Genomic DNA, 56,326 nt, shown 5'->3' on the forward strand with positions numbered 1-56,326 from the left:
TCCGCCGCGTACGCGTGGGGCCTGACCCCGGGCACGGTCGTGCTGATGGTGCACAGCGGCTCGCTGTCCCTGGGACACCAGGCGAACGCCACGGCGCTGGACGGGCTGCGCGAGACGTGGCCGGCGGGGCTGCCCCGGCCCCGCAACGGGATCCTGCCGTTCCCGCTGGACGAGCGTTCCGCCGCGGCCCGCCGCCGCTACCTGGACGCGTTCGGCAATGCCGCCAACTTCGCCGCCGGCAACCGCTTCTTCCTCGCGCTCACCATGCGGGCCGGGCTCGCCGCCGAATGCGGGCGGATGACGGCGCGGCTGGTCTACGACGCGCCGCACAACCTGTTCTGGCGGGACGGGGACCGCGTCGTCCACCGCAAGGGCGCGACCCCCGCGGGCGGGCACGAGCAGATGACGGGCGGCCCGTACGCGATGTGGGGCGAGCCGGTGATCGTGCCCGGGTCGATGGGCGCGGCCAGCTACGTGCTGCGCGGCCACGGCGATCCCCGCACGCTGGCCAGCGCCTGCCACGGCGCCGGACGGCGCGTGCCGCGCGGCGCCACCGCCGCGGGCGAGCGACCGCGACCTCGACGCCTTCCTCCGGGAGTTCCGCGTGGTCACGCCACTGGACCACCGCGACCCGGCGGTGGCGCGCCGCGCTGACGTGATGGCGGCCTGGCGCCGCGACCTCAAGCAGGAGGCGCCATGGGCCTACAAGGACATCGGCCCCGTGGTGTCGAGCCTGCACGCGGGCGGCGTGGCCGCGCCGGTGGCCGAACTGCGCCCGCTCCTCACCGTCAAGGGCTGAGCGCGGCCCGCCGACCGGCCCGCCGACCGGCCTCTCAGGCGGTGGCGCGGGTCAGGGCGCCGAGCGCGGCGACGACCTGGTCGGCGGTCGGCATCGTGCCGGGCGACAGAAGGGCCTGCAGGACGTAGCCGACGACGAGGCCGTGCACCAGCGAGCCCAGGCCCCGCGCGGTGTCCTCGTCGACGTCGGCGGCGTCCACGCCCAGGACCATGGCGGCGAGCTCGGCGCGGGCGCGGCCGACGGCCTCCAGCAGGGGGCCGCGGACCTCCTCGCTGAACTGCGCCTCGCTGTAGGCCTGCACGCTGGCGACCAGCAGCGGCCGGCTGCGGGGGATCGCGGCGAACAGCTCGGCCAGGAACACGCGCAGGCGTTCGGCGGGGCTCGCCTCGCCCGCCGCCCGGACCGCCGCCTCGATCGTGTCGCCCCACTCGTCGGACGCCTGCAGCACCGCCGCGGCCATGAGGCCGTCCTTGGAGCCGAAGTGGTAGCCGATGGACGCCAGGTGCGCGCCCGAGGCGGCGGCGATGTCGCGGGCCGTGGTGCGGCTGTAGCCCTTCTCGGCAAGGCAGGCCCGGGCCCCCGCCAGCAGATCCTCGCGCTGTCCCATGGCCCCGGAGCCTAGCATTTGTACGGACGTACGTTTTGACGGCCTGTTTGTACGTACGTACGATCGGCCCATGCGCTCTCTCCGCCCCTGGGGCCTGGCCGTCCTGCTGCTGCCCGCGCTGCTGGTGTCGATGGACCTGTCGATCCTGTTCGTGGCCGCTCCCGCGATCTCCGCGGAGCTGGCGCCCACGGCCACGCAGTGGCTGTGGATGATGGACGTCTACGGCTTCGTGATGGCCGGGCTGCTGATCACCATGGGCGGCCTGGGCGACCGCATCGGCCGCCGCCGGCTGCTGATGTTGGGCGCGGCGTCGTTCGGCGCCGCGTCGGCCGTCCTGTGCCTGGCCGGCGACCCCGTGGCGTTCATCCTCGCCCGGGCGCTGCTGGGCGTCGGCGGCGCGACGCTCGCCCCGTCCACCCTGTCGCTGATCCGCGGCATGTACCCCGACGAGCGGCGGCGGCGCGCGGCCGTGGGCGCCTGGACGGTCGCGTTCACCGGCGGCTCCGTCGCCGGCCCCGTCGTCGGCGGGCTGATGCTCGAACGGTTCTGGTGGGGGGCGCTCTTCCTCGTCAACGTGCCCGTCATGCTGCTCCTGCTGGCGACCGCGCCGCTGCTGGTGGCCGAGTCCAGGAGCCCGCACCCGGTGCGGTTCGACGTCCCCGGCGCCGCCCTGTCGTTCCCGGCGATCCTGGCGCCGGTGCTGGCCATGAAGCGGATCGCCGAACACGGCGCCGACCTGCCGGGCATCGCGGCGGCGGGCGGGGGCGCGGTGTTCGCCGCCGCGTTCGTGGTGCGGCAGCGCCGCGCGGCCCACCCGCTGGTCGACGTCGGCCTGTTCCGGGTCCGCGCCTTCGCCGCCGCGGTCGGCGCGAACGCGGCCGTGGCGTTGGCTGCGTCGGGGCTGGGAGTGCTGGCGTTCACGTTCCTGCAGACCGTGCACGGGCTCAGCCCGCTGCGCGCGGCCCTGTCCGCCCTGCCGACCGTCGCGGGGACCTTCGCGGGCGCGGCGGCCGCCGGGGCGCTGGCCGACCGGCTGCGCACGGCGCCGCTGATGGCAGCGGGGCTGACGGCCGCGGCCGCCGGTTTCGCCGTCGTCGCCTCGGTGGGCCCGGACACGTCGCCGTGGGGCTTCGTCGGCGGCTACACCGTGCTGACGTTCGGCGCCGGCATCACCGGGACGCTCGCCAACACGCTCATCCTCGCCACGGCGCCCCCCGAGCGCGCCGGAGCGGCGGCGGGCATCTCCGAGACCAGTGCCGAGCTGGGCGCGGCGCTGGGCATCGCGGTGCTCGGCACGACCGCCGGCACGGTCTACCGCACCGCCATGGAGGCGGACGCGCCCGCGGGGACCGGCGAGGCCGCCACGCAGACCGTCGCGGGCGCCGTCGCCGCCGCCGAACGGATCGGCGGGCAGGCCGGGACGGCGCTCCTCGACGCGGCCGCGTCCGCCTACACCGACGGGGTCACCACGGCCGCCGCGGTCAGCGCCGCGCTGCTCCTGCTGGTGGCGGCCGCGACGGCCGTCGCGCTGCGCGGCATCCGCTGACCGGCGCGCTGACCGCCGCCGGCACGATCGCACTGGTGGCCGGCACCTCCGCGGCGGCCGCCGCCGTGACCGGTGAACACCGGTGCCGCATCGATCCGGCCGGCTCGTCCCCCGACCGCCGCGGACGCCGTTAACATTCCACGGAGTGCCAAGATCCCCCGTTGGCATGACCTGTACTGGAACGGCGTGAAATGGATGACCTCGACGAGCTCCGGCACCAGCTGCCGGGCGGCCTGGCGCAGCTGTTCGCCGACCCGAGCGTCGAGCGGTCGCTGTCCACGCCGCTGCCCGACGGCGACGTGGTGTGGCCGGACCCCGGCTACCCGCAGCGCCAGTTCGTCCGGCGTCCCGCGTTCTGGGTGAGCGACGACCCGGTGTCCGGCGAGCTGTGGGCGCGGCTGCGCGCCGAGCATCCCGTCTCGGGCCTGTGGCCGCTGCTGATGGACGAGTCCGCCCAGCCGTGGGCGGCGGGGCAGGTCGCCCCCGAGCCCGTCGAGGAGATCGCCAACTACGCCCCCGACGCCTTCATGTACGAGGTGTGGTCCGACTGGGTGGAGCAGGCCACCGAGGAAGACCTGGAGGACCTGGCCCCGTTCGGCGCGCACTGCCCCGGCACGGCGCCGCCGGCGTCCCTGCTGGACGACCCCGGCGCCGTCGCCGACCGCAACGCCCGCTCGCTGGCCTCGCGCGGCCTGTCGCTCGGCCTGGTCGCGGTGGACCGCGGCGCCGACGCGCTGGCCGCGGTGGGCTGGCAGGGCGCGCTCAACCACAACGAGTGGACCGCGCCGCTGGCCGCCGTGGTGCGCGGGTGGGAGGACCGCTTCGGCGCCCGCGTCGTCGGCCTCGGCTTCAACACCCTGGAGCTGAGCGTGGCCGCGCCGCCCGTCACGGCACGCCACGCGCTGCACGTGGCCGCCGAGCACTGGGCGTTCTGCCCCGACATCCTGTTCCAGGGCCCGGGCACGCTGGCCGGGTACGCCGAGGAGATCCGCGGCAAGACCTGGTGGTCGTTCTGGTGGGACTGATCCGGGGTTGACGCAGGTCAGCGGCCCTGGACCGGTCCCACGGCGGTGCCGGGCACTGGTCCGGCGCGGCCGCGTCTGTCTACTATGCGACCCACATGCCCACCGGAGCCGAGCCCGCCCCTCGCTCCGCCGCCACGCACGCTCGTCGGAGCACGCTCGGAAGGGAACCCAGGTGCGGACACGGGGGTCAGTCAGGTCCGGCAGTCAGCGACGCGCGGGCGGACGGAGCCGGACGCTCCCCGCGGTCATCGCCACCGCGGTCGCGGCCACCCTGGTCGCGGACGTGGCCGTCGTCGCGTCCGGCGTGCTGGACGACTCCGGCGATGCAGGCGGAACCGGTCATCTGGTCTCCATCAACACCGACACGGCGACCCCGACCGTCGCGCCGCTCACCGGGCTCCTCACCCCCAGCCTGCTGGTCGCGGGCGACGCCCCGCTGCCGCCCGACGCGGTCGAACGCGCACGCCGGGTCAAGGGCGTCGCGGGGCTGACGGTCGTGGACGCCGCCCAGGCGCAGGTGGCGGGACGCCGCGTGGGGCTGCTCGGCGTCGACCCGTCGAGCTTCCGCGCGTTCACCCCGCGGCAGTCGGCCGAGTCGGACGCGCTGTGGCAGAGCGTGGCGACCGGCGGCCTGGCGGTGTCGTTCGAGCTGAGCCGGGACGGGTCGGTGCCGCTCGGCGGCGTCGTGCAGGCGGGCGGCGCGGGCGCCCCCGGCAACCTGCGGGTCGCCGCGTACGCGTCGATGGGCATCGAGGACGTGGACGCGGTGGTGTCGCGCGCGCAGGCCCGTACCCTGGGCATGCCGCAGGGCAACGGCCTGGTGGTCAGCGCGTCCAAGACCGCCGCCGGGACGCTGTCCAAGCGGCTCAGGAAGGTGCTGCCGCCCGGCACCCGCGTCGCGGTGCTGCAGGACGATCCGCCGCGCCGCGCGTCGGCCGCCAAGGCGCCCAAGGCGCCCAAGCAGTCGGGCCCGCGTGTCACGGGACGGCCGGACGGGGCGACCGGCGCCCGCACCACCGTCACCGGCAACCTGATGACCGCGACCATGCGCGACCTGGTGATGGAGCTCGACCAGATCTTCGGCCCGTTCCCCACCATCGGCTGCTACCGCGGCGGCGCCGACGCGCAGGACCACGCCGCCGGACGCGCCTGCGACTTCATGGAGGGCCCGATCGGCCGCATGCCGAGCGCGTCGGCGCAGCGCCACGGCGACCAGGTCGCCGCGTACGCCGTCGCCAACGCCCGCCGTCTCGGCGTCTCCTACGTCATCTGGAAACAGCACATCTGGAACGTGCGCTTCCCAGGCTGGCGCCGCATGGAGGACCGCGGCAGCATCACCCAGAACCACTACGACCACGTGCACATTTCCGTGCTGAGGTGACCGCAGCGGAGCGCTAGCGGAGCGAGGATCGCCTCAGCACGGCTCGGGGGTCTGGGGGTCGCCCCCAGAAAATGGGCGGGTTCACAGTTCCTGTTCGGCCCAGACGGCCTTGCCGGTGGGGGTGCGGCGGACGCCCCAGCGGCGGGCGATGCGGCCGACGACGTGCAGGCCGCGGCCGGACTCGGCGTCGCGCAGCGCGTCCCCGGCGTGGCGGCTGACGCGGGGCCGGGCGTCGGAGGAGTCGAACACCTCGCACACCAGCCCGCCCTCGCGGACCAGGCGCAGCGTGATCCGGCCGCCCGCGTGCCGGACCGCGTTGGTGACCAGCTCGGAGGTCAGCAGCACGGTCGAGTCGGCCAGTTCGGCCAGGTCCCAGCGGTGCAGGCGGTCGCGGACCAGGCCGCGGGCGCGGCGGATCGCGGCCGGGTCGCCGGGCAGCTCCCAGGAGACGTGGTCGTCGGCGGGGATGCGCCGCAGCCGCGCGACGAGCATGGCGATGTCGTCGCGGTGCCGGTCGTCGTACACGCCGTCCAGGCTGGCCTGGCACAGGGCCTCCAGTGACCGTCCGCGCGAGCCGGGGCCGAACACCGCGCGCAGCCGCGCCAGCCCGTCGTCGATGTCGCGGGTGCGGTTCTCCACCAGCCCGTCGGTGTACAGGACGAGCAGGGTGCCGTCCTCGACGGTGAACTCGCGGCTGACGATGGGGCCGGCGCCGACGCCGAGCGGCGGGGCGGGCCGCACGTCCAGGTAGGAGGCGGGGCCGCCGGGCGGGACGAGCAGCGGCGGCAGGTGCCCGGCGCTGGCGGCCTCGCACTGCCCGGTGACGGCGTCGTAGACGGCGTACACGCAGGTGGCGAAGTGCGGTTCGCGTTCGCCGAGCGAGCCCATGAGCGAGTCGAGGCGTTCCAGGGCCTCGGCCGGGGGCAGGTCCAGCCCGGCCAGGGTGTGCAGGGCGGTGCGCAGCCGTCCCATCGTCACGGCCGCGCGCACGCCGTGCCCGGCGACGTCGCCGACGACCAGGGCGACGCGGGCGCCGGGCAGCGCGATCGACTCGTACCAGTCGCCGCCGACCTCGATGAGGCGGCTGCCCGGCAGGTAGCGGTGGTGCACCTCCACCGTGGACGGCGCCGACAGGCCGGTGGGCAGCAGGCTGCGCTGCAGGGTGAGGGCGGTGGCGCGCTCGCGCGAGTAGCGGCGGGCGCTCTCGATGAGGATGGCGGCGCGGGCGGCGAACTCCATGCCGATCTCGACGTCGTAGGCGTCGAACGGGCGGTGCGCCGCGCCGCGCACGCACACGAAGAAGCCGAGCGCCGACCCGTCCGACACGATCGGCAGCAGCAGCATGGACGCCCCGTCGAGCAGTGCCGCCACGGGCGCCCGGTGCCAGGCCTCGGCGATGTGCGAGGCGCCGTCGGCGTCCAGTTCGGCCAGGACGGGCGCGGCGGTGTCCAGGCACCGCGTGTACGGGGTGCCGGCCGGGTAGACGATGGTCTCGCCGGTGGGGAACGTGGCGTCCCACACCGGGTCGCCGTCGTCGAAGCCGACCGCCATGCGGCGCATCAGCGGCGGGTCGTCGGCGCCGCCGCCGGGTTCGTCGGGGTCGGCGACGCTCTCGCGCAGCAGCAGGGCGCCGGAGGTGCAGAAGTGCGGCACCACCACGTCCATCAGGCCGCGGGCGAGCTGGTCGAGGTCGAGGGTGGCGCCGATGCGCGGGAGGGCGTCCTCCAGCAGGGCGCGGCGGACGACCGCCGGGTCCAGGAAGCGGTCGGCGCCGGGGACGGGGACGCGGATGACGGCCAGCGCCGCCAGGCCGGGCAGGTCCCCGGACATCGGATGGACGGTGACGACGGCGTCGTGCCGGTCGCCGCCGGCGGTGCCGAGCACGACCATGGCGGTGCGCTCGCGGCCCTCGCGGACCGCGTCCAGCAGGCGGTCCGGCGCGTCCCCCTCCGCGCCGACGATCACGTCGCCGAGCCCGGTCACCGGCATGCCATCCGGGCCCCCGCCCAGAACCGCCGTGGCGTTGCGATCGAACTGAACCATTTTCCCCGAAGAATCCAGGCCGACCAGCAGAATTCGGGTGGAGGACTGCATCGCTCGATTATGGGACATTTTCCGACGGGATGAGGTAGATAACCGGCAACAGGCACCGCACGCGTCAATGTGCGCACAGCCGAAGAGCGCGAGGAGGCCACGTGACGCCCGCCGAACCGCCGCATCGGATCGCCGTCGTCGGAGCCGGCCCCACCGGGCTCGCGCTGGCCGCCGAACTCGCCCTGGCCGGGGTGCCCGTGCGCCTGTACGAGCGCAGGCCCGCGCCCCGCACCGACTCGCGGGCCATCGTCCTGCACGCCCGCAGCCTGGAGCTGCTCGACCTGCGCGGCCTGGCCGGACGGTTCACCGACCAGGGCAGACCGCTGCGGACCTTCCCCCTGGGCGTGCGCGGCGCGGCCGTCGACTTCGGCCGCCTGCCCTCCGATTTCCCCTACATGCTGAGCATCCCGCAGAGCCGTGTCGAGGCGCTTCTCGTTGATCGGGTCCGCGAACTCGGCGCCGAGTTCGCCTGGTCGAGCAAAGTCGCCGGACTCGAGCAGAACGGTGACGAAGTGCGCGTCGAACTCGATTCGGGAGAACGCGAGTCGTTCGCGTATGTCGTCGGCTGCGACGGCATCCGCAGTTTCACGCGGGAATCGCTGGGCTTACCGTTCCCCGGCCACCCCAATCCCGGCTCGGTGGCACTGGCCGACCTGTATCTCGACGGCCTGTCCATGGACACGGCGTACGGTGAGCTGTCCGACCGGGGAATGCTGCTGGCGTTCCCGTTCCGCGACGGGTCGTGCCGTCTGGTGCTGTACGACTACGCGCGGGCGGACGCGCCCGTGGACGAGCCGGTGACACTGCCGGAGGTGCACGCCGGCATCGTCCGGATCACCGGCCGCGACCTCGGGCCGCGCGACATGACCTGGTCGGGGCGGTACCGCAGCGAGAGCCGCCAGGTCACCGCCTACCGGCACGGCCGCGTGCTGCTGGCCGGGGACGCCGCGCACACCCACTCCCCCGCCGGGGCGCAGGGCCTGAACGCGGGGCTGCAGGACGCGTTCAACCTCGGCTGGAAGCTGGCCGCCGCCGTCGCCGGACGCGCGCCCGGCTGGCTGCTGGACTCCTACCACGACGAACGCCACCCGGTGGGAGCGGCGGTGCTGGCGCTGACCGGCCGCCAGTTCCGCCTCAACACCGCCCGGACGCCGCTGCGCAAGGCGCTGCGCTGGACCGCCGAACGCCTGGTCGCGCCGCTGCCGCCCGTGGCCGGCCGCCTCGCCCGCGCGTACTCGGGCGTGTCGGTCGCCTATCCGCCGCGCGGCGACGGCGCGCACCGCCTGGCCGGAACGCGGCTGCCGCCCGGCACGCTCGCGCACACCGGCGGGTCCGCCACCCGCCTGTACGAGCACTTCCACCGGGGGCGCTTCGTGCTGTTCGACACGGCCGGGCATCCCGCCCTGCCCGGGCACGTGACGGCCGTGCGGCACAGCGGCGTGAACGGGGCGCGGCTGCCCGCCGCGACGCTGGTGCGTCCGGACGGCTACATCGCCTGGGCGTCCGACGAACGCGACGAGGCGGCCCGCGTCACCGCTGCCGCCGCCGCGGTCCGCGAGTGGTGCCCGAGCCGGTGACGGCTAGGGGCGGCCGAACACCTGGTCGGGCGGGACGGGCGCGGTGACGTGCTCCCCGTCCTCGATGGGACGGGCCCCGGCGGCGAAACCGGCCAGGTCGTCGCCGGTCATCAGCCGCGCCCGGACGGCGCCGCCCGCGGCGCGCCGGGTCAGGCCGTCGACCGGCAGCGGCCGCTGGGACGCCGCGACTACCAGGTTGCCGAACCGGCGTCCCCGCAGCACCCCCGGCTCGCCCAGCAGCAGCACGTGCCGGAACACCGACCGCACCGTGGCCACCACCCGCCGGGCGTAGGCCAGGCGGAACCCGTCGGCCACGTTCATCAGCAGCACGCCGCCGGGCCGCAGCACCCGCGCCGCGTCCCCGGTGAACTCGCGGGTCGCCAGCTCGACCGGCATGGACGCCTCGGCGAACGCGTCCACCACCAGCAGGTCGTCGGCGTCGTCGGCCAGCGCCGCCGTCCCCGCGCGGCCGTCCACGACCCGGATCTTCAGCCCGGGGACGTTCTTGACCGGCAGCCGTTCGCGCACCAGCCGCACCAGCGGCCCGTCCGGCTCGAACACCACCTGGCGCGACCCGGGACGGGTGGCCGCCAGGTACCGGGGCAGCGTGCACGCGGCGCCGCCGATGTGCACCGCGTCCAGGGCCTGCCCCTCCATGGCCATCAGGTCGACCACGTCGCCCATCAGCCGCATGTACTCGAAGTCCAGGTAGGTGGGGTCGGTCAGGTCGACGTACGACTGGGGCACGCCGCCGATCAGCAGCATCCAGCCGCCGTCGCGGTCGGCGTCGCGCAGCAGTTCCGCCTCGCCCCCGGCCACCTTGAACACGCCGGACTTCGGCCCCGCCCCGCCCCTTGGTCTGCGCCCCATGGGCCCACTCTACGGACCGCCGCCGGTCACCTGGACGTCACCGGCGAACGGCACCATGACGCCCATGAAACGCATGATCGTCGCGGCGGCGGTGTCGGTGGGCTCCGTCGTCGCGTTCGTCCCCCCGGCGGCCGCCGCCGCCCCGGCCGGCACGCCGGCCGCCGCGCTGCCGCTCGGCCCGGCCGGGCTGCATGAGGAACGTTCCACCGAGCGGCTGGCGCCGGGCGTCGTCCTCACCTCCATCGTGCGCGGCCGCAAGTCCGACGCCGACGCCTGGACGCTGCACGTGCGGCTGCCGGTGTCGGGCGACCCGGGGCCGCGCCCCGACCCCGCCAAGGCCACCGCCGTCATCGCGCCGAAGCAGACCGCCGAGGGCGTGGCCCGCCAGCTCACCGAGGCCGGATTCCAGCCGCGCGTGGAGGCCGTGCACGGACCGGCGTTCGCCGACGTGCGGGCGGGCCTGGTCGGCTACACCGTGCGCGTCGGCCGGTACGCCACCGAGGCCGAGGCGCAGAAGGCCCTGCCCGCGCTGACCGCCGCCGGCTTCCGCGCCGGGACGTCGTACACCGCGCAGGACGGCGGCGCCACCACCGGGCCGTGGCGGGTGCACGTCCTGACGATCGACCCGCGCCGGTTCCGCGGCCGCGTGGCGGCGTCGCTCAGCGCGCCGCTCACCTCGCTGAACAAGGTGTCCGAGCTGGTGCGCGCCGGCGGCGCGATCGCGGGCGTCAACGGCACCTACTTCACGCCGCAGGGCAAGGGCGGCCCGGCGGGGCTGTACGCGCTGAACGGGCAGGTGCTCAGCGAGGCCGACAACGGCCGCACCGCCATGATCCTGCCGGAGGACGGCAGGAACGTACGGTTCGCCGGCATGTCGTCGCGGTTCACCGTCCGGGCCGAGGGCGGGGCGCGCCGCGAGCTGGACGGCCTCAACCGCGTCCCCGGCGAGGTGAACAACTGCGGCGGCGTGGGCGGCGACCAGCCCACCGAACGGCCGCAGCACGACGTCACCTGCACCGACCCGGACGAGCTGGTGGCGTTCACGGCGCGGTACGGCGCGACCGGCCCGTCCGGCGCGGGCGCCGAGGCCGTGCTCGACCGCCACGGGCGGGTCACCGAGCTGCGTGAGACGCGCGGCGCCGCCATCCCGGCGGACGGCCGCACCGTCCAGGCCGTCGGCACGGCCGCCGACTGGCTGCGCGCACACGCCCGCCCCGGGACGCGCCTGTCGTTCACCGAGCGGATCCTGGCCGACGGCCGCCCGGTGGCCCTGAACCCGCGCACCTCGATCCTGGGCGCGGGCCCGCGTCTGGTGCGCGACGGCAGGGTCTGGGTGAACGCCTACGGCGACGGCCTCGTGCACACCGGCGACGACGAGTCGTTCTACTACAACTGGGTGCTGCGCCGTAACCCGCGCACGATGGCCGGGGTGGACGCGCAGGGACGCCTGCTGCTGGTGGCGGCGGACGGCCGCGCCGCGGGCCACAGCGAGGGCCTGTCGGTCGACGAGGCCGCCAGGGTGATGAAGGCGCTCGGCGCCGTCCAGGCGATGAACCTGGACGGCGGCGGCTCCACGACGATGGCCCGGGCGGGCGGCGCGCTCGTCAACCGGCCGTCCGACGCCGCGGGCGAACGCGGCGTCGGCGACGGCATCCTGCTGCTACCCCGCTGATCCGTCGACCGGCCCGGCCGAGGCGGCCGACTCGGCCGCCCCGCCTTCGGCCGCCTCCGCCGCCCCGTCTTTGGCGGCCTCCGCCGCCCGGTCTTCGGCCGCCTCCGCGGCCCCCTCTTTGGCCGCCTCCGCGGCCCCGTCTTTGGCCGCCTCCGCGGCGAAGTGACAGGCGCTGGGGTGCGCCGAACCGTCCCGCACCTCCAGTGCGGGCTCGCGCTCGGCGCACACCTCGGCGGCCTTCCAGCAGCGTGTGCGGAACCGGCAGCCCGACGGCGGGTCGATCGGCGACGGCGGCTCGCCCTCCAGCGCGACGCCCCCGGCCCAGCCGCCGGGCGCCTCGGGGTCCGGGACGGGCACGGCCGACAGCAGCGCCTGCGTGTAGGGGTGGGTGGGATGCTCGTAGATCCGCGCCTCGTCGCCCGTCTCGACGATCTTGCCGAGGTACATGACCGCGATCCGGTCGGAGATGTGCCGGACGGCGGCCAGGTCGTGCGCGATGAACACGTACGCCAGGCCCAGCTCGCGTTGCAGCTCGGCGAGCAGGTTCATCACCTGCGCCTGCACCGACACGTCCAGCGCCGACACCGGCTCGTCGCACACGATGACGTCCGGCCGCAGCGCCAGCGCGCGGGCGATGCCGATGCGCTGGCGCTGCCCGCCGGAGAACTGGTGCGGGTAGCGGTTGACGTGCCCGGGATCGAGGCCGACGAGTTCCAGCAGCTCCTGGACCCGCGCCCGCCGCTCCCCCTTGGGCGCCGCCTCCGGATGGATCTCGAACGGCTCCCCCACGATGTCGCCGACGGTCATGCGGGGGTTGAGGGACGAGTACGGGTCCTGCAGCACCATCTGGACGCGGCGGCGCAGCGCCCGCAGCTCGCGGCGCGGCAGCGCGAACACGTCGCGTCCGTCGAACCGCACCGTCCCGGCCGTGGGACGCTCGGCCGCCAGCAGCAGCTTGGCCAGCGTCGACTTGCCGCACCCCGACTCCCCGACGACGCCGAGCGTCTCGCCGCGCCGCAGTTCGAGGTCGACGCCGTCGACCGCCTTCACCCGCCCCACGGTGCGCTTGAACACCACGCCCTGCGTGACGGGGTAGTGCTTGACCAGCCCCTCCACCTGGAGGATCGGAGCCGTGTCCCGGCGGGGGGACGACCCCCCGCGACCCCCCGACGCGTCGTTGTCACTGCCGGGCACCGTGCACCTCCTCGGCGAAGTGGCAGGCGGCGGTGTGCCCCGGCGCGCCGACCTCCACCACGGGCGGACGCTCCGCCGCGCACACCGCCTCGGCGCGCGGGCAGCGCGGGTGGAACGGGCAGCCGGGCGGCAGCGCGGCCGGGTTCGGCGGCGCGCCCTTGATGGGGACGAGCGGCGCGCCCTTGCGGTCCAGCCGCGGCACCGACGCCAGCAGCCCCGCCGTGTACGGGTGGGCGGGCCGCGCGTACAGCTCTTTGGCCGTGGCCTGCTCGACCACCGACCCCGCGTACATCACCACGATCCGGTCGGCGACGCCCGCCACCACCCCCAGGTCGTGAGTGATGAGCACCATGCCCATGCGCAGCTCGTCCCGCAGTTCGGCCAGCAACCGCATGATCTGCGCCTGGACCGTCACGTCCAGCGCCGTGGTGGGCTCGTCGGCGATCAGCACGTCCGGCTCCAGCGCCAGCGCCATGGCGATCATGATGCGCTGGCGCATGCCGCCGGAGAACTGGTGCGGGTAGTCGCCCAGCCGGGTGCGGGCGGCCGGGATGCGCACCCGCTCCATCAGCTCCACCGCCCGCGCCCTGGCCTCGCGGCGCTTCATCCCCCGGTGCACCTGGAACATCTCCGACAGCTGGTCGCCGACGGTGAACACCGGGTTCAGCGCGGTCAGCGCGTCCTGGAAGATCATCGAGATGCGGGCGCCGCGGTAGGCGCGGCGGCGCCGCTCGGGCATGCCGAGCAGCTCCTCGCCGCGCAGCCGCACCGACCCGCCGGTGATCCGGGCGGGCGGGGTGTCCAGGATGCCCATGACGGCCTGCGCGGCCACGCTCTTGCCCGAGCCGGACTCGCCGAGGATCGCGACGGTCTCGCTCTCGCCGAGGGTGTACGACAGGCCGTTGACGGCCCGCACGGTCTGCCCGCGGACGGCGAACTCCACGCTCAGGTCCGTCACCTCGAGCAGCCCGGCCGCCTCCGCCGGCCCGGTCGGCTCCGCCGGTCCGGCGGCCTTCGCCGGTCCGGTCGTCTTCGGTACGTCGGTCACCTTGTCACCGCAGCCTGGGGTCGAGGGCGTCCCGGACGGCGTCGCCGAGCATCAGGAAGCTCAGCACGGTCGCCGACAGGAACACCGCGGGGAAGATCAGCAGATGCGGGTGGTCGACGAAGTAGGACTGCGCCTGGTTGAGCTGCAGGCCCCACGACACCTGCGGATACTGCAGGCCCACGCCGAGGAAGTCCAGCGTCGCCTCCCCCGCGATCACGTTGCCGACGTTGAGCGTGGCCACCACGATCACCGGGGCGATCGCGTTGGGCAGGATGTGGCGGCGCATGACGCGCAGGTCGGACGCGCCGAGCAGCCGCGCCGCCTGCACGTAGTCGGCGTCCCGCACCGCGATCACCTGCGCCCGCATGATGCGGATCATGGTGGTCCAGCCGAGCAGCACCAGCACCAGCGTCATCGCGCCGATGCCGTGCCCGGGGAAGGCCACCAGGATCACCGTGGCGCCCAGCACGAACGGCAGCCCGAAGAACACGTCGGTGATCCGGGCGATGAGGGCGTCCAGCGCGCCGCCGTAGTAGCCCGCCAGCATCCCGAACACCACGGCGATGACCAGCGCGAACAACGTCACCGCCACGCCGATCAGCAGGGTGGGGCGGGCGCCGTGGACGACGTGGGCGTAGTAGTCGCAGCCCGACACGTCGGTGCCGAACAGGTGCCCGTCGCCCGGCGGCAGCTTGGAGGCGTTGGGGTCGCAGTTCTCGTTCTTGCCGCGGTCGGTGAACAGCCCCGGCGCCACCGCCATGACGCCCACCAGCAGCAGGATCGCCGCCGACGCCCAGAACAGCCAGCGGCGCCGCAGGTCGTGCCAGGCGTCCTGCCACAGCGACGCCCCCGAGACCAGGCCGCCGGCCTGCGCGGCGACGGCCGCCGTGGTGCCGGGGACGACCGCGCCCACGTCCGGCGCGTCGAGCGCATCCGGCTCCGGCAGCACGTCGTCCGCGTCTGCGATCTTGTCAGTCATAGCGGATCCTCGGGTCGAGCAGCCCGTACAGCAGGTCCACCAGCAGGTTGACGGCCAGGAAGATCAGCACCAGCAGGGTGACCGCGCCGACGACCACCGGCCCCTCCTTGAGCTGGATCGACTCGAAGACCTGCTGCCCGATGCCGGGCAGGTTGAAGATGCCCTCGGTGACGATGGCGCCGCCCATCAGCGAGCCGAAGTCGACGCCGAGATAGGTCACCACGGGGATCAGCGAGTTGCGCAGCGTGTGCCGGCCGACGACGCGCGCCTTGGTCAGCCCCTTGGCGTGGGCGGTGCGCACGTAGTCGGCGCGCAGGTTCTCGGCCAGGCTGGTGCGGGTCAGCCGCGCCACGTACGACAGGCCCAGCGACCCGAGCACCAGCCCCGGCAGCAGGTAGCTCATCGGCCACCCGTCGTCCGCCCCGGCCGTGGGGAACAGCCCCAGGTTCAGGCCGAGGACGAGCTGCGCGGTGTAGCCGAGGACGAACACCGGCACGGCGATGACGAGGGTGGTGCCGCCCAGCACGAGCGTGTCGGCCAGCCGCCCGCGCCGCAGCCCGGCCCACACCCCGAGCGCGATCCCGATGACCAGCTCGAACAGCCACGCGGTGAGGGCGAGCTGTGCGGTGACCGTCCAGCGGCCCGACAGCACGTCCGCGACGTTCTGCCCGTCGAAGGTCTCGCCGAGGTCGCCCCGGAACAGCCCGCCCAGGTACTTGACGTACTGCACCAGCAGCGGGTCGTTGAGGTTGTAGCGCTCCCGCAGCGCGTGCACCACCGACGGGGCCAGGGGCTTCTCCCCGGCCAGCGCCTGGATCGGGTCGCCGGGCAGGGCGAACACCATGGCGTAGATCAGGAACGTGGTGCCCAGGAAGACCGGGATCGCCTGCAGCACCCGCCGCGCGACATAGCGCCACATGCCCGGCTACTTCACCGTCACTTCGTGGGTGACCAGGCCCATGGCGTAGGGGGTGATGGTGACGTTGTCCACCTTGTCGGACTTGCCGCCGAAGCCCTGCCAGATCCACAGCGGAACCATCGGGGCCTCGCGCAGCGCCACGTCCTCGGCCTGGTTGTAGAGGGCGATCGCCTCCTGCTCGGTCGGGGCGGCGTTGCCCTTGGCGATCAGGTCGTCGAACTCCTTGCTGGTCCAGCCCATGCGGTTCTTGGTGGAGTGGAACTGCGGCTCCAGGTAGTTCTGGGCGCTGGGGTAGTCGGCCTCCCAGTTCTGCCGGTACGGGCCCTTCTCCTCACGGGCGCGCAGCATCGACAGGTAGTCCGACACCGGGATCTTGCGGAACTGGATGTCCTGGATGCCGAGGTTCTGCTTGAGCTGGTTGGCGACGATCTGCATCCACTGCTCGTAGCTGGGCTGGGCGTTGGAGAAGTACAGCTCCAGCGTCCCGGAGAAGCCGCCCGCCTTGTCGAACAGCTGCTTGGCCTTGGCCGGATCGTAGGTGCACAGCTCGCCGCAGGCGCCCTTGCGGTGGCCCTTGATCAGCGGCGGCAGCATCGAGTCGGCGACGGTGTAGGTGCCGTTGTAGACGGCCTTGTTGATGCCGTTGCGGTCGATCGCCATGGAGATCGCGCGGCGCAGGTCGGGGTTGGCGAACCGCTTGTCGAACACCGGGAAGCCCAGGTAGTCGAACGTGCCGGTCTGGCGGGGCAGCACCCGCTCGCCCAGGATCCGCTGCGCCTCGGGCACCTTGGCCGCGGGGATCGACTGCATCACGTCGATGCGGCCCGCGCGCAGGTCGGTGTAGGCGGTGTCGGCGCTGGCGTAGCTCTTCCAGGTGACGCCCTTGTTGCGGGGCTTGCGCGGGCCGGTGTACCCGGGGAACACCTTGAGCTTGACCTGCCGGTTGCGCTCCCAGGAGCCGTCCATCATGTACGGGCCGTTGCCGATCGGCTTGTTGTCGAACGCCTTGATGTCGGCGAACGCGGCCTTGGGCAGCGGCGCGTACGCGGGGTGGGTCAGCAGCAGCTTGAACTGGCTGAACGGGGCGTCCAGGGTGACCTGCAGGGTCAGGTCGTCGACGACCTTGACGCCCGACAGCTTGTCGGCCTTGGGCTTGGCGTTCTCGTCCTCGGGGTTGAGGTCGGCGTACCCCTGGATCTGGGAGAAGTAGTCGTTGCCCTGGAAGCCGTTGGGGCCGTAGGCGGCGTGGTTCCAGGCGTCGGCGAAGCTCTGGGCGGTGACGGGCTCGTCGTTGTGGAACTTCTGCCCGGGACGCAGCTTGATCGTCCAGACCTTCTGGTCCTTGCTCTCGACCGACTGGGCGGCCTGCTCGACGACGTTGCCGTTCTTGTCGAGGCCGACCAGGTTCTCGAACAGCTCGTCCGTCACGTCCCAGGAGTAGGCGCTGGTGGTGTTGCCCGGGATGAGGTGGTCGGGTTCGGGGTGACCGGCGACGAACGTGCCGTCGCTCGATCCGCCGTCGCCTCCGCAGGCCGCGGTCCCGATGGCGAGCGTCATCAGCACCACGGTGAGCCCGGCCGCCCGCCGGGTCACCCCCTTGCGACTGGTCATGGTCCTCCCTCTGGCACCGCCCTCTGGCGCGGGCGCGGCACGGATGGTCCCGCCCGGGTCCGGCGCGTTGCAGGAAGCGTCATACCGCTGGGACGATTTCGGTACGCCGATGAACGATTCGTCACCGGATCGAAACATGGATCTCGGACCATTGGCATCGGTTGAGGTCAGCGCACGACGAAAACGAAGGAACCCTGCGAAAGGCGGTCCTCGATGACCCAGGCCCCGGCGCCCGCGCGCACGGCGGCGCAGGAGGTGGCCGAGCTGTGCGCCACCCTGATCCGCTTCGCCACGGTCAACCGCGGCGAGGGCGACGCGCACCCCGAACGGCCCGCCGCCGAGTACGTGGCCGGGCTGCTGGACGAGGTAGGCGCCGAGTCCGTCGTGGTGGAGTCGGAGCCGGGGCGGGCGAGCACGCTGGCCCGCGTCCCCGGCACCGACCCGTCGGCCCCGGCCTTCCTGATCCACGGGCACCTGGACGTGGTGCCCGCCGACGCGGCCGAGTGGACGGTGCACCCGTTCTCCGGCGAGGTGCGCGACGGCTGCGTGTGGGGGCGCGGCGCCGTCGACATGAAGGGCACGCTCGCCATGACGCTGGCGGTGGTGCGGCAGCGGCTGCGCGAGGGCCGCCGCACGCGCGGCGACCTGGTGCTGGCGTTCCTGGCCGACGAGGAGTGCACGGGCCGCCTCGGCTCGTACCACGTGGCGCGCGAGCACCGCGAGTTCTTCACCGGCGTCACCGAGGCGATCAGCGAGTCCGGCGGGTTCAGCGTCACGCCGCACGCGGCCGACGGGTCCCTGCCCGAAAAGCGCATCTACCCGATCGCCACCGGGGAGCGCGGCACGACGTGGATGCGGCTGACCGCGCGCGGCACGGCCGGGCACGGCTCCAAGCCCGCGCCCGACAACGCCGTCGCCGAGCTGTGCCACGCGGTGTCGCGGCTGGCCGCCCACGAGTGGCCGGTGCGGCTCACCCCGGGCGTGCGGGCGCTGCTGGACGGCCTGGCCGACGCGCTCGGCACCACCATCGACCACGACCGGCTGGACGAGGAGGCCCGGCGGCTCGGCCGGGTCGGCCGGCTGTTCGAGGGCACGATCCGCAACTCGCTGAACCCGACCCGGCTGGACGCCGGCTACAAGGTCAACGTCGTGCCGGGGATGGCGACCGCGCAGGTCGACGGCCGTTTCCTGCCCGGCACCAAGGAGGAGTTCCTGGCCACCGTGGACCGGCTGCTCGGCCCGGCGGTGACGCGCGAGTTCATCAACGAGGACGACGCGCCGTCCGCCGACCCGGCCGGGCCGACGTTCGCGGCGCTGGCCGGCGCGCTGCGGGCCGAGGACCCGGCCGCGCATCCGGTGCCGTACGTGATGTCGGGCGGGACCGACGCCAAGGCGTTCCACCGGATCGGCATCCGCACCTTCGGGTTCGCGCCGCTGCTGCTCGGCCCGGACCTGGACTACCAGGGCATGTTCCACGGCGTGGACGAGCGCGTCCCCGTGGAGGGCCTGCGGTTCGGCACCCGCGTCCTGGACCGCTTCCTCGACACCCGCTGAGGCGGGCGGACGCTAGTTGGGGCAGGGGCCGAGTCCGAGCCGGACGAGGAACTCCTCGAAGAAGCCGTCGACGCGGCGGTCGCCGCACGTGATCAGCAGGGCCGCGATCGGCTCGGCCGTGACAGAGCGGCCGGCGGCCACCGCCCAGCCCGCCGCGCGGGCGGCGGCCTCGCGGGCGCACGCCTCCTCGCGGAGCTCCCACCGGCCGGCGGCGGCCCCGTCCCGGCCCCGCCTGGGCGGGCACGCCTGCCAGTAGCCGTCCGAGCTGAACCCCTCGACCGACACGCAGTCGTCGTTGACGACCGAGGCCATGAGGGCGGGCGCGCGCGTCTCGGCCGACAGGTCCACCAGCAGCCGCACGGTGTCGGGGACGGCGACGCCCGAGCCGAGCGAGCAGACCTGCCAGTTGTCGGCGCGCGCCCGGTTCCCGGCGATCCCGCTGTGGTAGGGCCGCATCGTGTACAGCTCCGGCAGCGGACGGTCGTCCCGCCCCACCACGAGATAGCCCCAGAAGCCCATCGCCCCGCTCCCTCCGGCACCGACGTTCCCGATCAGTTGTCTTGATCAGCGTCAGGGGCCGTGGGGAATGTCACGCGGCGCCGCCGGAGCGGCCGCCGGCCCTCGCGCCGGACGCCCTGACGGCACCGCCGCGCGGGTAAGGGTGGGGTGTGGACTTCTCCAGTGCCGCGCACGAGCTGTACGGGGTGACGCCCGAGGAGTTCGTGGCCACGCGCAAGCGGCTCGTCGAACAGGCCCGGAGGGCGGGCGACGCGGCGCTCGCCAAGCGCGTCGGCGCCCTGCGGCGTCCCACGCTGCCCGCCTGGGCGGTCAACCTGCTGAGCCGTGCGGCGGGCGAGGAACTGGGGTGGCTGCTCGACGTCGGGGAGCAGATGCGCGAGGCGTGGGCGTCCGGCGGTCCCATCGGCGGGCTGGAGCAGCGGCGCGGTGAGCTGGTCACGCTGCTGGTGCGCACGGCGGGGCGGCTGGCGCGCGAGGCGGGCCATCCGCTGCGCGACGACGCCGTCCGCGAGGTCGAGGACACCCTGCAGGCGGCCACCGTGGACACCGACGTGGCCGAGGAGGTCCGGGAGGGGCGCCTGACCAGGCCGCGCAGCCACGCCGGTTTCGTCCCGGCCGGGTTCGCCCTCGCCCCGCCCCGGCCGCGCCCGCCGCAGCCGGCCAAGGCCCGCGGGAAGGCCGAGAATCGGCCCGAATCGCAGGCCGCCGAACGTCAGCGCGCCGGGCAGGCCGCCCGGGACAGGGCCCGCAGCGCACAGGAGGAACACGCACGGAAGGCCGCCGCGCGCGCCGAGCAGGCGGAGCGCGCCCTCGCCGAGCACGACGCCGAGGTGGTCGCCGCCAAGGAGCATCTGGCCGAGGCCGCCGCCGACGTCAGGCGGCTGCGGCGCGAGTTGGACAGGGCCGTCGAGCGCGAGGAGGCGGCGCGGCGCCGTCTCGACCGGGCCGAGGAGGCGCGCTCGCACGCCGCGCAGGCCGCCGCCCGGGCCCGCGGCGCCGCCGACGAGGCCGCCCGCCCCCGGTGACGCCGCGGCCGGCCCGCACCCCCGAATTCAGAACGCGATTCTGGCATGAGGTACCGTCACCCCTGGACATCGCGGCCGAGAACTGGAGGAACGCAGGTGGCGGTACCGGCCCTGGAGCAGCCCGCGGACTGGACCGAGCCGGGCGCGCACCCCGTCGCCCCGGGCGTCCACCGCATCCCCCTCCCGCTGCCCGTCGCGTCCCTGCACGCCGTCAACGTCTACGTGATCGAGGACCCGGGCGGGCTGGTCGTGGTGGACTCCGGCTGGGCGATGCCGGACACCCGCAGGACGCTGGAGGGGGCGCTGCGCCTGCTGGGGCACCGCCTCGACGACGTGGCGCAGTTCCTGGTCACCCACGCCCACTGGGACCACTACTCGCAGGCCCTGGCGCTGCGCGAGGAGTTCGGCACGCGGGTGCGCATCGGCCGCGGCGAACGGCACTCCCTCGAGGCGTTCGACGTGAGCAAGGGCCTGCATCCGCGTCAGGTGGAGCTGCTGCGCCGGTGCGGCGCGTTCCAGATCGCCGACGAGATCGCCGCGCTGGGCGTGCGGCCCGAGGAGCGCGACCTGCCGCACACGCTGCCCGACGCGTGGCTGGACGACGGCGAGCGCGTCGCGCTGACCCGCCGGGGCCTGGACGTGTTCGCCACGCCCGGCCACACCCGCGGGCACGTCGTGCTGCGCGACGCCGCGGCCGGGCTGCTGTTCGCCGGCGACCACGTGCTGCCGCACATCACCCCGTCGATCGGGCTGGAGACCGAGCCGGAGCCCAAGCCGCTGCGCAGCTACCTGGCGTCGCTGCGGCTCGTCCGCGACATGCCCGACACGCTGCTGCTGCCCGCGCACGGCCCGGTCGCGCCGAGCACCCGCACGCGCGTCGAGGAGCTGCTGCGCCACCACGAGGAACGGCTCGACGTCGCCGCCGGGCAGGTGCGCGCGGGACGGTCCACGGCGTTCGAGGTGGCGGCCGCCATGCCGTGGACGCGGCGGCGCCGCACGCTGGACGACCTGGACGTGTTCAGCCGCATGCTGGCCGTGCTGGAGATCGACGCGCATCTCGACGTGCTCGCCGACCAGGGCGTGCTCGACGTGTCCGAGGACGGCGGCGTGCGCCGCTACGCGGTCCGCCCCTGAGACCGCGCCGCCGCGGATCCGCGGGCGGCGCCCCGGGCGCGGAAAACGTGTTGACGGCCGAGGCGGCGAGCCGCGACGGTGTGGCGCCATGACGAACCCTCACAGCACCCTGCCCCTGGACGGCCGCGTGGCGATCGTGACGGGGGTGAGCCGCCGCCAGGGCATCGGGTTCGCCGTGGCGCGCGACCTGCTGGCGGCGGGCGCCCGCGTGCTGGCGCACTCGTGGGCGCCCGCGGACGCCGAGCAGCCCTGGGGCGCCGACCCCGCCGGGATCGACGGCGTGCTCTCCGAGCTCGGCGGCACCGGTCCGCACCTGGCGCACCTCGCCGCCGACCTCGCCGACCCGGCCGCGCCCGCGCGGGTCGTGGCCCACGCGGTCGACACGTTCGGCGCGGTGGACGTGCTGGTGGTCAACCACGCGCGCAGCTCCTACCAGACGCTGGCCGAGGTCACCGCCGACGAGCTGGACCTGAGCTGGGCGGTGAACACGCGCGCCGGCGTGCTGCTCACCCAGGCGTTCGCGGCCGCGCACGACGACGCGCGTCCCGGCGGCCGCGTGGTGCTGTTCACCTCCGGCCAGCACCTGGCGCCGATGAGCGGGGAGCTGCCGTACGCGATCAGCAAGGGCGCGATCCACCAGATGACGCTGAGCCTGTCGGACGCGCTGGCCGACCGGGGCATCACCGTCAACGCGGTGAACCCCGGCCCGGTGGACACCGGCTGGGCCGACGAGGAGCTGACGCGGCGGGTGGGCCGGGCGCTGCCCGCCGGGCGCTGGGGCCGGCCCGAGGACGTGGCGCGGCTGGTGCGCTGGCTGGTGTCCGACGACGCCGCGTGGATCACCGGGCAGGTGATCAACAGCGAGGGCGGCTTCCGCCGCTGGGTGATGTAAGGCGTTTGGCAGGTTTTGCTCGTGTGGCCTCTGGGGGCCGTGGGGAGAACCGGGGCGTCCGGCTCCCCGAGGAGGTCCCCATGCCGTCCCGCACCCTGCCCGCCAAGCGTGTCCTGCCGCTGCTCACCGGGCTCGGCGTCCTGGTCGCCGGCCTGTCGGGCGCCCAGACGACGGCCGGCGCCGCCGTCCGCGCCCAGTCCCCCGCGCAGGCGCCGGCCCAGGCCGCGCCCGCGCAGCCCGTCGTGCGGGACGTGGTCATCGCGGTGCACGGCGGGGCGGGGTCCCTGCCGCGCGGCAGCCTGACCCCCGAGCAGGAGAAGGCGTACCGGGACGGGCTGACCCGCGCGCTGAAGGCCGGGCACGCGGCGCTCAAGGACGGCCGTCCGGTGCTGGACGCCGTCGAGAAGGCCGTCAACGTGCTGGAGGACGACCCGAACTTCAACGCCGGCAAGGGCGCGGTGTTCAACACCGACGCCGAGCAGGAACTCGACGCGTCCATCATGAACGGCAAGGACCTGCGGTCGGGCGCCGTCGCCGGGGTGCACAACACCAAGAACCCGATCTCGCTCGCGCGGATGGTGATGGAGAAGTCGCCGCACGTGTTCATGGCGGGAAAGGGCGCCGACCAGTTCGCCCTGCGCAACGGCGTCCCGTACACGCCCCAGGACTACTTCTGGACGCAGAAGCGCTGGGACCAGCTCATGGCCGCCAAGGGCAACACCGCCGGCGGTGGCGCCGCGTCCGCCGCCCGGCCGCAGCACACCGAGGTCGGCGGCACGGTCGGCGCGGTGGCGGTGGACGGCGGACGCAACGTCGCGGCCGCCACGTCCACCGGGGGGCTGACCAACAAGCAGGTCGGGCGGGTGGGCGACTCCCCCGTCATCGGCGCCGGGACCTACGCCAGCAACCGCACCGTCGCGGTGTCGTGCACCGGCACCGGCGAGGCGTTCATCCGCGGCGTGGCCGCCCACGACATCTCCGCGCTCATGGAGTACACCCGGCAGCCGGTGCACGCGGCCGCCGCCAAGGTGATCACCGAGAAGATCCCGGCGCTGGGCGCCACGGGCGCGGCGATCGCGCTGGACCCGCGCGGCAACTTCGCCGCCCCGCACAGCACCAAGGGCGTCATCAACGGCTATCTCACCCGGGACGGCAGGATCGTGACCCGGCTGTACGACGACGAGACCCCGGCCCGGTGACCGCCCGGCGGACGGTCCGCGCCCGGGACCTGCGGCTCTCTGTCAGGCGCTGACAGCAGTGCCCGTTGCGCATACATTTGTCCGGTGGCCGCGCCCGGCCACGCGCTCGGGAGGAGGTTCGGTGTCGGACGACGCGTACGGTGATCCGCAGCCGGCGGCGGGCGGGCTCGCCTCGCCCCGCCGCGTGCTGAGCGTCCAGCTGGCCTCGCTGGCGCGGCCGCGCGAGCCCGGACCGGACGAGATGGCGCCGGGGCCCACCGTGGCGCGCATGCTGCTGGGGGCGCGGCTGCGCGCGCTGCGGGAGGAGCGCGGGATCGGCCGCGCGGAGGCGGGCAGGCTGATCCGCGGCTCCGAGTCCAAGATCAGCCGGATGGAGACCGGCCGCACCGGGTTCAAGGAGCGCGACCTGACCGACCTGCTCACCCTGTACGGGGTGACCGACGAGGCCGAGCGGGCGGTGCTGCTGGCGCTGGCCGAGCAGGCGGGAACGCCGGGCTGGTGGCAGCCCTACCACGAGATCATCCCGCAGTGGTACGAGACGTACCTGGGGCTGGAGCAGTCCGCCGGGGTGGTCCGCTGCCACGAGTCGCACGTGGTGCCCGAACTGCTGCAGACGCCCGACTACGCCCGCGCGGTGATCGCGCTGACCCACGGCGACGAGCCGGCCGAGACCGTCGAGCGCCGGGTGGAGCTGCGGATGCGGCGCGGCCGGATGTTGGAGCGGTCCCGTCCGCCGCACCTGTGGGCGATGATCGACGAGGCCGCGCTGCGCCGCCCGTTCGGCGGGGCCGAGGTCATGCGCGCGCAGCTGCGGCATCTGGCCGAGATGTCCCGGCTGCCGCACGTCACCGTGCAGGTGATGCCGTTCGCCGCCGGCGGCTACCCGGGCGTCGGCGGCCCGATCACGCTGCTGCGCCAGTCCGAGGCCGAACTCCCGGACGTGGTGTACCTGGCGCGGCCGAACGGCGCCGAGTACGTCGACAAGCCCGAGGACGTCGACGCCTTCCGGCACACCCTCAACCAGATGGCCACGCTGGCCGAGCCCGCCACCGAGACCCCGCGGATCCTGCGGGCCGTCATCGACGAGACCTGAGGCGGCGGGTCCGCGCCCCCGGTTTCAGCAGTCGGGGGTGCAGACGCGGCGCGACATCGCCTCCAGCAACAGCCGCTTGCTCTCCTCGGGGGTGTGGGCGATCTGCACGATGCCCCGGGTGGCCTGGGCGAGCCCCTCCAGCTCCTCCACCGCCACGTCCTCGCCGTAGCCCTGCAGGATCACCTGGACCGGCCGCCTCGGGTCGTACTCGCGGCGCAGCCCGGCCAGCGTCTCCTCGAAGGAGGCGCCCTCGTCGTCCTCGTTGCGGCCGTCGGTGAACACCAGCACCGTGTTGACCATCTCCGGCTTGTAGGTGCGCCGCATCAACCGGAACGCGGCCAGCAGCGAGTCGTACAGGCCGGTGTCGCCGCCGCGCTCGGCCTCCAGGCGGCCGAACTGCGACAGGATGCGCTGGCGGTGGGTGACCGAGCCGATGCGCTCGCCGAGCGGGGCGAGCGGCACCTGCTCCACCCAGTCCTGGTCGCCCTTCAGGTGCGTGGAGAACACCCAGACGCCCAGCTCGCTGTCGTCGGCCAGCAGCTGCAGCCCCGTCTGGGCGACCGCCGCGGTCGCCTGCAGCCGGTCGACGCCGGGCGCGACCTTCTCCGCCATCGAGCCGGAGATGTCGAACAGCACCAGCAGCCGGGTGCTCAGCGACAGGCGGGCGTAGGACTGGACGATCCGCCGCACGTCGGCGGGTGCGGGCGGCGGCAGCGCCCGCGGCGATCCGTCCTGGGTGCCGGTGCCCGGCCCGAACGACGCGGGCCCCCGCGCCCAGGAGGTGCGGAACCCGTACGCGCGCAGCTCGGCGGCGGTGCGCTCGTCGGTGAGGGCGTCCTCCAGCAGGCGCGCGGCACGGGCCCGGTCGCGGTCGCCGGTGGTGATGGCGAAGGGGTAGTCCAGCCACACCGTGCCCTCCGCCGGATAGAGCGCCGACGCCGGGTGGGGCGGGCCGCTCCGGTTGTAGGCGAACACGGCCTGCTCGGACGCCAGCACCGTGCCGGGCCGTCCCCGGGCGGCCTCGGCCAGGGCGCCGCTCACCGACGGGACGGCGTTCTCGCGGACGGCCCGCACCAGGCCGGTGAACACGGCCTGCCGCTCGGGGACGCCGGCCAGCAGGTCGTCGGCGACGACGAGGGCGGCCAGGCCGGTCGCGCTGCGCGCCGGGTCGGGAACGCGCGGACGGGCGGCCTGCGCGGACGGCGAGTCGGCGGCCTCCTCCGCGTCCGCGGGGTTCCGCGGCTCCTGGGCATCCCGCGGGTTCCGGTCGGCGCCAGCGACGGCGGCGGCGGGTTCGAGCAGCCGGTCCCAGGACGTCTGCGGCGTGGGCGGCGCGGCCGCGCGCGGCACGCCGACCACGATCGGGGAACGCGCGACGGACGTGGGCCGCGGCTGGAAGGGCCGTCCGCCGCCGGGCGCGGTGCGCACCAGGGAGGTCCACAGCGCCGAGTCGGGGATCCACACGTCGGGCCGGGCGCCGGCGCCGGGCACCACGCCCTGCCCGGTGAGCAGGGTGGTCATGGCGGCGGGGTCGGCGGGGCGGACGCGCGCCCGCACGCACCGCCCGTCCACGCGGTGCCGCAGCAGGGCGAAGCGGTCCGCCGCGGCGTGCAGGGCGGGCGCCAGCTCGGGCGCGGCCGCCACGTCGAGGGTCAACCGGTCGTCGACGGCGCATCCGGCCGCCCGGGTGAGGGCGTACGCGCCGACCCCGGTGAGCACCACCAGGCCCGCGGTCGCGGCGAGCATCGCCCGCACCGGATGCCGGGACGGGGCGCGGCGCGCCCGGTGACCGCGGTGAACGCTCATCGGCCCTCGCTTCGTCGACCACCCCCGTTCGGCCCCCCGAAGGCGCACGGCCCGGCCGTGCCGCGACATGCCGGACCTGCATTAGACGAAGACCCCGGAAATCTGTCAAGAACTCCGGATTCGTCGCCAGGCGAACCCTCCACCATGTCCGATCTTCGGGGCAATCCCGGATCGGGCCGCCATGTGAAATCGCCCGGTTCTCCGGTCAGCCGCGGGCGAGCAGGTCCAGGACGGTGGCGGCCGTCCAGGCGAAGCCGGTGGAGCCGTGCCCCTCGCCGGTCAGCGGGTCGACGTATTCGGCGAAGCCCGACCGGGCGGCCGCGCGCAGCATCGAGGCGCGCAGCGCGTCCGCCCGCGCCGTCTCGCCGTGTTCGAGCAGCCCCAGATGGACGAGCCGGCTGATGTTGAACCAGCTCGGCCCGCGCCAGTAGCGGGCGGGTTCGAACGCGTGGCCGGTCAGGTCGTAGCTGGGCACCATGTGCACGCGGCCCAGCCCGAACCGCTCGCCGGCCGCGGTGCGCAGCAGGTCGGCGGCGACCGGCAGCCCGGGCACGGCCAGCGGCACCAGCCCGGCGACGCCGTACTCGCGGATCAGCCCGCCGCCGACGAGGTCGCGGCACAGGAACAGGCCGCTCGGCGCGTCCCACAGCAGGTCCAGCAGCGCCGCGGTGATCTCCTCGGCGCGCTTGCGGTGCGGGGCCGGGTCGGCGCCGACCGCGTCGGCGACGCGCGCCAGGGCCAGCTCGGACAGCACCAGCAGCGCGTTGAACGCCGGGTCCTCGACGGCGAACGCGTGCGGCGTGGCGGCGTCGTCGTAGCCGTGGTCGCGGTAGTCGGAGGCCAGCCGCACGTACCTGCCGTAGTCCAGGTCGGTGGGACGGTCGGCCGAGGCGGCGTGGTCGAGGTCGCGGCGCCGGAACCGGGACGGCGGCACCGGCTCGACACGGGCCAGCGGGCCGTCCCAGCACGGGCTGTTGTCCATGCCCGACTCCCACGGATGGACGATCGCCGCCAGGCCGCGCCCGCCCAGGTCGCGGCGCGTGCCCAGGTAGCGGTGCCAGGCGGCCAGCCGCGGATAGGCGCGGGACAGGAAGCGGCGCCGCCCGGCCTCGGCCGGGTCGGCCCGGAACACCTCCCACGCGGCCAGGGCGTGCACGGGCGGCTGGACGATCCCGGAGGTGCGCACGCCCGGGTACGGCCCCGCGCGCCAGAAGTGCGGGCCGGGGAAGTAGGCGTCCGCCGGGGTCGCCGTGTCGAAGACGATGTGCGGCAGGCGCCCGTCGTCCCACTGGGCGCCCAGCAGCGTCTCCAGTTCGCGTTGGGCCCGGCGCGGCGACAGGTGCCGCAGGCCGAGCGCGATGAACGCCGAGTCCCAGCTCCACTGGTGCGGGTACAGGGTGCGGGACGGCACGGTCGACGAGCCCGTCCAGTTCGTCAGCAGGACGCGGGCGGCGGCCCGGCGCAGGCCGGCGACGTCCAGGGGGTCCGAACGGGTCGCCCGCACGGTCGCGGAGAAGCTCACGGCGCCGCCCTCCCCGGCCGGAGCGACGCCCGCCGCAGGAAGGCGGGGACCGACGCCATGGCCTTCTCCGGCTCGTCCGGGACCCGGCCCTCGACCGCCAGGTCGCCGTCGTAGCCGGCCGCGTCCAGGGCGCCGAGCAGCACCGGCCAGTCGAGGTGGCCGGCGCCCGGCGGCAGGCGGTTGGAGTCGCTGAGGTGCACGTGCCCCAGCCACGGCGCCGCCGCCAGGACGGCCGCGGCGGGGTCGGCCTCCTCGATGTTCATGTGGAACGTCCCGGCGGCCACGCGCACCGAGCCGAGCCCCACCTCGCGGACGAGGGCGACGGCCTGCTCCAGCCGGTTCACCGTGGGGTGCTCGTAGCGGTTGAGCGGCGCGAGGAACAGCGTGACGCCCTCCTTGGCCGCGTGCTCGCCGAGCTCGGCCACGACGTCCGGGAACGGTCCACGGTCACCGGCCGCGCCGTCGGAGGACGGCGGCGTGGGCACGGGGGTGACGACCCCGGCCCCGCCCAGCTCGGCGATCACCGACAGATGCGTCCTGACCCGTTCGGCCGCGTCCCGCCACGCCCCCGGGTCGTTCGTGTCCGGCGGCGTCCCGGCGCACACGGTGCGGATGACGACCCCGTCGCGCGCCGCCGCGCGCAGTTCGGGCAGGCGGTCGCGCGGCTCGCCCGGTGCGCACAGCTCGATCGCCGCGTACCCGGCCCGGACGGCGAAGTCCCAGCGGTGCCGGAGGGTGCGTCCGGGCAGCAGCCGCTCCTGGCATGAGATCCGGTCCACGTCAGCACTCCAGCACGTTGCGCGGCGCGCGTCCGGCGGACTGGACGACTCTTTCCACGGGCATCCCTTCACGCGCCACTATGGCGCGGTCATCCGGCGGTAGTGGTCGTGTTTCGACCGAGAAGATCCTGACTTATGTCTTGCTGTAACACATAAGTAATGGTTCCATGCCCTCTACGGCAAGTCGGCGGCGGCCTTGTGGCCGACCCTGGACGCGGGAGGAGACCGATGCATGGGACACGGCGGGCGGGGCCGAGGAGGACGCTCGCGGCGGCACTGGCCGCGGCGCTGTGCGCGGCCCTGCTCGCGGCCTGCTCCGGCACCGGCCGGGGCGACGGCCGCACCATCACGGTGTGGAGCCTGGAGAACGTCACCGAGCGGGCCCGCATCACCCGCGGCATCCTGGAGCGCTTCACCCGCGACACCGGAATCCGGACGCGGCTCGTCACGGTCGACGAGGGCCGGCTCAGCCAGATGATCATGGCGGCGGCCGCGGCCGGGCGGCTGCCGGACGTGATCGGCGCGGTGCCGCTGGCGTCGGTCCGGCAGATGGCCGCGGGCGAGCTGGTCGACACGGCCGCCGCCGGACGGGTCGTCGACCGGCTCGGCGCGGGCACGTTCAACCGGCGGGCCCTGGAGTTCACCCGTGACGGCGGACGTCAGCTCGCCGTGCCCAGCGACTCGTGGACGCAGCTGATCGTCTACCGCAGGGACCTGTTCCAGCGGGCGGGCCTGGCCCCGCCGGACTCCTACCAGAACCTCCTGACGGCCGCCCGCACCCTGCACCGCCCGGGCCTGAACGGGATCTCCCTGGCCAACGACCCCTCCGACCCGTTCACCCAGCAGAGCTTCGAGGACCTCGCGCTGGCGGGCGGCTGCCACCTGACCGGCCGCGACGGCGAGGTCGCGCTCGACACCCCGCCCTGCCGCGCCGCGTTCTCCCTGTACGGGGAGCTGAGCGGCAGGTACTCGGCGCAGGGCGCGCAGACCGTCGACTCCACCCGCGCCACCTACTTCGCCGGCCGCTCCGCGATGATCATCTGGTCGTCGATGCTGCTGGACGAGCTGGCGGGCCTGCGCGAGGACGTCCTGCCGAGCTGCCCCGAGTGCCGCGCCGACCCGCGCTTCCTGGCGAAGAACAGCGGGGTGGTCACCGCGATCTCCGGGCCCGGCGGCTCGGCCCAGTACGGCGAGGTGACCTCATGGGTGATCACCCGGACGGCGCACACGGCGTCCTCGGAACGGTTCGTCCGGTACATGTTCGACGAGGGCTACGCCGACTGGTTCGGCATGGCGCCCGAAGGCAAGGTCCCGGCGCGCAACGGCACACCCTCCGATCCGCGGCGCTTCCAGCGGCAGTGGGAGGCGGCCAAGGCGCAGGGCACCGCGCCGCTGTCGCAGATCTATCCCAAGGAGACGATCGACCAGGTCCGGTACGGCGTCGACCGGATGCAGCGCTGGGGGATCCTGCAGAACCAGGGCGTGCTCGTCGGCGCCATGATGGGCGAGCTTCCGGTGCCCAAGGTGCTGGCGGCCCTGGCGTCCGGGCAGACCGACGCCGCCGGGGCCGCCCGGCAGGCCGACGGCGACGTCGCCGAGATCCGCAGCTCCCTCGAATGACCCGCCCCTTCGCGATTGGTGAGGTTGACCGATGACGACCCAGCTCAGCCCCTCGCGCGGGGCCCCGCCCGGCGACGGCGGCACCGGAGCGCCGCCGCGCGGCCGCCGCACCCTGGCCGCCCGTGAGAACCGCGCCGGGCTCGCGTTCGTCTCCCCCACGCTCGTCGTTGTGCTCGTCGTGGTGGTGGTGCCGATCGCGTGGACGGTGCTGCTGGCCTTCCAGCGGTCCCGGCTGGTCGACATCCACGACGGCGGCCTGTTCGGCGACTGGACGCTGCGCAACTTCACGCAGGTGTTCTCCTCGTCGGGGTTCTGGAGCTCGCTGGTCACCACGCTCGTCTACGCGGTCGGCGGCACCGTCGGCTCGATCGGGCTCGGGCTGGTCGCGGCGCTGGCGCTGCGCCGCCCGTTCCGCGGGCTGGGCCTGCTGCGCGGCGCGATGCTGCTGCCGTACGTGGCGCCGGTGGTGGCGGTGACGTTCGTCTGGGAGATCATGCTCAGCCCCGAGTTCGGGGTGGTGAACGCGTGGGGCCGGTCGCTGTTCGGCTGGGACCGGCCGATGGACTTCCTCGGCCGCCGCGAGGCCACGCTGTCGCTGCTCGGGCTGGACGTCCCCGTCCCGGTGGCGCTGCTGACCGTGATCGCGTTCGAGACGTGGCGGTACTTCCCGTTCGCGTTCCTGTTCCTGCTGGCCCGGCTGCAGGCGGTGCCGCCGTCGCTGGAGGAGGCCGCGATGGTGGACGGCGCCACGCTCACCCAGCGGTTCCGGCACATCCTGCTGCCGCAGCTGTGGCCGGTGATCGCGCTGCTGGCGGTGCTGCGCTTCATCATGACGTTCAACAAGTTCGACGACGTCTACCTGCTCACCGGCGGCGGGGCGGGCACCGACGTGGCGGCGGTGCGGGTGTTCAACTTCCTGACCGCCCGGTTCGACGTGGGCGCCGCCGCCGCGCAGGCGCTGGTGCTGGCGGTGCTGCTGGCCGTGCTGCTCGGCGTGTTCGGCCGGTTCGTCGCGGCCCGGCACCAGGAGGAGGAGGGACGTTGAGGCAGGGCATGACGCGGGCGCGGTTCGAGGAGCGGCTGTTCGGCGCGCTGCGCCTGGTCGTGATCGCCTTCCTGGCGGTCATCGTGCTGTTCCCCTTCTGCTACATGGTGCTGCTGTCGGTCAAGCCCATCGACCGGCTGCTGCTCGACCCGGGACGCCTCTGGGTGGACGCGTCGGAGTTCACCCTCGACACCTACCGGGACGTGCTGCGCTCGGTGGACGACGGCGGCCAGGGCTTCCTGCTGTTCCTGCGCAACTCGGCCCTGGTCTCGCTGGGCGCGCTGGCGCTCAGCCTGGCCGCCGCGGTGCCGGGCGCGTACGCGGCGGCGCGGCTGCGCTTCTTCGGCCGCCGCCAGATCAGCGCGCTGTTCTTCGCGGTGTACCTGTTCCCGGCGACGCTGCTGGCGGTGCCGCTGTTCGTCATGTTCGCCAAGATGGGACTGCAGGGCAGCCTGGTGGGGCTGGCGATCGTGTACGTGGCGCAGACCGTCCCGGTGTCGGTCTACATGCTGCGCAACTACTTCGCCACGATCCCGGTAAGTGTGGAGGAGGCCGCGGCCCTGGACGGCTGCTCGCGGCTGCGCACCATCTGGTCGGTGGTGCTGCCGCTGGCCGCGCCCTCGCTCATGGCCACCGGCCTGTACGTCTTTATGATCGCCTGGAACGAGTTCCTGTTCGCCCTGCTGTTCCTGGCGGCCGACCCGTCGCGGTGGACGGTCTCGCTGGGGCTGCAGCAGCTGTCCAGCGGGATCGAGGTGCCCAAGACGGTGCTGATGGCCGGGTCGGTGGTGCTGACCGTCCCGGTGGTCGCGCTGTTCTACGCGGTGCAGCGCATGCTCACCGAGGGGCTGACGACGGGTGCCGACAAGGGCTGAGGCCTCGGAGGGGGAGCCATGACGGGTGGTGCGGCGCCGGCGACGTCGGGGCAGTTGCTGGCGCTCGTCCGCGGCGGGCGGGCCCGCACCCGCGGCGAGCTGCAGGCCGTCACCGGCCTGTCGCGCTCGACGCTCGGGCAGCGGCTCGAACCGCTGCTGCAGGCGGGGTGGCTGCGCGAGTCGGGCGTGGCCTCGTCGACGGGCGGGCGTCCCCCGACCCGCCTGGTGTTCGCCGAGGACCACGCCGTGGTGCTCGCCGCCGACCTGGACACCACCCACGCCCGCGCCGCCGTGCTGGACCTGGGCGGGCGCCCGCTGGCCGAGCACACCGGGCCGCTGCACATCGCCGACGGGCCGCAGCGCGTCCTGGACGAGCTGAGCGTGTGGTTCACCGGCCTGCTGCACTCCGCCGGACGCGCCCCCGGCGAGGTCTGCGGCATCGGCGTGGCCGTTCCCGGGCCGGTCGAGTTCGGCACCGGCCGGGTCGTCGAGCCGCCGATCATGCCCGGCTGGGACGGCTACCCGATCCGCGAGCACCTGCGCCGCTCGTTCGACGTGCCGGTGCTGGTCGACAACGACGCCAACCTCATGGCGCTCGGCGAGCAGTCCGCCGCCCATCCCGGCTGCCGGGCGTTCGTCCTGGTCAAGGTGTCCACCGGGATCGGCGCCGGGGTGGTGGTCGACGGCGCGGTGTACCGGGGCGTGGACGGCGGGGCGGGCGACATCGGCCACATCCGGCTGCACGACAGCGAGGCGCGCTGCATGTGCGGCATGCACGGCTGCCTGGCCGCGGTCGCCAGCGGCGGTGCCCTGGCCCGGCGGCTGAGCGCGCTCGGCGTCCCGGCCGAGTCGGGCGCGCGCGTGCGCGAGCACCTGCTGGCCGGGCGTCCCGAGGCGGTGCGGCTGGCGCGCGAGGCCGGACGCCGCGTCGGCGAGGTGCTCACCACCGTCGTGTGCACGCTCAACCCCGGCATCCTGATGATCGCCGGGGACCTCGCCGAGACCCACTTCGTCACCGGCGTCCGCGAGACGCTCTACCAGCGGGCCCTGCCCCGCGCCACCCGCCACCTGCAGGTCCTCACCGGCACGCTCGGCGAACGCGCCGGCACCCGCGGCGCCGCCGCCCTGGTGGTGGAGCACCTGTACTCCCCCATCGAGGCCGACGCCCGCCTCGCCGCCCGCCGGTGAACCGCGCGGAGCCGTCCTGAACCGCGCGGAGCCGTCCGCGCTCCCGTCAGGACGGGTCGGCCGAGGCTCGGCGCAGGAGCAGGTCGCGTTCGCGTTCGTTGCCGGTGAGCGCGGCGGCGCGGTGGAACTCCGCGCGGGCCTCGTCGGGGCGGCCGAGGCGGCGCAGGAGGTCGCCGCGGACGCTCGGCAGCAGGTGGTAGCCGCTCAGGGCCGGTTCGTCCTTGAGGGCGTCGACGAGTTCCAGGGCGGCGGCGGGGCCGTGCGCCATGGAGACGGCGACGGCCCGGTTCAGCGCGACCACCGGCGAGGGGGCGAGCGCCATCAGCCGGTCGTAGAGGGCGGCGATCATGGCCCAGTCGGTGTCCTCGTAACGGACGGCGCGGGCGTGGCAGGCGGCGATCGCGGCCTGCGTCGAGTACGGGCCCTGGCCCGCGCGGGTCAGGGCGTCCAGGCCGCGCAGGATGAGCATGCGGTTCCAGCGGGTGCGGTCCTGGTCGGCCAGCAGCACGGGTTCGCCGTCGCGGCCGGTGCGGGCGGCGATGCGCGATGACTGCAGCTCCAGCAGCGCGGCCAGACCGTGCACCTCGGGTTCGCGCGGCATGAGGCCCTGCAGGACGCGGGCCAGGCGCAGCGCGTCCTCGCACAGCCCCGGGCGGACGAGGTCGTCGCCGGACGTCGCCGAGTACCCCTCGTTGAAGATCAGGTAGATGACCTCCAGCACCGACGACAGGCGCGCGTCCCGGTCGGGGCCGTAGGGCACCTCGAACGGCACCCCCGCCCTGGCCAGGGCGCGTTTGGCGCGGACGATCCGCTGCGCGACGGCGGGCTCGGAGGCCAGGAAGGCGCGGGCGATCTCCTGCGTGGTCAGCCCGCCGAGCAGCCGCAGCGTGAGCGCGATGCGGGCGCGCGTGGACAGCACCGGATGGCAGGCGGTGAAGATCAGCCGCAGCAGGTCGTCGTCGATGTCGTCGGGGTCGGCGGGCGGGCCGGGCGGCGGCGCGTCCGCCAGGGTCCGGCCGACCTCGGCGAGCTTGCGGGCGTAGGTCTCCCGGCGGCGGACCAGGTCGATGGCGCGGTGCTTGGCGGTGGCCATGAGCCAGGCGCCCGGGTTGTCCGGGACGCCCGACTCAGGCCACTGTTCGAGGGCGGCGACCAGCGCGTCCTGCGCGATCTCCTCGGCGATGCCCACGTCCCGCACGATGCGGGCGACACCGGCGATGATCCGCGCGGACTCGATCCGGAAGACCGCCTCGACCGTCTGCCCCGTGTCCGTCACGAACACCCATCACAGCAGGCGGCGAGCGCACGGGCAACCGGTCAGCCCTGCTCGATCTCCCGCACCTCGGCGGTGAACGACCAGTGCTCGGGATGGGTGCGCAGGAACCGGCGGGTCCACTCCAGGGCCTCGGCCCTGTCCTTGCACTGCATGATCGCGTACCCGCCGACGACCTCCTTGGTCTCGGTGAACGGCCCGTCGGTCTGGCCGACCTCGCCGCCGGACCAGGTGAGCCGGGTGCCCTGGGCCGTGGGGGTGAGCCCGGCGGTGTCCAGCATGACCCCGGCCCTGGTGATCTCCTCGAACAGCTCGCCCACGCGCTGCTCGAACCCGGGGTCGGGCTCCATGTGGGGCATGGCGTGCTCGTCCATGCGGATCAGGACCATGTATCGCGGCATGACGGCTCCTTCGTCGCTCCGGACGGCGGGGGCTCTCCCCGCCGTCACCTGTGCGTCGAACGGGCGGCGGCCGGATCGACACCTCCCCGGAAGAATTTTCAGCGGTCCCGCGGGGCGGGGCGGCTGGAGTCGCGTTCGACCAGGGTGGGCGCCAGGCGGCGGGACCGGGAGGTGCCCCCCTCGATGAGCCTGATGATGGACGCGGCGGCGGCGCACCCCATCTCGCGCATGGGCGAGCGGACGGTGGTCAGGGACACCGGCAGGTCGGCGGCGATCGACACGTCGTTGTAGCCGACGACCGAGACGTCCTCGCCGACCCGCAGGCCCGCGGCGCGGATCGTGCCCATGGCGCCGATGGCGGCGAAGTCGTTCACCGCGTACAGGGCGGTGGGGCGCGGGTCGAGCGCGAGCAGGGCCTCGGCGGCGCGCCGCCCGCCCTCGGCGTCGAACGGCGAGGTCAGCACGTACTCGTCGGGGACGGGCACGCCCGCCTCGGCGTAGACCTCGCGGAAGCCCAGGGTGCGTTCGACGCCCGTGGACGCGTACGGCTGCCCGGCGATGATCCCGACCCGGCGGTGGCCGAGGGCCAGCAGGTGCCGTCCGGCCAGGCGGCCGCCCTCCAGGTCGTCGCAGGTGACCGACACGGCGCCGGGCAGCCGCCGGGACGTCAGCACCACCTTGACGCCCTGTTCCCGCAGGTCGTGCACCAGGTCGGAGTCGGTGCGGGCGTCGCCGAGGATGAGGCCGTCCACGCGCATGCCCAGCAGCGTCTCGGTGCGCAGCCGCTGGGTGGCGACGTCGTCACCGCTGTTGGCGACGACGGTCTGGTATCCGGCGGCGGCCGCGCCCTCCTCGATGCCCTCGTAGATCGTGGCGAGCACGATGTCGGTCAGGCGCGGGACCACCACCCCGATCATGCGGGAGCGTCCGGTCCGCAGGCTGGTGGCCGCCGGGTGGGGGGCGTAGCCGAGCTCGGCGGCCACGCGGCGGATCCGCTCGGCGGTCTCCTCGCCCACGCCCTCGCTGCCCCGCAGGGCCCGCGACACGGTGGTGGTGTGCACGCCGGCGGCGCGCGCCACGTCGGACAGCCGGGGTCGGTCGGGCAAGGGGATCTCCTTCGGGGCGGACGTCCCTCCACATTGTGGCCGACGGCGACGTCGCCCGTTACGCCCCCTATGCGGCGGTGTTAATTCCGTGTTCCGGCCCCGTTCAGGGGGTTGACGTGCGCCGTTGCGGTCTCCACTATGTACGCAATCGTTAGCGCAAACGTTAGCGGACCTCGGGGAGGGTGTGTGCGTCAACTGATCCTGGTGGGGACCGGCGGGACCATCGCCACCACCGACGCGCCGGGCGGCAGGCGGGTGGGCGTGTCCACCGCGGACCTGCTGGCGGCGTCCCGGGCCGTGTGGACGGACCCGGACGTGCGCGTCGAGGTGCGCGAGCTGCGCCGGACGGTCAGCTTCGCCGCCTCGGTCGCCGACGCGCTGGCGCTGTCCGCCGAGGTGCGCGACGCGGCCCGCGCCGCCGACGGCGTCGTCGTCACGCACGGCACCGACACGCTGGAGGAGGTCGCGTTCCTGCTGGGCCTGGCGCACGACTCGGCCGTGCCGGTGGTGCTGACGGGGGCGCAGCGGCCGTTCGGCGACCCCGTCGCGGACGGCCCGCGCAACCTGGCGGCGGCGCTGCGCTGGGCCGCGTCCGACGCCGCCCGCGGCACCGGCGTGACGGTGGCCTTCGACGACCGGGTGTGGCCCGCCACCGGGGTCCGCAAGGTCAGCACCCTGTCCCTGGCCGCGTTCGCCGCGCCGGGACGCGGCCCCCTGGCCCGGGTGGACGAGGCGGGGGTGCGGCCGCACGCCGTCCCGGCGCTGCCCCGGCCGCTGCTGACCGGGCACCACACCGACCTGCCGCGGGTCGACGTCGTCCCGCAGTACCTCGGCGCCGACGCCACCGCCGTGCGCGCGGCCCGGGACGCGGGCGCCCGGGGCGTCGTGATCGCCGGGTTCGGCGCCGGGAACGCCACCCCCGAGACGACGGCCGCGTGCCTCGACCTGCTGCGGGAAGGCATCCCGGTGGCGGTCGCCAGCCGCGTCGGCGAGGGCGCCGTGGTCGGCCTCTACGCCGGAGGCGGCGCCGACCTGGCCGCCGCGGGGGCGCTGTTCGCCGGGGACCTGTCGCCCTGGCAGGCACGGCTGCTGCTGGCGGCGGCCATCGCGGGCGCCCCGTCCGCGTCCCCGGCGGTGGTGGCCGGGCGCTGCGAGACCTGGCTCGTCGAGGCGGGGGCGCTCAGCCGCCCCGCGTCATCCGCGCGGTCCCTGACGACCGAAACCGTCTGAGAGAGGGAGAACATGGCAAAGGAAATCCTGGTCGCGTACGGCGTGGACGTCGACGCGGTGGGCGGCTGGCTCGGGTCGTACGGCGGGGAGGACTCCCCCTGCGACATCTCACGCGGCCTGTTCGCCGGCGAGGTCGGCGTGCCGCGCCTGCTGGAGCTGTTCCGCCGGTACGAGCTGCCGTCCACCTGGTTCTGGCCGGGCCACTCGATCGAGACGTTCCCCGGGGAGTTCGACGCCTGCGTGGCGGCCGGGCACGAGATCGGCGCGCACGGCTACAGCCACGAGAACCCGATCGCGATGAGCCGGGCGCAGGAGGCCGCGATCCTGGACCGCTCCATCGAGCTGATCGAGGGCCGCGCGGGCCGGCGTCCCACCGGTTACGTCGCGCCCTGGTGGGAGTTCTCGCCGGTCACCAACGAACTGCTGCTGGAGCGCGGCATCAAGTACGACCACTCGCTGATGCACCGCGACTTCGAGCCGTACTATGTCCGCGTCGGCGACTCCTGGACGAAGATCGACTACGACCGGCCGGCCGAGGAGTGGATGCGGCCGCTGGAGCGCGGCGAGGAGACCGCGCTCATCGAGATCCCCGCGTCCTGGTACCTGGACGACCTGCCGCCGATGATGTTCGTCAAGGCCAGCCCGAACAGCCACGGCTTCGTCAACCCGCGCGACATCGAGCAGATGTGGCTGGACCAGTTCGACTGGGTGCACCGCGAGTGCGACTACGCGGTGTTCACGATGACGATCCACCCGGACGTGTCGGGCCGTCCGCAGACCCTCCTCATGCACGAGCGCATCATCGAGCACATCAACCGGCACAGCGGCGTCCGCTGGGTCACCTTCGACGAGATCGCCGACGACTTCGCCCGGCGCAACCCCCGCTGACCCGCGCCCGGCGCGGTTCCGCCCCGTCCGCGCCGGGTCCCGTACCGCCCGCTCCCCCGCTTCTCCGTGGCTCAGCGGCGAGCCACGCCTTCCCTTCCCTCAACCCCGTCGCAGCGGATCCGCCCCCTCCGCGCCGGTCCCGTACCGCCCCGCTCCCCGCATCTCCGTGGCTCAGCGGCGAGCCGCGCCCTCCCTTCCCTCCTCCCTGTCACGAAGGCTGCCCATGTCCGGAAACTCCGTGTCTCTGCCCCCCGGGGGCGAGCCGCTCGCCCCGGCGGCCGTGCGCCGCGTCTCCATCGTCTGCTTCTTCGCCTGGGTGTTCAGCGTGTTCGACTTCACGCTGTTCGGCACCCTGCTGCCCGCCATCTCCGACGACTACGGCTGGAGTTCCAGCACCGCCACGAACGTGTCCACCTGGATCACCCTGGGCACGTTCGTCGTCTCGCTGGCCGTCGGGCCGATGCTGGACCGCTGGGGCCGCCGCAACGCCCTGGCCGTCACCACCGCGGGCGCCGCGATCGTGTCCGGGCTGACCGCGCTGGCGGGCGGCAAGCTGTCCATGATCCTCATCCGGGCGCTGTCCGGCCTGGGCTACTCGGAGGAGGTCGTCAACAGCGTCTACCTCAACGAGGTGTACGGGAACAACCGGCGCCGCGGTTTCATGTACAGCTTCGTGCAGTCGGGATGGCCGGTCGGCGCGCTGCTGTCGGCGCTGGTGTCGGCGCTGCTGCTGTCCACGCTCGGCTGGCACGGGGTGTTCCTGATCGCCACCTTCCCGGCCCTGGTGATCGTCGTGCTGGTGCGGCGGCTGCCGGAGTCCCCCACCTTCGTCAACCTGCGGCGGGTGCGCGAGCTGCGCGCCGAGGGCCGCGAGTCCGAGGCCGTCGCGCTGGCCCGGGCGGCGGGCGTCGACACCGGTGAGGCGGGCCGGCTGCGCGACATCTTCGCCCCGCAGTTGCGCCGGCACACCGTCTGCCTGTCGGCGGCGTGGCTGCTGAACTGGATGGGCATCCAGGTGTTCTCCGTGCTCGGCACCACCGTGCTCACCGAGGCCAAGGGCGTGTCGTTCGACAGCGCGCTGCTGGTGCTGATCCTCGCCAACGCCGCCGGGTTCGCCGGGTACATCACCCACGGCTACGTCGGCGACCGCGTCGGCCGCCGCCCGACGATCATCGTCGGCTGGCTGCTGGGCGGCGTGGCCATGACGCTGATGCTGGTCGGCCCGTCGTCGGCGGCGTTCGTCGTCCCGCTGTACATGTTGGGCCTGTTCTTCCTGCTCGGCCCGTACGCGGCGCTGCTGTTCTACATGGGCGAGTCCTACCCGGCCAAGGTGCGCGGCATCGGCCCGAACACCGCGCACATCATGGGCCCGATCGGCGCGATCGCCGGGTCCGCGGTGCTGTCGGTGCTGCTGGGCGCCGAGCTGTCGATGGGGACGGCGGCGTTCTTCGCCGGCGCCGTGGGGATCTTCCTGTCCGGCGTGGTCATGCTCGGCACCCGCCGCGTCGACCAGGACCTGCGCCGTCCGGCCGGGCGGCCCGCCCCCGCCGGCTCGCCGGCGGCGTGACGCGGCTTCGGGGCCGGGCCCGCCCGGCCCGGCCCCGCCACCAACCAATCGCGAGGAGCTGTACCCATGACGAAAGTCGCCGTGATCAGCGGCGGGGCCAGCGGCATCGGCCGCGCGCTCGCCGCCGCCTACGCCCGGGCGGGCGTGGCCAGCGTGATCGGCTACCACCCGGGCGACCCGCACGACCCGCAGGTGGTCGTGGACGAGGTGGCCGCGCTGGGCGGCCGGGCGGTCGCCGTGCCCGCCGACGTGCGCGACTCGGCGGCGGTCGAGGCGATGGTCCGCACCGCCGTCGACACCTTCGGGCGCCTGGACATCGCGGTGGCGGCCGCGGGCGTCCTGCGCCGCGCCCCGCTCGCCGAGCTCACCGACGAGCGCTGGGACGACATGCTCGGCGTCGACCTCACCGGCGTGCTGCGGGTGTTCCGGTCCGCCGCCGCGGCGATGGAGCAGGGCGGCGCGATGGTCGCGATCTCCTCCATCGCCGGAGGCGTGTACGGGTGGGACGACCACGCCCACTACGCGGCGGCCAAGGCGGGCGTGCTGGGGCTGGTGCGGTCGCTGGCGGTGGAGCTGGCGCCGCGCGGCATCCGCGTCAACGCGCTCATCCCCGGGCTGATCGAGACGCCGCAGTCGCTGGACGAGCGCAACTCGCTCGGCCCCGAGGGGCTGCGCGCGGCCGCCCGGGGCATCCCGGCGGGACGGGTGGGCCGCGCGTCGGAGGTCGCGACCGCGATCCGCTTCCTGACCTCCGACGACGCCGCCTACGTCACCGGCCAGCAGCTCGTGGTGGACGGCGGCCTGACCGTCCGGTTCCCGGACTGACCCCTGTGGAGGAAGACATGACGGTCCTCAACGGACGCCGCGCCCTGATCACCGGGGCCGCCAGCGGCATCGGCGCCGCCATCGCCCGCGCCTACGCCGAGGCCGGTGCCGCACTGGCCCTGGCGGACCTGGACGGCGACGGGCTGGCGGCGGTCGCCGGCGAACTGCCCGCGGGCGCCGCCGTCACCCGTCACACGGTGGACGTCAGCGACGCGGCCGCCGTCCGCGCTCTGGCCGAGGAGGCGATCGACGCGCATGGCGGCATCGACGTGCTGGTCAACTGCGCGGGCATCCTCAGCGAGGTGCCGCTGGTCGAGATGGACCCCGCCACCTGGGACCGGCTGCTGGAGGTCGACCTGCGCAGCGTGTTCCTGTGCTGCCGCTACGTCGTCCCGCACATGGTCGCGGCGGGCGGCGGCCGGGTCATCAACGTGTCGTCCCAGCTGGGGCTCAAGGGCGGTGAGGGGCTGACGCACTACTCGGCGGCCAAGGCCGGGGTGATCGGCTTCACCAAGGCGCTGGCGCGGGAGGTGTCGCGGCACGGCGTGCTGGTCAACGCGATCGCGCCCGGCCCGATCGTGACGCCGCTGATCGACGGGCTGAGCCCCCAATGGCAGGCGGCCAAGGAGGCCGAGCTTCCGCTGGGCCGCTTCGGCAGGCCGGAGGAGGTCGCGCCGACCGCCGTCCTGCTGGCCTCGGACCCGGGCGGCAACCTCTACACCGGGCAGACGCTCGGCCCCAACTGCGGCGACGTGATGCCGTAGGCGCGCCGTGTGCGGAATGTGCGGCTCGGCCGCCACCTGGACGGAACGGATCGCCCCGTTGGACGGGGGCGGGGCGATCCGGCGGCAGCGCGCGCTGGCCGCCCTGCTGGCCCGCGCGCCGTCGCCTCGCCTGCGGCGCGTGAAGGCGGCCCCGTGGCCGGGCGGCGGCTGGCGCCTGGCCGCCCCCGACGGCCTGCGCTTCGCCCGTTCGCTGGACGAGGCCGTGGCCACGATGACCGGCCGTTACGGCCCGCTGGTCGCCGCCGAACCCGGCGACGCGTCCACGACGGCGCGCCTCCCGGACGACGCGTCCGGTCACGCCCTGGCGGTTTGGGCCGCCGCGCTGCGCCACGCCGGATTCTCCGCCACGATCACGACCGCGCGGTTCACGCTGACGGTGACCCCGTCCGACGTGCACGTCGCCCCGTGCGGTTCCGGCCCGCCGCCGGAGACGGCGTGCGTCGCGGCCACGGCCGGGGCGCGGAGCCTCGCCGGTTGGCTGGAGGTGGCCGCGGGGCTCAGGGGGCGGCGAACCGGGCCAGGAACGCGGTGATGCGGCGCCATGCCTCGGTGTCTGCGTGCGGGGCGTGGCCGGGACGTCCCGTCCGGTAGAAGCCGTGCCCCGCCTCGGGGAGCAGCGCGACCGAGGCGTGGGGGCCGGACGCGGCGGCGGCGAGGCGCAGCCGTTCGGGGGCGTCGGGCGGAAGCCGCCGGTCGTCGCGGCCCAGGACGCCCAGCCAGGGCGCCCGGCGGTCCGCCACGAGCAGTTCGAGGGGTGCCATGCCGGCCCAGGGCGCGTGTTCCACGCCGCTGGGGCTGACGGCGACCGCGCCCGCCAGGTCGTGGTGGGCGGCGGCCCACGTGGCCAAGTAGCCGCCCATGCTGAATCCGAGCACGGCGGGGGCGGGCGTGCCCCGGCGTCCGGTCAGGTAGTCGCGGGCGCCCGCGATGTCCGCCGCCAGCCCTTCGGCAGTCAGCCGGGTCATCTCGCCGCGCGCCACGGGCAGTTCCGTGGCGTCGAACGCGGGGCCGCCGTGCTCGTAGTAGAGGTACGGCGACACCGCGAGCCAGCCGCCGCGGGCGAGGCGGCGGCACGCCTCCTCGGCGTAGTCGGTCACGCCGAACACGTCGTGCAGCACGATGACCGCGCCGCGCGGGGCGCCCACGGGCTCCCGCACGAACAGCGGGGCCGCGGTCTGCAGGACGTACCGTCCCCTGTTGGCCGGGCCGTGGGACAGGTGGTGTTCACCCATCAGCGCCCCTTGGGAAGGGCGACGGGCGGCACGAACGGCACGGGGGTGGGGCCGACGGCGGTCACGTCCACTTCCAGCAGGTAGGGCTGGCGTGCGGCCACGGCCTTGGCGAACGCCTCGTCGAATTCCTCGGCGTGCTGGACGAGGGCGTACGGCATGGCCGTGGCCGCGGCGAGGGCGGAGAAGTCGGGGGTGAACAGGTCCACGCCCGACCGGCGTCCCATGTGGGCGTCCTGCATGTTGCGCAGGACGCCGTAGCCGCCGTCGTTGAACACCAGGAGCACCAGCCAGGGGCGTTCCTGGGCGAGCGTGGCGAGTTCCCCGAGGTGCACCGACAGGCCGCCGTCCCCCGCCATGACCAGCGACGGCACGTCCGGACGGGCCAGCGCGGCGCCGATGCCCATGGCCAGGCCCTGCCCGATGCCACCGCCCAGGGGGAACACGTTGGTGGCCGGGTCCAGGATGGGCAGGAGCCGGTTGCCCCATTGGCTGGAGGGGATCGTCACGTCGCGCGCGATGGGCGACCGCGGGTCGAGGTGCCGGCGTATGGCGTCGCAGATGAGCGCGTACGGGCCGATGTCGGCGCGCAGCTTCTGCCGCACCGCGCGCCGTGTCGCCACGCCCCGCTCGCGCCAGCCGTCCTCGGTGGCCGGAGTGACGGCGTCGGCGAGCGCGGCGAGCACGCGTGACGCCTCGCCGCGGACTCCGAGCGTGACGGGGTAGGCGCGGCCCAGCGCGGCGGGGTCGACGTCTATCTGCACGTGGCGTTCGGGCAGCGCGAGCTTGTAGTGCCGGGTCTCGTTGGAACGGAAGTGCGTGCCGATGCTCAGCAGGAGGTCGGCGGCGGCGAGCAGCGGCGCGGCGGCGGGGCTGGTCGCGAAGTTCCCGATGACGAGGTCGTGGTCCTCGGGGATGGAGCCTCGTCCGGCATTGGACGTGAAGACGGGGGCGCCCAGCAGCTCGGCGAGCGCGCGCAGCGGCTCCCCCGCCTCACGGGCGCCGCCCCCGGCCCAGATGACGGGACGGCGGGCCGAGCCGACCAGGCGCACCGCCTCGTCGAGTCCCTCCTCCGGCAGGGCCGGCGGCCGAGGGCGTTCCCACGGGCTGGCGTGTTCCTGCGGCTGGGGGGCGTACTGGAGGTCGATGGGCCATTCCACGCTGACCGGGCCGTGGGGCAGGGCGAGGGCCTTCCGGGCGGCTTCGCGGAGCACCGTCCCGGCGGTCTCGGCGGACGTGACGGCGGCGGCGTGCTTGGAGACGGCGGTCAGCATGCCGAGCTGGTCCTTGGTCTCGTGGATGACGCCGCGTCCCTGGCCGAGGTAGGGGCTGTCGATGTTGCCGGTGACGTGCAGGACGCGGCTCCCGGCCGCCAGCGCCTCGATCATCGATCCGGCGGCGTTGCCCGCGCCGGTCCCGGTGCTGGTCAGCGCGCAGCCCAGGCCGCCCGAGGCGCGGGCGTGGCCGTCGGCGGCGTTGACCGCGGCGGCCTCGTGCCGCACGGCCACGAACCGCAGGTCCCGCGCCACCGCCTCCACCAGCGGCAGGTTGTGGACGCTGACGACCCCGTACACGGTGTCGACCCCGTGCTCGCGCAGCACCCGCACGAGCAGGTCCCCTCCGTCGGGGGTACCGCCGGGGGCGCGGTCGCGGGCTTGGTCGGGAGCGTGGTCAGGCATAGCGGGCGACTCCTCCGCCGACGTCCAGGGACGATCCGGTGATGTACGAGGCGCGCGGCGACAGCAGCGCGACGATGGCGTGGGCGACCTCCTCGGCCCGGCCGAACCGGCCGAGCGCGATGCCCCGTTCCGCGGCGATGCCCGCCGACCACTCCTCGTAGGAGGCGTCCGTGCCCGAGGACTCGTAGCGGCGCCGCCACTGGCCGGTGTCGATCAGGCCGAGGCAGACGGAGTTGACGCGGATCGGCGCCAGGTCGGCGGCGAGGGTGCGGCTGAGGTTGAGCAGGGCGGCGCGGGCGGCCGAGGTGGCGGCCAGCCGCGGTTCGGGCTGGCGCGCCAGGATCGCGTTGACGTTGACGATCGCGGGCGCGTCGGAGCGGCGCAGGTGCGGCTCGGCGGCGCGCACCGTGTGCAGCACACTGAAGATCTTCAGGTCGAGTTCCGCGCGCCACTGCTCGGGCGTGGTGGCGGCGACCGGCGCCATCAGCGAGCGGCCCGCGTTGTTGACCACGCCGTCGAGGCGGCCGAGGTCGGCGGCCGCGCCGTCGACGAACGCGGCGACCGCGTCGGCGTCCAGCACGTCGCAGGCGCGGGCGTGCACCCGGGCGCCGCCCGCGCGCGGCAGCGGGTCCAGCGCGGCGGCGAGGCGGTCGGCGTCGCGGGCGCAGGCGGCCACGTGGGCGCCGTCGGCCAGCAGCAGCGCGGCGGTGGCCAGCCCGACGCCGGAACTGGCGCCGGTGACGGCGTAGGCCCGTCCGGCCAGGCCGAGATCCATCGTTCTCCTCAGGCGTGCGAAAAAAAGGGGGGCGGAGATCAGGTGAAGACGAAGCCGCCGTCGACGACCAGGGTCTGCCCGGTGATGTACGAGGCGGCGTCCGACAGCAGGAACAGCACGGCGCCGGTGAGGTCGCCGGGCCGCTGCGGCCGGGTCAGGGCGCGGTTGAGGCGGTACAGCTCGTGCCGCTCCTCGGGGATGCGCTCGGCCGCCTCGCCCAGCGTCAGGCCGGGCGCGACCGCGTTGACGGTGACGTCGGAGGGACCGGCGTCCCGCGCCATCGCCCGCGTCATCCCCACGATGGCGCTCTTGGACGTGACGTAGTGCGCCAGCCGCGGCGACCCGTAGAACGCCGCGTCGGACGCAAGGTTGACGATGCGGCCGCCGGGGCGGCGCAGCAGCGGCCACAGCGCCCGCGACACCAGCCAGGTCCCGCGCACGTTGACGTTCATTACCGCGTCCCACTGGGCCACGTCGATGTCGTGGAACGGCCTGCCGCCCACGCCGTCGGCGAGCGCGGCGTTGTTGACCAGGGCGTCGACCGGTCCCAGCGGTTCGAGCGCGGCGGCCAGCGCGGCGACGGACGCGGCGTCGGCCACGTCGGTGTCGACGCGGTGCGCCTCGATGCCGTCGCCGGTCAGGGCGGCGACGGCGGACGCGGCCCGGTCGCCGTCGCGTTCGGCGACCACGACGCGCGCCCCGGCCTCGCCCACCGCCCGCGCGATCGCCAGGCCGAGGCCGCGGCCGGCGCCGGTGACGACGACGAGCCGTCCGGCCAGGTCTCCGATCACTGCTCCACCTCCCTGAGGAACCGCAGGACGACGCGGTTGAACTCGTCCGGCCGCTGCTGGTTGGCCACGTGCCCGGCGCCGGCCAGCACCTCCAGGCGGGCGTGTGGAAGGGCCGCCGCGATGGCCCCGCTCTCGGCCGGTCCCGTGACGGTGTCGCGGTCCCCCACGACGACCAGGGCCGGGACGGTGAGCGCACCGAGCACGTCGCTGTGGTCGGTGTCGGCCATCGAGGCGGCCGCATAGGCGTAACCGGGCAGCCTGACCGACCGCGCCATCGCGGTCACCACCCGGTCCACCAGCTCGGCGGGGGCGTCGGGCGACACCAGGCGCGGCCCGCGCCGCGCCGCGAACTCCTCCGGGCCCAGCCGCTCCAGGTCGGCGGCGCGCGCGAGCATCGCCTCCCGCCCCTGGGGGGTGCGGCCGGAGCCGCGGGAGGAGCCGACCAGCACCAGCGACCGCACCAGCCGGGGATGCTCGGCGGCCAGCCGGGTGGCGATCACCCCGCCCCACGACACGCCCACGACGTGCGCGCCCTCGGGGATCAGGTACGCGGCGGCCGCCGCGTACCCCGACATCCCCGGCGCCCGCGCGGGGTCGGCCGAACGCGCGTAGCCCGGCGCGTCCCACGCCACGACCCGGTGCCCGGCGGCGAACGCCTCCATCTGCGGGTCGAACGAGCCGGCGCATCCGCCGATCCCGTGCAGCATCAGCACCGGCGTGCCGCGCGTCCCCCGGACGACGGTGTGCGGCCTCACCGGAACGCCCCGCCGGGCGCGGCCAGGTCGCCGACGGCCCGCAGCACCGCGTACGGGACGACCTGGCTGGTGGTCGGGTTGTCGGGGGACGGCCGGTTGCGGATCTCGAACCGGTACTCGCCGGCCGCGCCGGACGCGGTGATCACGTGGGAGGTGAGGGAGGCGGCCGGGTCGGCCACGACCACGGCCTCCACCACGTCCCAGTCGCCCACGGCCAGCGCCACGGCCGCCGCCACGTTCGTCGACCTGGGGAAGGCGGCGGCGATCTCGCGGGCGGGGCCGCGCCGCACCTCCAGCGGCCGGTCGGTCGCCCGCACCCGGTCGGCCTCCGCCGTGCTCATCCACGGCTGGACGAGTCCGGCGGGCTTCTTGGTGGTGACGATCCGCACCGTCTCGAACGGCCCCATGCGGGCGGCCGAACGCAGCATGTCCAGGCCGCCGACCGCGCCGGACACCAGGTGCACCCGGCCGTCGCCCGCCCCGTGCAGACGGGCGAGCAGCGCGTCGTCGGTGAGCGCGCCGACCGACACGACGAGCAGGTCCCGGCCGGCCGCGACGACCCGCGGGCCGACGTCGGCGAGCACCGCCTGCCCGGCGGCCTCCACGACCAGGTCGGCCGCGGCGAGGGCCTCCTCCAGCGACATCCCGGGCAGGCCGCGCGTGCCGTTGGGGTCCACCACCCCGGCCAGGCGTGCGCCGCCGACCTCCCCCTCGTGCAGGGCGCGGGCCACGACGCCGCCGATGGCGCCGCACCCCACCACCGCGACGGAGATCACTTCTGCCACCACCCTCCCGGGTCGGGGATCCCGGCCATGTGACGGCGCACGTCCTTGGACGGCGGGCCCGCCGTGCCCCACAGGTCCGACAGCTCGGGAACGCGCCGCCACACCCGGCACAGCCAGGCGTCCTCGTCGACCTGCTCCACCTCGGAGGTGTACTCGCACACCAGCCCGGCGGGGTCGGCGAAGTAGGAGAAGGTGTTGTTGCCGGGGCCGTGCCGTCCCGGTCCCCACAGCGGTGTGACGCCGTGGTGCCGCAGCCGCCCGATGCCGCGCATGAAGTGGTCGACCGACGGCAGCTCGTAGGCCACGTGGTTCACCGAGGTCCACTCGGCCTGGTTGAACGCGATGACGTGGTGGTCGCTGTTGCAGCGCAGGAACGCCATCTGGTGCTCGGACCAGTCGGAGATCCGCATCCCGAGCACGGTGGTGTAGAACGCGCAGGCCGCGTCGATGTCGACGGTGTTCAGCACGACGTGCGCGACCTTGCGGGGCACGGCCTCGCGGCCGCCGGGGTCGCGGGGCGCGACGGCCTCCACGTCGGCCGACAGCTCGATCAGCCGGTTCTCCGGGTCGGCGAACCGCAGCCCGTACCCGCCGCCGGCCTGGTCGAGACGGCCCGGCCCGGCGAGCAGCGGCACGCCCAGCGCCTCCAGCCGCCGCGCCGCCTCGTCCACCTCGCGGGGCGTCGCCACCGAGAACGCGATCTTGCCGAGGGCGTTGCGCTCGGCCTGGCGCATCTCCAGGATGTGGTGCTCGCGGCCGGTGCCGCGCAGCCACGCCACGCCGTCGTCGTGCTCGACCGGCTCCAGGCCCCACACGTGCTGGTAGAACTCGGCGGCCCGGCGGGCGTCCGGCGACCGCAGCGCCACCGACCGCAGCGTCCGCAGCCGCGCGACCGGCCCGGCGACCGCCGCGCCGCCCGCCCGGGACATGGTGCTCACGCGCGCACCTCCCGGCGTCCGGCGCCGGCGCGTTCCTGCCGGGCGGCGAGCTGCCGCGTCGCCTCCGAGCGCATGATCCGCCGCAGTCGGACCAGGGCCAGGTCGTGCTGGTAGAGGTTCTCGCGGTCCCAGGCGTCCAGCGGCATGGCCTCCTCCATCTGGCGGTCCTGCTCCAGGACGGCCCAGTGCCGCGCCTCCAGCCGCGTCTTGTACAGGAAGCGCCAGGCGTCCCGCTCCCAGCCCTGGACCCGGCGGCAGCGCCAGAAGAACGCCGCGTGCTGGGTCTCGTTGATGGGGGTGGCGGTGCACACGATCCGGAACGGGCCGCCGGGCCCGGCCGTCGCCGGGTACGGGATCTCCAGCCGCACCCAGTACATGCCGGTGTCGATCCACTCCGACCAGTCGAAGTTGACGCCGACCTGGTCGGTCTTCTCGAACACGAAGCCGGTGTCGGTCTCGCGGATCTGGAACACCGCCTCGCGCCTGCCGCCGGACATGGTGTGCGACTTGCGGTGCAGGAACGCCCCGTGCATCGGGTCCATGAGGTTGTCCAGCGAGTACAGCCACGGCGCGTCCCACTCGACGTAGGCCAGGAAGTGCTCCCACTCCTCGTCGGCGATCTCCAGCGGCGGGACGAACGGGACCGGGGCGGCGTCCTCCGGGTCGCCGAACCACGCGAACACCGCGTCCGCGTGCTCGGTGGCGGGGAACGTGCGCAGCCGCCGCTTGCCCTCCAGCGCGCACCCGGGGCTGCCGGGCACCGACACGACCACGCCGTCCGCGTCGACCTGGACGCCGTGGTAGTTGCAGGCGACCCGGTCGCCCATGTGGACGCCCTGCGACAGGCGCGCCCCGCGGTGCGGGCAGCGGTCCTCCTGGACGTGCACCGTGCCCGCCGAGTCGCGCCACAGCAGCAGGTCCTCGCCGAGCCGGCGCAGGCGGGTCAGCTGGCCGCGCCGCACCAGGTCCGAGCGGCACAGCGCGTACCAGCGGTTGCGCGGGCCGAGCCGGACCAGGCCGTCGACGGTGTCGAGCGCGGGGTTGCCGGACGGGTGCGTCATCGCGTCTGCTCCTTCGCGCCCAGCCGGGCGATCTCCGCCCGGAACGACTCCTCGGTCCAGTCGGCGCCGTCGGCGGGCCGCACGCCGGTCTCGTTCAGCGCGGCGACCAGGCCCGGCAGGTCGTGCACGCCACGGCCGAAGATCGCCTCCAGCTCGTCGGCGAGCGCCTCCTCGTAGCTGGTCGGCTCGTGCGCGCGGGCCTGTACCGGCTCCAGCCGCAGGGCCATGGTCATCTCCTAAAGGTCCAGGACGAGTTCGGGGGTGCGCGACCGCGAGACGCACAGCAGCATCGAGCGGCCCGCGGCCCGTTCCTCGTCGGTCAGCAGGAAGTCGCGGTGGTCGGGCTCGCCGGCCAGCACCCGGGTCTCGCAGGTGCCGCAGATGCCCTCCTCGCAGGAGGACGGCACGTCCAGCCCGCCCTCCCGCAGCGTGTGCAGGATCGACGTGCCCGGCCGGACGGTGAAGCGGCGGGTGCCGCACACCACGTCGAACGGCTCGTCGGCGCCGCCGGCGGCGGGCCGTTCGGGGGCGCGGAAGCGCTCGACGCGCAGCCGGGACGGATCGTCCACCGCGGCCTCGACGGCGGCCAGCAGGGGCTCGGGGCCGCAGCAGTAGACCAGCGCCCCGGCGGGCAGGCCGGCGAGCGCCCGGCCGATCGCCCCGCCGACGTCGGGCGGGCCGCCGCGTTCGTCGTCGGCGTGCAGCTCGACCCGGTCGCCGAGCCGCGCCAGCCGGCCGGTGAACGCCATGCGTGCGCGGGACCGGCCGCAGTACAGCATCCGCCAGGGGGCGCCGCGGGCCGCCAGCGCCTCGGCCATCGGCAGCAGGGGCGTGACGCCGATGCCCCCGGCGATCAGCAGGTGGGCCGGGGCGTCCTGCAGGGCGAAGGTGTTCTTCGGCCCGTCCACCTCGATGATCTCGCCGACCCGCAGCCGTTCGTGCACGTAGGCGCTGCCGCCCCGGGACGCCGCCTCCCGCTGCACCGCCACCGTGTAGCGGCCGCGGTCGGCCGGGTCGCCGCACAGCGAGTACTCACGGGCCGTGCCGCCGGGCAGCCGCAACGTCAGGTGCGCTCCGGGCTCCCAGCCGGGAAGGTCCCTCCCCTCCCGGCCGCCCGGCTCCCGCGGGTCGGCGAACTCCAGCCCGACGACGCCCTCCGCCAGCCAGGTGGAGCGGATCAGCCGCAGCCTCATGGGTCAGTCCCGCGTGATGCCGTGCATCGGCGAGGTCGGCGGGTAGGTCGGCAGCTGCGGCTTGCGCGCCCCGATGATCACGCAGAACAGCGCGTCGTCCTCGCCGATGTTGCGCAGGCTGCGCGGCACGCCGGCCGGGACGCGGATGAGGTCGCGGTAGCCGAGGACGCGGCTGGCGGTCCGGGTACCGTCCTCGACGTCGTGCACGGTGACCTCGAGCGTGCCCTCCAGGACGAAGAAGACCTCCTCGACGTCGTGGTGGGTGTGCTCGGGGCCGATCGCCCCGGCCGGGAGCCGCATGTTGGAGAACGTGAAGTGCTCGGAGGGCAGGATGCGGTTGTCGGCGGAGTGGTCGCCGGTGGCGCCCGAGCCGATGTAGCGGATCTGCGCCCGGCGGAACCGGTCCCCGGCCTTGGCCTGGAAGGCCAGGGTGTCCCAGTCCTCGTAGCGGCTGTCACGGGTGGCGATGCACGAGTCGATCAGCTGTTCCAGGTCGACCCGTGCGGCGGACTGCTCGGTCACCACGGACCATCTCCCCTCTGAACTGGGAAAATTATCTGAGCACCAAGATTAGTGCTGATTTGTTTTAGCACTAAGATGCTTGCCGCCGCAATACCCGGCCACGCCGGTCGCCGGCCCCGGAGCGCCGCGGACCGGCCGAGGCGGGCGGGCGCGGGACCGGGCGCACGGCCGCCGAAGCACTAGGATTCCTCTTGGCGCTGAGGGGCTCGCGGAACCGGGGAAGGGGGCCGACCATGGCGCGCAGGTCCGTCGACCGGCCCGACACCGTCGACCTGATCATCGAGCAGTGGCGGCGGGAGCGCCCCGACGTGGACGTGTCCGGGCTGGCGGTGTTCGGCCGCCTGCACCGCGGCTTCCTGCGCTACCACGCGCTGATCGACGAGGTCTTCGACCGGTACGGCCTGAACATGGCCGCCTTCGACGTGCTGACCGCGCTGCGCCGCAGCGGCCCGCCCTACCGCAAGACCGCCGGGGAGCTGGCCGCGATCTCGCTGCTCAGCACCGGCGGCATCACCCTGCGCCTGGACCGCCTGGAGAAGGCCGGGCTGGTGGTGCGCGAGCGCGACCCCGACGACCGCCGCGTCGTGCACGCCCGCCTCACCGACGAGGGCCTGGCCGTCATCGACCGCGCCGTGGCCGACCACTTCGCCAACGAGCGCCGCATGCTGGCGGGCCTGTCGGAGACCGAGCAGCGCCAGCTCGCCCGCCTGCTCAGCCGTCTCGAACGCTCCCTGGAGGTCGCCGAGCTCGGCGACACCTCCGACACCGCGCCCGGCCGCGCCGCCGAATAACCCCCGCGCGGCGACCACGGGCCGCCGTCGGCGCCAGTGAACGTCCAGCCCCTTGGCCGCAAGGCTTCACGATGAACACCCGAGGGTCTCACCAGCGGATTTTTGATCAAGGCCGCCCGTTTCCCCGGCATAAATCTTGGCGCTAAGTAGTTGACCGCCAAGATTACGTGTGTCTAGGGTCACCTTCGACCCCAGCTTCTGGGCGAACGGTCCCGAGCGCGGTCCGCCCTCCCCGGCGGGCCGCCGGGCATGCGAGGAGCCCCCCATGACTACTGCGTCCCCCGCGCCGCCGGCGTCCCCGGGCGGCGTCGCGGCGTCGGTCGCCGCGCGCATCGAGCGGCTGCCGACCTCCCGTTGGCATCTGAAGGTCCGCACGCTGATCGGCGTGGTCACCTTCTTCGAGGCGTTCGACCAGCTGCTGATCGCCTCGGCGCTGCCGGTGATCAGCCGCGAGTGGCACCTGTCCGGCCTGCAGCAGACGCTCACCGTGACCGGCGGTTCGGTCGGCATGCTGGTCGGAGCGCTGGTCGCCGGGCGGCTGGCCGACCGGATCGGCCGGGTGCGCATGGTCGTGCTGTGCGTGGCGCTGACCGCGCTGTCCTCCCTGGGGATCGTGTTCGCCCCGGGCTTCGCGGTGTTCCTCCTGCTGCGGTTCGTCCAGGGGCTCGGCATCGGCGGCGAGGTGCCGGTGGCCGCGACGTACATCAACGAGATCGCCCGCGCCGGGCACCGGGGCCGCTTCGTGCTGCTGTACGAGCTGGTGTTCCCCGCCGGGCTGATGGCGGCCTCGGTGCTGGCCACCTGGGTGGTGCCGAACATGGGCTGGCGGGCCATGTTCGCGATCGGTGCGCTGCCCGCGCTGCTGGTGGTGCTGCTGCAGCGCCGGGTGCCCGAGTCGCCGCGCTGGCTGGCGGCGCGGGGCCGCGACGCCGACGCCGAGCGCACCATGCGCCGCATCGAGGACGAGGTGGAACGTGCCACCGGACGGCCGCTGCCCGCCCCCGCCGACCCGGCGGCGTTCACCGCCGCCGCGCCGCGCGGCTCGCTGCGTGACCTGTTCACCGGGATCTACCTGCGCCGCACGACGGTCATCTCGGTGCTGTGGTTCTGCGGCTACTTCGTCAACTACTCCATCAGCTCCTGGCTGCCCACCATCTACACCAAGGTGTACGAGGTGCCGCTGGGCACCGCGCTGAAGTACAACCAGCTCAGCACCGTCGCCGGGTTCCTCGGCTGCCTGTGCGCGGCGCTGCTGGTGGACCGGCTGGGCCGCCGCGCGGTGATCGGCGGCGGGCTGGCGGGCTCGGCGGTGGTGCTGGCCGTGCTGGCGCTGCTGGGCGCGACGTCCGGCGCCCAGGTCGCGCTGTTCGCCTCCATCGCCTCGGCGTTCAACTTCGCCGCCAACATCAGCCTCTACCTGTACACGCCCGAGCTGTACCCGACGCGCAACCGGGCCCTGGGCGTGGCCTTCGGCGGGTCGTGGAACCGCATCGGCGTCATCCTCGGCCCCACGATCACCGGTGCGCTGATCGGCGCGGGCGCCGGCATCGCGGGCGTGTTCCTGATCCTGGCGGTGGTGGCGCTGGTGGGGATGGCGGCCACGTACTTCGCCGTCGAGACGCGCGGCAAGACCCTGGAGGAGCTCAACCCGTGAGGTGAGTGACCGCACGAGGCGAGGGCCGCGGGACGCGTCGGCGTCCCGCGGCCCTCGTCGTGCGTTCGTCAGGCGTTCGCCCAGGGCAGCGGGGCCTCGTCCAGGCCCCAGTAGACGCTCTTCTGGCGCATGTAGGCCAGGATGCCGTCGCGTCCCTTCTCCCTGCCGAGGCCGCTCTCCTTCACGCCGCCGAACGGGGTGGAGATGCTGAACTGCTTGTAGGTGTTGATCCACACGGTGCCCGCCTGGACCCGGCGCGCGACCCGCCAGGCGGTGCGGTAGTCGCGGGTCCAGATGCCGCAGGCCAGCCCGTACACGGTGGCGTCGGCCTGCGCGACCAGGTCGTCCTCGTCGGTGAACGGCAGCGCGACCAGCACCGGCCCGAAGACCTCCTCCTGGCAGATCGCCGCGTCGTTGGCGACGCCGTCCAGGATCGTCGGCAGGTAGTAGGCGCCGCGCTCGTAGCGGGGGCCGTCCGGGACGCGGCCGCCGCAGCGCAGCCGGGCGCCGTCGCGCACGGCCCGCTCCACCATGGCCGCGACCCTGTCCCGGTGCTCGTGGGTGACCAGCGGCGCCACCTGCGTGGCGGGGTCGGTGCCCGGGCCGACGCGCAGCTCTCGGGTGCGGGCGACGAGCTCGTCGAGCACCTCGTCGTAGACGGAGGCGTGCACGAACACCCGGGACCCGGCCACGCAGCTCTGCCCGGACGAGGAGAAGATCCCGAACATCAGCCCGGCCAGCGTCTGCTCGCGGTCGGCGTCGGGGAACACGATGGTGGGCGACTTGCCGCCCAGTTCCAGCGACACCGGCATGATCTTGTCGGCGGCGACGGCGCCGATGGCGCGCCCGGTGGCGGTGCCGCCGGTGAAGGAGACCTTGCCGACGCCGGGATGGCGGACGATCGCCGCGCCGGTGACCGCGCCGGGCCCGGGCAGCACCGACACCAGGCCGGGCGGCAGCCCGGCGTCCACCAGCAGGCGGCCGAACGCCAGCGAGACCAGCGGGGCCTGCTCGGCGGGCTTGAGCAGCACCGCGTTCCCGGCGGCCAGCGCCGGGGCGGCCTTCTGCGCGTCACTGGCGATCGGCGAGTTCCATGGGGTGATCGCGCCGACCACGCCGATCGGCTCGTGCACGCTCATGGTCAGGTACGGGCCGCGCGGCGGGGTGAGCGCGCCCTCCATGGTCTCCAGCGCGGCGGCGACGTACCGGAAGGTGCCCTGCGCGCTGGCCACCAGCGCCCGCGTCTCGTTGATCGACTTGCCGGTGTCGGCGGTCTGCAGGGCGGCCAGCTCCTCGGCGCGCTCGGCGATCAGGTCGGCGACGCGCACCAGCAGGCGGGCCCGCTCGTGCGGCAGCAGGTCCCGCCAGGCCGGGTCGGCGGCGGCCGCGGCGCCCGCCCGGACGGCGTCGTCGACGTCGGCGGGCGAGGCGGCGTGCAGCCGGGCCAGCTCCGCGCCGGTCGCGGGGTCGCGGGTGACCAGCGTCTCGCCCGCGCCGCGCCGGGGCCGTCCGCCCACCAGGATCTCGTCGGGGTACGTCGGACGCACCGCAACCTCCCATCAGCCGGGGAAATTAATCTTAGCTCTAAGATTTATCGGGAGGCGGGCGCCGCTGTCCACCCCGGCCGCAGTACGCTGGCGGTCCCCTGGGACGGAGGACGCGATGCGGGACGGGTTCGTGGAGATCACCTCGGAGGACGAGCTGCGCGCCCTGGTGGGTCCGCCCAAGCCGCGGGCCGTCACCAAAGAGCGGACGCGGCTGCACCACTGGGACCGCGAATGGCTGGCGCGCTCGCCGTTCTGCCTGGTCGCCACCAGCGACGCCGACGGCTCCTGCGACGTGTCCCCCAAGGGCGACCCGCCCGGCTTCACCCACGTCATCGACGACGCCACCATCGCCGTCCCGGACCGCCCCGGCAACCGGCGGGTCGACGGCTTCCGCAACGTGCTGGCCAACCCGCACGTCGGACTGATCTACCTGGTGCCCGGCCGGACCGAGACGCTGCGCGTCAACGGGCGCGCCCGGCTGGTGCGCGACGCGCCGTTCTTCGGCGAGATGGTCGTCAAGGGGCACCGCCCCGATCTGGCGCTGGTGGTGGAGATCGAACAGATCTTCTTCCACTGCCCCAAGGCGTTCCTGCGCTCGCAGCTGTGGCAGCCCGGCACCTGGGAGCCGGACGCGCTGCCCTCGCACGCCCACATCGTCAAGAGCGTCCAGGACACCGAGGAGTCCCTGGAGCAGCTGGAGCGCTACTACGGGCCGCGGTACGCCGAGCAGCTCTACAAGAGCTGACACCTGGTCCGGCGGCGGCCCGGGGAGGCCGCCGCCGGCCGGCGCGTCAGCCGCTCTTGCGGCGGAACTGGCGGCGCCCGTCGGCGCGGCCGTGGGTGCCGCGGACCTTCGGCCCGCCGCCCCCGCTCGTGCCGTGCCGCTCGCGGGCCTCGTCCCGCTTGCGGTCCAGCGCCTCCTTGAAGCGCCGCTTCAGATCGTCCTCGTTCGCCTCTG

At 74.6% G+C, this 56,326-nt stretch carries 54 protein-coding genes (2 of these 54 only partly in view); 26 read left to right on the forward strand and 28 right to left on the reverse strand.

Going from position 1 to position 56,326, the window contains the following annotated elements; genetic code table 11:
- A protein-coding gene (locus ABZ801_RS38815; protein ID WP_360708207.1) for an RtcB family protein crosses the window boundary here: on the forward strand, positions 1–654 show its 3' portion. Its footprint begins 714 nt before the window's first position; the window shows 654 of its 1,368 coding nt (coding positions 715–1,368); its start codon lies off the left edge, out of view; the stop codon is at positions 652–654.
- Complete coding sequence (locus tag ABZ801_RS38820; RefSeq protein WP_360708210.1) at positions 605–799, forward strand: RtcB family protein; 195 nt, start codon at positions 605–607, stop codon at positions 797–799. The genes ABZ801_RS38815 and ABZ801_RS38820 overlap by 50 nt, the downstream gene beginning before the upstream one ends.
- Before the next feature lie 34 nt (positions 800–833).
- On the opposite strand, the gene ABZ801_RS38825 is transcribed toward ABZ801_RS38820, so the two are convergent.
- Entirely contained in the window at positions 834–1,406 is a 573-nt protein-coding gene (locus tag ABZ801_RS38825) for a TetR/AcrR family transcriptional regulator (protein ID WP_360708213.1), read from the reverse strand.
- A gap of 70 nt (positions 1,407–1,476) precedes the next feature.
- On the opposite strand from ABZ801_RS38825, the gene ABZ801_RS38830 reads away from it, so the two are divergent.
- The 3 genes from ABZ801_RS38830 to ABZ801_RS38840 all read left to right on the forward strand — a co-directional run bounded on the left by ABZ801_RS38830 (position 1,477) and on the right by ABZ801_RS38840 (position 5,358).
- Complete coding sequence (locus ABZ801_RS38830) at positions 1,477–2,952, forward strand: MFS transporter (protein WP_360708216.1); 1,476 nt, start codon at positions 1,477–1,479, stop codon at positions 2,950–2,952.
- 191 nt (positions 2,953–3,143) lie between these two features.
- Complete coding sequence (locus tag ABZ801_RS38835; protein WP_344953545.1) at positions 3,144–3,977, forward strand: DUF4253 domain-containing protein; 834 nt, start codon at positions 3,144–3,146, stop codon at positions 3,975–3,977.
- A 283-nt stretch (positions 3,978–4,260) separates the two neighbouring features.
- On the forward strand, positions 4,261–5,358 hold the full coding sequence (locus ABZ801_RS38840; RefSeq protein WP_360708219.1) for a hypothetical protein: 1,098 nt from the start codon (positions 4,261–4,263) through the stop codon (positions 5,356–5,358).
- An 81-nt stretch (positions 5,359–5,439) separates the two neighbouring features.
- Here the strand turns inward: ABZ801_RS38840 and ABZ801_RS38845 are convergent, their stop codons facing one another.
- Complete coding sequence (locus ABZ801_RS38845) at positions 5,440–7,401, reverse strand: SpoIIE family protein phosphatase (protein WP_360708221.1); 1,962 nt, start codon at positions 7,399–7,401, stop codon at positions 5,440–5,442.
- A 152-nt stretch (positions 7,402–7,553) separates the two neighbouring features.
- On the opposite strand from ABZ801_RS38845, the gene ABZ801_RS38850 reads away from it, so the two are divergent.
- Complete coding sequence (locus tag ABZ801_RS38850) at positions 7,554–9,029, forward strand: FAD-dependent monooxygenase (RefSeq protein WP_360708224.1); 1,476 nt, start codon at positions 7,554–7,556, stop codon at positions 9,027–9,029.
- A gap of 3 nt (positions 9,030–9,032) precedes the next feature.
- On the opposite strand, the gene ABZ801_RS38855 is transcribed toward ABZ801_RS38850, so the two are convergent.
- Positions 9,033–9,899, reverse strand: a complete 867-nt coding sequence (locus ABZ801_RS38855) for a fused MFS/spermidine synthase (RefSeq protein ID WP_360708227.1) — start codon at positions 9,897–9,899, stop codon at positions 9,033–9,035.
- Positions 9,900–9,963: 64 nt separating this feature from the next.
- Between ABZ801_RS38855 and ABZ801_RS38860 the strand changes: the two genes are divergently transcribed.
- Positions 9,964–11,571, forward strand: coding sequence for a phosphodiester glycosidase family protein (locus ABZ801_RS38860; RefSeq protein ID WP_360708230.1), 1,608 nt, complete (start codon positions 9,964–9,966; stop codon positions 11,569–11,571).
- Here the strand turns inward: ABZ801_RS38860 and ABZ801_RS38865 are convergent.
- The 5 genes from ABZ801_RS38865 to ABZ801_RS38885 form a co-directional block, all read right to left on the reverse strand.
- On the reverse strand, positions 11,560–12,678 hold the full coding sequence (locus ABZ801_RS38865; protein WP_360708364.1) for a dipeptide ABC transporter ATP-binding protein: 1,119 nt from the start codon (positions 12,676–12,678) through the stop codon (positions 11,560–11,562). The two genes, ABZ801_RS38860 and ABZ801_RS38865, sit on opposite strands and share 12 nt — an antisense overlap.
- Before the next feature lie 73 nt (positions 12,679–12,751).
- Positions 12,752–13,813, reverse strand: a complete 1,062-nt coding sequence (locus ABZ801_RS38870; protein ID WP_360708233.1) for an ABC transporter ATP-binding protein — start codon at positions 13,811–13,813, stop codon at positions 12,752–12,754.
- Between the two features lie 4 nt (positions 13,814–13,817).
- Positions 13,818–14,792, reverse strand: coding sequence for an ABC transporter permease (locus ABZ801_RS38875; RefSeq protein ID WP_344953566.1), 975 nt, complete (start codon positions 14,790–14,792; stop codon positions 13,818–13,820).
- Complete coding sequence (locus ABZ801_RS38880; RefSeq protein ID WP_360708236.1) at positions 14,785–15,711, reverse strand: ABC transporter permease; 927 nt, start codon at positions 15,709–15,711, stop codon at positions 14,785–14,787. The genes ABZ801_RS38875 and ABZ801_RS38880 overlap by 8 nt, the downstream gene beginning before the upstream one ends.
- A gap of 6 nt (positions 15,712–15,717) precedes the next feature.
- Positions 15,718–17,322 (reverse strand): ABC transporter substrate-binding protein, encoded by a 1,605-nt coding sequence (locus ABZ801_RS38885; protein WP_360708239.1) that lies wholly within the window; start codon positions 17,320–17,322, stop codon positions 15,718–15,720.
- A gap of 213 nt (positions 17,323–17,535) precedes the next feature.
- On the opposite strand from ABZ801_RS38885, the gene ABZ801_RS38890 reads away from it, so the two are divergent.
- Positions 17,536–18,876, forward strand: a complete 1,341-nt coding sequence (locus ABZ801_RS38890; RefSeq protein WP_360708241.1) for a M20/M25/M40 family metallo-hydrolase — start codon at positions 17,536–17,538, stop codon at positions 18,874–18,876.
- A gap of 12 nt (positions 18,877–18,888) precedes the next feature.
- Here the strand turns inward: ABZ801_RS38890 and ABZ801_RS38895 are convergent, their stop codons facing one another.
- Positions 18,889–19,395: a hypothetical protein gene (locus tag ABZ801_RS38895; RefSeq protein WP_360708243.1), complete on the reverse strand. Its 507-nt coding sequence runs from the start codon at positions 19,393–19,395 to the stop codon at positions 18,889–18,891.
- A 149-nt stretch (positions 19,396–19,544) separates the two neighbouring features.
- On the opposite strand from ABZ801_RS38895, the gene ABZ801_RS38900 reads away from it, so the two are divergent.
- From ABZ801_RS38900 to ABZ801_RS38920, 5 genes are all read left to right on the forward strand, one after another.
- Positions 19,545–20,420 (forward strand): hypothetical protein, encoded by an 876-nt coding sequence (locus ABZ801_RS38900; RefSeq protein WP_360708246.1) that lies wholly within the window; start codon positions 19,545–19,547, stop codon positions 20,418–20,420.
- Positions 20,421–20,516: 96 nt separating this feature from the next.
- A complete protein-coding gene (locus ABZ801_RS38905) occupies positions 20,517–21,554 on the forward strand; it encodes an MBL fold metallo-hydrolase (protein ID WP_360708249.1) in 1,038 nt (345 codons plus the stop codon).
- A gap of 88 nt (positions 21,555–21,642) precedes the next feature.
- The gene (locus tag ABZ801_RS38910) at positions 21,643–22,446 is read left to right on the forward strand and encodes an SDR family oxidoreductase (protein ID WP_360708251.1); all 804 of its coding nucleotides are present in this window, start codon (positions 21,643–21,645) and stop codon (positions 22,444–22,446) included.
- Positions 22,447–22,526: 80 nt separating this feature from the next.
- Positions 22,527–23,645, forward strand: a complete 1,119-nt coding sequence (locus ABZ801_RS38915) for an isoaspartyl peptidase/L-asparaginase (RefSeq protein WP_360708254.1) — start codon at positions 22,527–22,529, stop codon at positions 23,643–23,645.
- A gap of 121 nt (positions 23,646–23,766) precedes the next feature.
- Positions 23,767–24,738, forward strand: a complete 972-nt coding sequence (locus tag ABZ801_RS38920; protein ID WP_360708257.1) for a helix-turn-helix transcriptional regulator — start codon at positions 23,767–23,769, stop codon at positions 24,736–24,738.
- Positions 24,739–24,762: 24 nt separating this feature from the next.
- Here the strand turns inward: ABZ801_RS38920 and ABZ801_RS38925 are convergent, their stop codons facing one another.
- The 3 genes from ABZ801_RS38925 to ABZ801_RS38935 all read right to left on the reverse strand — a co-directional run bounded on the left by ABZ801_RS38925 (position 24,763) and on the right by ABZ801_RS38935 (position 28,845).
- Complete coding sequence (locus ABZ801_RS38925; RefSeq protein ID WP_360708259.1) at positions 24,763–26,544, reverse strand: substrate-binding and VWA domain-containing protein; 1,782 nt, start codon at positions 26,542–26,544, stop codon at positions 24,763–24,765.
- A 205-nt stretch (positions 26,545–26,749) separates the two neighbouring features.
- Positions 26,750–28,066 (reverse strand): hypothetical protein, encoded by a 1,317-nt coding sequence (locus ABZ801_RS38930; RefSeq protein ID WP_360708262.1) that lies wholly within the window; start codon positions 28,064–28,066, stop codon positions 26,750–26,752.
- The gene (locus tag ABZ801_RS38935; protein WP_360708265.1) at positions 28,063–28,845 is read right to left on the reverse strand and encodes a sugar phosphate isomerase/epimerase family protein; all 783 of its coding nucleotides are present in this window, start codon (positions 28,843–28,845) and stop codon (positions 28,063–28,065) included. The genes ABZ801_RS38930 and ABZ801_RS38935 overlap by 4 nt, the downstream gene beginning before the upstream one ends.
- A gap of 228 nt (positions 28,846–29,073) precedes the next feature.
- Here ABZ801_RS38935 and ABZ801_RS38940 point away from each other — a divergent pair, with 228 nt between their 5' ends.
- The 4 genes from ABZ801_RS38940 to ABZ801_RS38955 are packed head-to-tail and all read left to right on the forward strand — an operon-like array spanning position 29,074 to position 33,573.
- On the forward strand, positions 29,074–30,465 hold the full coding sequence (locus tag ABZ801_RS38940) for an extracellular solute-binding protein (protein ID WP_360708268.1): 1,392 nt from the start codon (positions 29,074–29,076) through the stop codon (positions 30,463–30,465).
- A gap of 31 nt (positions 30,466–30,496) precedes the next feature.
- On the forward strand, positions 30,497–31,510 hold the full coding sequence (locus ABZ801_RS38945; RefSeq protein ID WP_344953607.1) for a sugar ABC transporter permease: 1,014 nt from the start codon (positions 30,497–30,499) through the stop codon (positions 31,508–31,510).
- Positions 31,507–32,385, forward strand: coding sequence for a carbohydrate ABC transporter permease (locus ABZ801_RS38950; RefSeq protein ID WP_360708272.1), 879 nt, complete (start codon positions 31,507–31,509; stop codon positions 32,383–32,385). The genes ABZ801_RS38945 and ABZ801_RS38950 overlap by 4 nt, the downstream gene beginning before the upstream one ends.
- 18 nt (positions 32,386–32,403) lie before the next feature.
- Positions 32,404–33,573: an ROK family protein gene (locus ABZ801_RS38955; protein ID WP_360708275.1), complete on the forward strand. Its 1,170-nt coding sequence runs from the start codon at positions 32,404–32,406 to the stop codon at positions 33,571–33,573.
- A gap of 46 nt (positions 33,574–33,619) precedes the next feature.
- Here ABZ801_RS38955 and ABZ801_RS38960 read toward each other — a convergent pair whose 3' ends face one another.
- The 3 genes from ABZ801_RS38960 to ABZ801_RS38970 all read right to left on the reverse strand — a co-directional run bounded on the left by ABZ801_RS38960 (position 33,620) and on the right by ABZ801_RS38970 (position 36,353).
- The gene (locus tag ABZ801_RS38960) at positions 33,620–34,855 is read right to left on the reverse strand and encodes an RNA polymerase sigma factor (RefSeq protein WP_360708278.1); all 1,236 of its coding nucleotides are present in this window, start codon (positions 34,853–34,855) and stop codon (positions 33,620–33,622) included.
- Between the two features lie 35 nt (positions 34,856–34,890).
- Positions 34,891–35,247: a YciI family protein gene (locus tag ABZ801_RS38965; RefSeq protein WP_360708280.1), complete on the reverse strand. Its 357-nt coding sequence runs from the start codon at positions 35,245–35,247 to the stop codon at positions 34,891–34,893.
- Positions 35,248–35,345: 98 nt separating this feature from the next.
- Positions 35,346–36,353: a LacI family DNA-binding transcriptional regulator gene (locus ABZ801_RS38970; protein ID WP_360708283.1), complete on the reverse strand. Its 1,008-nt coding sequence runs from the start codon at positions 36,351–36,353 to the stop codon at positions 35,346–35,348.
- Between the two features lie 186 nt (positions 36,354–36,539).
- Here ABZ801_RS38970 and ABZ801_RS38975 point away from each other — a divergent pair, with 186 nt between their 5' ends.
- From ABZ801_RS38975 to ABZ801_RS39000, 6 genes are all read left to right on the forward strand, one after another.
- On the forward strand, positions 36,540–37,583 hold the full coding sequence (locus ABZ801_RS38975) for an asparaginase (RefSeq protein ID WP_360708286.1): 1,044 nt from the start codon (positions 36,540–36,542) through the stop codon (positions 37,581–37,583).
- A gap of 12 nt (positions 37,584–37,595) precedes the next feature.
- Positions 37,596–38,471: a polysaccharide deacetylase gene (locus ABZ801_RS38980; RefSeq protein ID WP_344953628.1), complete on the forward strand. Its 876-nt coding sequence runs from the start codon at positions 37,596–37,598 to the stop codon at positions 38,469–38,471.
- A 238-nt stretch (positions 38,472–38,709) separates the two neighbouring features.
- Positions 38,710–40,038 (forward strand): MFS transporter, encoded by a 1,329-nt coding sequence (locus tag ABZ801_RS38985; RefSeq protein WP_360708290.1) that lies wholly within the window; start codon positions 38,710–38,712, stop codon positions 40,036–40,038.
- Positions 40,039–40,104: 66 nt separating this feature from the next.
- Positions 40,105–40,863, forward strand: a complete 759-nt coding sequence (locus tag ABZ801_RS38990; protein WP_360708293.1) for an SDR family NAD(P)-dependent oxidoreductase — start codon at positions 40,105–40,107, stop codon at positions 40,861–40,863.
- Positions 40,864–40,880: 17 nt separating this feature from the next.
- A complete protein-coding gene (locus ABZ801_RS38995) occupies positions 40,881–41,627 on the forward strand; it encodes an SDR family oxidoreductase (protein WP_360708296.1) in 747 nt (248 codons plus the stop codon).
- Between the two features lie 58 nt (positions 41,628–41,685).
- Positions 41,686–42,180, forward strand: coding sequence for a hypothetical protein (locus tag ABZ801_RS39000; protein ID WP_360708299.1), 495 nt, complete (start codon positions 41,686–41,688; stop codon positions 42,178–42,180).
- Here ABZ801_RS39000 and ABZ801_RS39005 read toward each other — a convergent pair.
- The 11 genes from ABZ801_RS39005 to ABZ801_RS39055 are packed head-to-tail and all read right to left on the reverse strand — an operon-like array spanning position 42,146 to position 51,376.
- Positions 42,146–42,880 (reverse strand): dienelactone hydrolase family protein, encoded by a 735-nt coding sequence (locus tag ABZ801_RS39005; RefSeq protein ID WP_360708302.1) that lies wholly within the window; start codon positions 42,878–42,880, stop codon positions 42,146–42,148. The two genes, ABZ801_RS39000 and ABZ801_RS39005, sit on opposite strands and share 35 nt — an antisense overlap.
- Positions 42,880–44,556 (reverse strand): thiamine pyrophosphate-binding protein, encoded by a 1,677-nt coding sequence (locus tag ABZ801_RS39010; protein ID WP_360708305.1) that lies wholly within the window; start codon positions 44,554–44,556, stop codon positions 42,880–42,882. Before ABZ801_RS39010 ends, ABZ801_RS39005 begins: the two co-directional genes overlap by 1 nt.
- The gene (locus ABZ801_RS39015) at positions 44,549–45,331 is read right to left on the reverse strand and encodes an SDR family oxidoreductase (RefSeq protein WP_344953646.1); all 783 of its coding nucleotides are present in this window, start codon (positions 45,329–45,331) and stop codon (positions 44,549–44,551) included. Before ABZ801_RS39015 ends, ABZ801_RS39010 begins: the two co-directional genes overlap by 8 nt.
- 38 nt (positions 45,332–45,369) lie before the next feature.
- Positions 45,370–46,122 (reverse strand): SDR family oxidoreductase, encoded by a 753-nt coding sequence (locus ABZ801_RS39020; RefSeq protein ID WP_344953649.1) that lies wholly within the window; start codon positions 46,120–46,122, stop codon positions 45,370–45,372.
- Entirely contained in the window at positions 46,119–46,877 is a 759-nt protein-coding gene (locus ABZ801_RS39025; protein WP_360708309.1) for an alpha/beta hydrolase, read from the reverse strand. Before ABZ801_RS39025 ends, ABZ801_RS39020 begins: the two co-directional genes overlap by 4 nt.
- Positions 46,874–47,662, reverse strand: coding sequence for an aspartate dehydrogenase domain-containing protein (locus tag ABZ801_RS39030; RefSeq protein ID WP_360708312.1), 789 nt, complete (start codon positions 47,660–47,662; stop codon positions 46,874–46,876). Before ABZ801_RS39030 ends, ABZ801_RS39025 begins: the two co-directional genes overlap by 4 nt.
- Complete coding sequence (locus tag ABZ801_RS39035; RefSeq protein WP_360708367.1) at positions 47,650–48,591, reverse strand: VOC family protein; 942 nt, start codon at positions 48,589–48,591, stop codon at positions 47,650–47,652. Before ABZ801_RS39035 ends, ABZ801_RS39030 begins: the two co-directional genes overlap by 13 nt.
- Positions 48,592–48,596: 5 nt before the next feature.
- On the reverse strand, positions 48,597–49,661 hold the full coding sequence (locus tag ABZ801_RS39040) for an aromatic ring-hydroxylating dioxygenase subunit alpha (RefSeq protein WP_360708315.1): 1,065 nt from the start codon (positions 49,659–49,661) through the stop codon (positions 48,597–48,599).
- Positions 49,658–49,894, reverse strand: coding sequence for a recombinase-like helix-turn-helix domain-containing protein (locus tag ABZ801_RS39045; protein ID WP_360708318.1), 237 nt, complete (start codon positions 49,892–49,894; stop codon positions 49,658–49,660). Before ABZ801_RS39045 ends, ABZ801_RS39040 begins: the two co-directional genes overlap by 4 nt.
- Positions 49,895–49,897: 3 nt before the next feature.
- On the reverse strand, positions 49,898–50,854 hold the full coding sequence (locus tag ABZ801_RS39050; protein WP_360708321.1) for a PDR/VanB family oxidoreductase: 957 nt from the start codon (positions 50,852–50,854) through the stop codon (positions 49,898–49,900).
- A gap of 3 nt (positions 50,855–50,857) precedes the next feature.
- Positions 50,858–51,376, reverse strand: a complete 519-nt coding sequence (locus ABZ801_RS39055; RefSeq protein ID WP_360708324.1) for a cupin domain-containing protein — start codon at positions 51,374–51,376, stop codon at positions 50,858–50,860.
- Positions 51,377–51,609: 233 nt separating this feature from the next.
- Between ABZ801_RS39055 and ABZ801_RS39060 the strand changes: the two genes are divergently transcribed.
- Positions 51,610–52,167 (forward strand): MarR family transcriptional regulator, encoded by a 558-nt coding sequence (locus tag ABZ801_RS39060; RefSeq protein ID WP_344953672.1) that lies wholly within the window; start codon positions 51,610–51,612, stop codon positions 52,165–52,167.
- 265 nt (positions 52,168–52,432) lie between these two features.
- Positions 52,433–53,821 carry an MFS transporter gene (locus tag ABZ801_RS39065; RefSeq protein ID WP_344953675.1) on the forward strand — a complete coding sequence of 463 codons (1,389 nt, stop codon included), beginning with the start codon at positions 52,433–52,435 and terminating at the stop codon, positions 53,819–53,821.
- Positions 53,822–53,889: 68 nt separating this feature from the next.
- On the opposite strand, the gene ABZ801_RS39070 is transcribed toward ABZ801_RS39065, so the two are convergent.
- Positions 53,890–55,368 (reverse strand): aldehyde dehydrogenase, encoded by a 1,479-nt coding sequence (locus ABZ801_RS39070; protein ID WP_360708327.1) that lies wholly within the window; start codon positions 55,366–55,368, stop codon positions 53,890–53,892.
- Between the two features lie 115 nt (positions 55,369–55,483).
- Between ABZ801_RS39070 and ABZ801_RS39075 the strand changes: the two genes are divergently transcribed.
- Entirely contained in the window at positions 55,484–56,113 is a 630-nt protein-coding gene (locus ABZ801_RS39075; RefSeq protein WP_360708330.1) for a pyridoxamine 5'-phosphate oxidase family protein, read from the forward strand.
- Positions 56,114–56,159: 46 nt separating this feature from the next.
- Here ABZ801_RS39075 and ABZ801_RS39080 read toward each other — a convergent pair whose 3' ends face one another.
- Positions 56,160–56,326, reverse strand: the 3' portion of a protein-coding gene (locus ABZ801_RS39080; RefSeq protein ID WP_344953684.1) for a DUF5302 domain-containing protein. Its footprint extends 22 nt past the window's final position; 167 of the gene's 189 nt are visible here — the last part of the coding sequence; the start codon falls outside the window, past its right edge; the stop codon is at positions 56,160–56,162.

The sequence above is a fragment of the Actinomadura sp. NPDC047616 genome, assembly GCF_040642915.1.
GTDB lineage: Bacteria > Actinomycetota > Actinomycetes > Streptosporangiales > Streptosporangiaceae > Spirillospora > Spirillospora miaoliensis.

Bases quoted from the DNA above. Each gene is read 5' to 3' on its own strand.
- ABZ801_RS38925 (WP_360708259.1), bottom strand. From the start codon at position 26,544: ATGAGCGTTCACCGCGGTCACCGGGCGCGCCGCGCCCCGTCCCGGCAT.
- ABZ801_RS39065 (WP_344953675.1), top strand. From the start codon at position 52,433: ATGACTACTGCGTCCCCCGCGCCGCCGGCGTCCCCGGGCGGCGTCGCG.
- ABZ801_RS38880 (WP_360708236.1), bottom strand. From the start codon at position 15,711: ATGTGGCGCTATGTCGCGCGGCGGGTGCTGCAGGCGATCCCGGTCTTC.
- ABZ801_RS38945 (WP_344953607.1), top strand. From the start codon at position 30,497: ATGACGACCCAGCTCAGCCCCTCGCGCGGGGCCCCGCCCGGCGACGGC.
- ABZ801_RS39040 (WP_360708315.1), bottom strand. From the start codon at position 49,661: ATGACGCACCCGTCCGGCAACCCCGCGCTCGACACCGTCGACGGCCTG.
- ABZ801_RS38990 (WP_360708293.1), top strand. From the start codon at position 40,105: ATGACGAAAGTCGCCGTGATCAGCGGCGGGGCCAGCGGCATCGGCCGC.
- ABZ801_RS39045 (WP_360708318.1), bottom strand. From the start codon at position 49,894: ATGACCATGGCCCTGCGGCTGGAGCCGGTACAGGCCCGCGCGCACGAG.
- ABZ801_RS38895 (WP_360708243.1), bottom strand. From the start codon at position 19,395: ATGGGCTTCTGGGGCTATCTCGTGGTGGGGCGGGACGACCGTCCGCTG.
- ABZ801_RS38860 (WP_360708230.1), top strand. From the start codon at position 9,964: ATGAAACGCATGATCGTCGCGGCGGCGGTGTCGGTGGGCTCCGTCGTC.
- ABZ801_RS38890 (WP_360708241.1), top strand. From the start codon at position 17,536: ATGACCCAGGCCCCGGCGCCCGCGCGCACGGCGGCGCAGGAGGTGGCC.
- ABZ801_RS38910 (WP_360708251.1), top strand. From the start codon at position 21,643: ATGACGAACCCTCACAGCACCCTGCCCCTGGACGGCCGCGTGGCGATC.
- ABZ801_RS39075 (WP_360708330.1), top strand. From the start codon at position 55,484: ATGCGGGACGGGTTCGTGGAGATCACCTCGGAGGACGAGCTGCGCGCC.
- ABZ801_RS38875 (WP_344953566.1), bottom strand. From the start codon at position 14,792: ATGACTGACAAGATCGCAGACGCGGACGACGTGCTGCCGGAGCCGGAT.
- ABZ801_RS38845 (WP_360708221.1), bottom strand. From the start codon at position 7,401: ATGGTTCAGTTCGATCGCAACGCCACGGCGGTTCTGGGCGGGGGCCCG.
- ABZ801_RS39060 (WP_344953672.1), top strand. From the start codon at position 51,610: ATGGCGCGCAGGTCCGTCGACCGGCCCGACACCGTCGACCTGATCATC.
- ABZ801_RS38825 (WP_360708213.1), bottom strand. From the start codon at position 1,406: ATGGGACAGCGCGAGGATCTGCTGGCGGGGGCCCGGGCCTGCCTTGCC.
- ABZ801_RS38855 (WP_360708227.1), bottom strand. From the start codon at position 9,899: ATGGGGCGCAGACCAAGGGGCGGGGCGGGGCCGAAGTCCGGCGTGTTC.
- ABZ801_RS38830 (WP_360708216.1), top strand. From the start codon at position 1,477: ATGCGCTCTCTCCGCCCCTGGGGCCTGGCCGTCCTGCTGCTGCCCGCG.
- ABZ801_RS38940 (WP_360708268.1), top strand. From the start codon at position 29,074: ATGCATGGGACACGGCGGGCGGGGCCGAGGAGGACGCTCGCGGCGGCA.
- ABZ801_RS39015 (WP_344953646.1), bottom strand. From the start codon at position 45,331: ATGGATCTCGGCCTGGCCGGACGGGCCTACGCCGTCACCGGCGCCAGT.
- ABZ801_RS39035 (WP_360708367.1), bottom strand. From the start codon at position 48,591: ATGTCCCGGGCGGGCGGCGCGGCGGTCGCCGGGCCGGTCGCGCGGCTG.
- ABZ801_RS38915 (WP_360708254.1), top strand. From the start codon at position 22,527: ATGCCGTCCCGCACCCTGCCCGCCAAGCGTGTCCTGCCGCTGCTCACC.
- ABZ801_RS39050 (WP_360708321.1), bottom strand. From the start codon at position 50,854: ATGAGGCTGCGGCTGATCCGCTCCACCTGGCTGGCGGAGGGCGTCGTC.
- ABZ801_RS38955 (WP_360708275.1), top strand. From the start codon at position 32,404: ATGACGGGTGGTGCGGCGCCGGCGACGTCGGGGCAGTTGCTGGCGCTC.
- ABZ801_RS38980 (WP_344953628.1), top strand. From the start codon at position 37,596: ATGGCAAAGGAAATCCTGGTCGCGTACGGCGTGGACGTCGACGCGGTG.
- ABZ801_RS38965 (WP_360708280.1), bottom strand. From the start codon at position 35,247: ATGCCGCGATACATGGTCCTGATCCGCATGGACGAGCACGCCATGCCC.
- ABZ801_RS38995 (WP_360708296.1), top strand. From the start codon at position 40,881: ATGACGGTCCTCAACGGACGCCGCGCCCTGATCACCGGGGCCGCCAGC.
- ABZ801_RS38885 (WP_360708239.1), bottom strand. From the start codon at position 17,322: ATGACCAGTCGCAAGGGGGTGACCCGGCGGGCGGCCGGGCTCACCGTG.
- ABZ801_RS39010 (WP_360708305.1), bottom strand. From the start codon at position 44,556: ATGCCTGACCACGCTCCCGACCAAGCCCGCGACCGCGCCCCCGGCGGT.
- ABZ801_RS39005 (WP_360708302.1), bottom strand. From the start codon at position 42,880: ATGGGTGAACACCACCTGTCCCACGGCCCGGCCAACAGGGGACGGTAC.
- ABZ801_RS38835 (WP_344953545.1), top strand. From the start codon at position 3,144: ATGGATGACCTCGACGAGCTCCGGCACCAGCTGCCGGGCGGCCTGGCG.